This is a genomic window from Micrococcus sp. IITD107 (genome assembly GCF_041927415.1).
Classification (GTDB): domain Bacteria; phylum Actinomycetota; class Actinomycetes; order Actinomycetales; family Micrococcaceae; genus Citricoccus; species Citricoccus terreus.
This window is the reverse complement of sequence record NZ_JBHFFN010000008.1, coordinates 1-57,671: the sequence shown is the minus strand read 5'-3', so window position 1 is coordinate 57,671 and position 57,671 is coordinate 1. Positions and strand designations below refer to the sequence as shown.

The 57,671-nt window shown below is 70.3% G+C and carries 48 protein-coding genes (1 of these 48 running past the window's edge); 22 read left to right on the top strand and 26 right to left on the bottom strand.

Translation table 11 applies throughout. The features are described from left to right. Positions 1–1,099: the 5' portion of a hypothetical protein gene (locus ACEXHE_RS12290; protein WP_374786002.1), read on the bottom strand. It extends 392 nt beyond the left edge of the window; only the first 1,099 of its 1,491 coding nucleotides appear in the window; the start codon lies at positions 1,097–1,099; its stop codon lies off the left edge, out of view. A 126-nt stretch (positions 1,100–1,225) separates the two neighbouring features. Here ACEXHE_RS12290 and ACEXHE_RS12285 point away from each other — a divergent pair, with 126 nt between their 5' ends. Both ACEXHE_RS12285 and ACEXHE_RS12280 read left to right on the top strand, forming a co-directional pair. Continuing rightward, positions 1,226–1,846: a DinB family protein gene (locus ACEXHE_RS12285; protein ID WP_091698441.1), complete on the top strand. Its 621-nt coding sequence runs from the start codon at positions 1,226–1,228 to the stop codon at positions 1,844–1,846. A gap of 9 nt (positions 1,847–1,855) precedes the next feature. Next, complete coding sequence (locus tag ACEXHE_RS12280; RefSeq protein ID WP_374786001.1) at positions 1,856–2,284, top strand: NUDIX domain-containing protein; 429 nt, start codon at positions 1,856–1,858, stop codon at positions 2,282–2,284. A gap of 6 nt (positions 2,285–2,290) precedes the next feature. Here ACEXHE_RS12280 and ACEXHE_RS12275 read toward each other — a convergent pair whose 3' ends face one another. After that, entirely contained in the window at positions 2,291–4,105 is a 1,815-nt protein-coding gene (locus ACEXHE_RS12275) for an HNH endonuclease signature motif containing protein (protein WP_374786000.1), read from the bottom strand. 311 nt (positions 4,106–4,416) lie between these two features. Here ACEXHE_RS12275 and ACEXHE_RS12270 point away from each other — a divergent pair, with 311 nt between their 5' ends. Further along, positions 4,417–6,435 carry an ABC transporter ATP-binding protein gene (locus ACEXHE_RS12270; RefSeq protein WP_091698557.1) on the top strand — a complete coding sequence of 673 codons (2,019 nt, stop codon included), beginning with the start codon at positions 4,417–4,419 and terminating at the stop codon, positions 6,433–6,435. Positions 6,436–6,515: 80 nt separating this feature from the next. Here the strand turns inward: ACEXHE_RS12270 and ACEXHE_RS12265 are convergent, their stop codons facing one another. From ACEXHE_RS12265 to ACEXHE_RS12235, 7 genes are all read right to left on the bottom strand, one after another. Then, positions 6,516–7,706 (bottom strand): ABC transporter permease, encoded by a 1,191-nt coding sequence (locus tag ACEXHE_RS12265; RefSeq protein WP_374785999.1) that lies wholly within the window; start codon positions 7,704–7,706, stop codon positions 6,516–6,518. Further along, positions 7,706–8,587 (bottom strand): ABC transporter ATP-binding protein, encoded by an 882-nt coding sequence (locus ACEXHE_RS12260; RefSeq protein ID WP_374785998.1) that lies wholly within the window; start codon positions 8,585–8,587, stop codon positions 7,706–7,708. The genes ACEXHE_RS12265 and ACEXHE_RS12260 overlap by 1 nt, the downstream gene beginning before the upstream one ends. A gap of 129 nt (positions 8,588–8,716) precedes the next feature. Continuing rightward, entirely contained in the window at positions 8,717–9,511 is a 795-nt protein-coding gene (locus ACEXHE_RS12255) for a response regulator (protein ID WP_374785997.1), read from the bottom strand. Beyond that, complete coding sequence (locus ACEXHE_RS12250) at positions 9,508–10,875, bottom strand: sensor histidine kinase (RefSeq protein ID WP_374785996.1); 1,368 nt, start codon at positions 10,873–10,875, stop codon at positions 9,508–9,510. Before ACEXHE_RS12250 ends, ACEXHE_RS12255 begins: the two co-directional genes overlap by 4 nt. 71 nt (positions 10,876–10,946) lie before the next feature. Continuing rightward, the gene (locus ACEXHE_RS12245; RefSeq protein ID WP_091698425.1) at positions 10,947–11,804 is read right to left on the bottom strand and encodes a VOC family protein; all 858 of its coding nucleotides are present in this window, start codon (positions 11,802–11,804) and stop codon (positions 10,947–10,949) included. A gap of 181 nt (positions 11,805–11,985) precedes the next feature. Then, the gene (locus ACEXHE_RS12240; protein WP_374785995.1) at positions 11,986–14,619 is read right to left on the bottom strand and encodes an ABC transporter permease; all 2,634 of its coding nucleotides are present in this window, start codon (positions 14,617–14,619) and stop codon (positions 11,986–11,988) included. 3 nt (positions 14,620–14,622) lie between these two features. After that, positions 14,623–15,417, bottom strand: coding sequence for an ABC transporter ATP-binding protein (locus tag ACEXHE_RS12235; RefSeq protein ID WP_374785994.1), 795 nt, complete (start codon positions 15,415–15,417; stop codon positions 14,623–14,625). Positions 15,418–15,569: 152 nt separating this feature from the next. Between ACEXHE_RS12235 and ACEXHE_RS12230 the strand changes: the two genes are divergently transcribed. Further along, positions 15,570–17,060 (top strand): L-lactate permease, encoded by a 1,491-nt coding sequence (locus tag ACEXHE_RS12230; protein ID WP_374785993.1) that lies wholly within the window; start codon positions 15,570–15,572, stop codon positions 17,058–17,060. Here the strand turns inward: ACEXHE_RS12230 and ACEXHE_RS12225 are convergent. From ACEXHE_RS12225 to ACEXHE_RS12205, 5 genes are all read right to left on the bottom strand, one after another. After that, positions 17,050–17,778 (bottom strand): response regulator, encoded by a 729-nt coding sequence (locus ACEXHE_RS12225; protein WP_374785992.1) that lies wholly within the window; start codon positions 17,776–17,778, stop codon positions 17,050–17,052. The genes ACEXHE_RS12230 and ACEXHE_RS12225 overlap by 11 nt on opposite strands. Before the next feature lie 26 nt (positions 17,779–17,804). Next, positions 17,805–19,061: a sensor histidine kinase gene (locus ACEXHE_RS12220; RefSeq protein WP_374785991.1), complete on the bottom strand. Its 1,257-nt coding sequence runs from the start codon at positions 19,059–19,061 to the stop codon at positions 17,805–17,807. A gap of 75 nt (positions 19,062–19,136) precedes the next feature. Next, the gene (locus ACEXHE_RS12215) at positions 19,137–20,249 is read right to left on the bottom strand and encodes a nitronate monooxygenase (protein WP_374785990.1); all 1,113 of its coding nucleotides are present in this window, start codon (positions 20,247–20,249) and stop codon (positions 19,137–19,139) included. Between the two features lie 72 nt (positions 20,250–20,321). Then, entirely contained in the window at positions 20,322–23,678 is a 3,357-nt protein-coding gene (locus tag ACEXHE_RS12210) for a beta-phosphoglucomutase family hydrolase (protein ID WP_374785989.1), read from the bottom strand. A 164-nt stretch (positions 23,679–23,842) separates the two neighbouring features. Further along, positions 23,843–25,114, bottom strand: coding sequence for a methyltransferase domain-containing protein (locus ACEXHE_RS12205; protein ID WP_374785988.1), 1,272 nt, complete (start codon positions 25,112–25,114; stop codon positions 23,843–23,845). A 75-nt stretch (positions 25,115–25,189) separates the two neighbouring features. Between ACEXHE_RS12205 and ACEXHE_RS12200 the strand changes: the two genes are divergently transcribed. From ACEXHE_RS12200 to ACEXHE_RS12185, 4 genes are all read left to right on the top strand, one after another. Beyond that, a complete protein-coding gene (locus ACEXHE_RS12200; RefSeq protein WP_374785987.1) occupies positions 25,190–26,035 on the top strand; it encodes an aldo/keto reductase in 846 nt (281 codons plus the stop codon). 216 nt (positions 26,036–26,251) lie between these two features. After that, positions 26,252–27,973 (top strand): carbon starvation protein A, encoded by a 1,722-nt coding sequence (locus tag ACEXHE_RS12195; protein ID WP_374785986.1) that lies wholly within the window; start codon positions 26,252–26,254, stop codon positions 27,971–27,973. A 31-nt stretch (positions 27,974–28,004) separates the two neighbouring features. Further along, a complete protein-coding gene (locus ACEXHE_RS12190; protein WP_260060945.1) occupies positions 28,005–28,271 on the top strand; it encodes a cory-CC-star protein in 267 nt (88 codons plus the stop codon). A gap of 48 nt (positions 28,272–28,319) precedes the next feature. Then, on the top strand, positions 28,320–29,348 hold the full coding sequence (locus ACEXHE_RS12185) for an ArsA family ATPase (RefSeq protein ID WP_374785985.1): 1,029 nt from the start codon (positions 28,320–28,322) through the stop codon (positions 29,346–29,348). Positions 29,349–29,449: 101 nt separating this feature from the next. Here the strand turns inward: ACEXHE_RS12185 and ACEXHE_RS12180 are convergent, their stop codons facing one another. Both ACEXHE_RS12180 and ACEXHE_RS12175 read right to left on the bottom strand, forming a co-directional pair. Then, positions 29,450–30,031, bottom strand: a complete 582-nt coding sequence (locus ACEXHE_RS12180; protein WP_374785984.1) for a HEAT repeat domain-containing protein — start codon at positions 30,029–30,031, stop codon at positions 29,450–29,452. After that, on the bottom strand, positions 30,028–31,155 hold the full coding sequence (locus ACEXHE_RS12175) for an acyl-CoA thioesterase (protein WP_374785983.1): 1,128 nt from the start codon (positions 31,153–31,155) through the stop codon (positions 30,028–30,030). The genes ACEXHE_RS12180 and ACEXHE_RS12175 overlap by 4 nt, the downstream gene beginning before the upstream one ends. 96 nt (positions 31,156–31,251) lie before the next feature. Here ACEXHE_RS12175 and ACEXHE_RS12170 point away from each other — a divergent pair, with 96 nt between their 5' ends. From ACEXHE_RS12170 to ACEXHE_RS12140, 7 genes are all read left to right on the top strand, one after another. Beyond that, positions 31,252–32,268, top strand: a complete 1,017-nt coding sequence (locus tag ACEXHE_RS12170; RefSeq protein WP_356969619.1) for a hotdog domain-containing protein — start codon at positions 31,252–31,254, stop codon at positions 32,266–32,268. A gap of 4 nt (positions 32,269–32,272) precedes the next feature. Next, positions 32,273–33,172 carry a hydrolase gene (locus ACEXHE_RS12165; RefSeq protein ID WP_374785982.1) on the top strand — a complete coding sequence of 300 codons (900 nt, stop codon included), beginning with the start codon at positions 32,273–32,275 and terminating at the stop codon, positions 33,170–33,172. A gap of 189 nt (positions 33,173–33,361) precedes the next feature. Then, entirely contained in the window at positions 33,362–34,252 is an 891-nt protein-coding gene (locus ACEXHE_RS12160; protein WP_374785981.1) for a MerR family transcriptional regulator, read from the top strand. 168 nt (positions 34,253–34,420) lie between these two features. Then, the gene (locus tag ACEXHE_RS12155) at positions 34,421–36,178 is read left to right on the top strand and encodes an ABC transporter ATP-binding protein (RefSeq protein ID WP_374785980.1); all 1,758 of its coding nucleotides are present in this window, start codon (positions 34,421–34,423) and stop codon (positions 36,176–36,178) included. Next, complete coding sequence (locus ACEXHE_RS12150) at positions 36,175–38,442, top strand: ABC transporter ATP-binding protein (protein WP_374785979.1); 2,268 nt, start codon at positions 36,175–36,177, stop codon at positions 38,440–38,442. The genes ACEXHE_RS12155 and ACEXHE_RS12150 overlap by 4 nt, the downstream gene beginning before the upstream one ends. A gap of 93 nt (positions 38,443–38,535) precedes the next feature. After that, complete coding sequence (locus ACEXHE_RS12145; protein WP_260060952.1) at positions 38,536–38,868, top strand: hypothetical protein; 333 nt, start codon at positions 38,536–38,538, stop codon at positions 38,866–38,868. 25 nt (positions 38,869–38,893) lie between these two features. Continuing rightward, on the top strand, positions 38,894–39,868 hold the full coding sequence (locus ACEXHE_RS12140; RefSeq protein ID WP_374785978.1) for a DMT family transporter: 975 nt from the start codon (positions 38,894–38,896) through the stop codon (positions 39,866–39,868). Positions 39,869–39,953: 85 nt separating this feature from the next. Here ACEXHE_RS12140 and ACEXHE_RS12135 read toward each other — a convergent pair whose 3' ends face one another. After that, positions 39,954–40,370 (bottom strand): VOC family protein, encoded by a 417-nt coding sequence (locus ACEXHE_RS12135; RefSeq protein ID WP_091698360.1) that lies wholly within the window; start codon positions 40,368–40,370, stop codon positions 39,954–39,956. A gap of 161 nt (positions 40,371–40,531) precedes the next feature. On the opposite strand from ACEXHE_RS12135, the gene ACEXHE_RS12130 reads away from it, so the two are divergent. The 4 genes from ACEXHE_RS12130 to ACEXHE_RS12115 all read left to right on the top strand — a co-directional run bounded on the left by ACEXHE_RS12130 (position 40,532) and on the right by ACEXHE_RS12115 (position 44,181). Beyond that, complete coding sequence (locus ACEXHE_RS12130; protein WP_374785977.1) at positions 40,532–41,530, top strand: lysostaphin resistance A-like protein; 999 nt, start codon at positions 40,532–40,534, stop codon at positions 41,528–41,530. Positions 41,531–41,552: 22 nt separating this feature from the next. Beyond that, on the top strand, positions 41,553–42,938 hold the full coding sequence (locus ACEXHE_RS12125; protein WP_374785976.1) for an MATE family efflux transporter: 1,386 nt from the start codon (positions 41,553–41,555) through the stop codon (positions 42,936–42,938). A 32-nt stretch (positions 42,939–42,970) separates the two neighbouring features. Then, entirely contained in the window at positions 42,971–43,573 is a 603-nt protein-coding gene (locus ACEXHE_RS12120; protein WP_091698352.1) for a hypothetical protein, read from the top strand. Positions 43,574–43,743: 170 nt separating this feature from the next. Continuing rightward, positions 43,744–44,181 carry a hypothetical protein gene (locus ACEXHE_RS12115; protein WP_260060957.1) on the top strand — a complete coding sequence of 146 codons (438 nt, stop codon included), beginning with the start codon at positions 43,744–43,746 and terminating at the stop codon, positions 44,179–44,181. Positions 44,182–44,216: 35 nt separating this feature from the next. On the opposite strand, the gene ACEXHE_RS12110 is transcribed toward ACEXHE_RS12115, so the two are convergent. The 3 genes from ACEXHE_RS12110 to ACEXHE_RS12100 form a co-directional block, all read right to left on the bottom strand. Beyond that, on the bottom strand, positions 44,217–45,146 hold the full coding sequence (locus ACEXHE_RS12110; RefSeq protein WP_374786027.1) for an L-lactate dehydrogenase: 930 nt from the start codon (positions 45,144–45,146) through the stop codon (positions 44,217–44,219). A gap of 194 nt (positions 45,147–45,340) precedes the next feature. After that, the gene (locus ACEXHE_RS12105) at positions 45,341–46,297 is read right to left on the bottom strand and encodes an HpcH/HpaI aldolase/citrate lyase family protein (RefSeq protein WP_374785975.1); all 957 of its coding nucleotides are present in this window, start codon (positions 46,295–46,297) and stop codon (positions 45,341–45,343) included. Between the two features lie 82 nt (positions 46,298–46,379). Then, the gene (locus tag ACEXHE_RS12100; protein ID WP_374785974.1) at positions 46,380–47,261 is read right to left on the bottom strand and encodes a CGNR zinc finger domain-containing protein; all 882 of its coding nucleotides are present in this window, start codon (positions 47,259–47,261) and stop codon (positions 46,380–46,382) included. A 255-nt stretch (positions 47,262–47,516) separates the two neighbouring features. Between ACEXHE_RS12100 and ACEXHE_RS12095 the strand changes: the two genes are divergently transcribed. Beyond that, complete coding sequence (locus tag ACEXHE_RS12095; RefSeq protein WP_374785973.1) at positions 47,517–49,172, top strand: thiamine pyrophosphate-dependent enzyme; 1,656 nt, start codon at positions 47,517–47,519, stop codon at positions 49,170–49,172. 104 nt (positions 49,173–49,276) lie between these two features. Then, complete coding sequence (locus ACEXHE_RS12090) at positions 49,277–49,759, top strand: SRPBCC family protein (RefSeq protein ID WP_374785972.1); 483 nt, start codon at positions 49,277–49,279, stop codon at positions 49,757–49,759. Here ACEXHE_RS12090 and ACEXHE_RS12085 read toward each other — a convergent pair. Next, positions 49,756–50,319 (bottom strand): SRPBCC family protein, encoded by a 564-nt coding sequence (locus tag ACEXHE_RS12085; RefSeq protein ID WP_374785971.1) that lies wholly within the window; start codon positions 50,317–50,319, stop codon positions 49,756–49,758. The genes ACEXHE_RS12090 and ACEXHE_RS12085 overlap by 4 nt on opposite strands. Before the next feature lie 329 nt (positions 50,320–50,648). On the opposite strand from ACEXHE_RS12085, the gene ACEXHE_RS12080 reads away from it, so the two are divergent. Then, positions 50,649–52,235, top strand: coding sequence for a SulP family inorganic anion transporter (locus tag ACEXHE_RS12080; RefSeq protein WP_374785970.1), 1,587 nt, complete (start codon positions 50,649–50,651; stop codon positions 52,233–52,235). Positions 52,236–52,449: 214 nt separating this feature from the next. Here the strand turns inward: ACEXHE_RS12080 and ACEXHE_RS12075 are convergent, their stop codons facing one another. The 5 genes from ACEXHE_RS12075 to ACEXHE_RS12055 all read right to left on the bottom strand — a co-directional run bounded on the left by ACEXHE_RS12075 (position 52,450) and on the right by ACEXHE_RS12055 (position 57,632). Continuing rightward, positions 52,450–54,927: a heavy metal translocating P-type ATPase gene (locus tag ACEXHE_RS12075; protein WP_374785969.1), complete on the bottom strand. Its 2,478-nt coding sequence runs from the start codon at positions 54,925–54,927 to the stop codon at positions 52,450–52,452. A 143-nt stretch (positions 54,928–55,070) separates the two neighbouring features. After that, on the bottom strand, positions 55,071–55,298 hold the full coding sequence (locus ACEXHE_RS12070) for a heavy-metal-associated domain-containing protein (protein ID WP_260060967.1): 228 nt from the start codon (positions 55,296–55,298) through the stop codon (positions 55,071–55,073). 90 nt (positions 55,299–55,388) lie between these two features. Then, positions 55,389–55,748: a metal-sensitive transcriptional regulator gene (locus tag ACEXHE_RS12065; protein WP_374785968.1), complete on the bottom strand. Its 360-nt coding sequence runs from the start codon at positions 55,746–55,748 to the stop codon at positions 55,389–55,391. Positions 55,749–55,791: 43 nt separating this feature from the next. Continuing rightward, complete coding sequence (locus ACEXHE_RS12060) at positions 55,792–56,886, bottom strand: ArsO family NAD(P)H-dependent flavin-containing monooxygenase (protein ID WP_374786026.1); 1,095 nt, start codon at positions 56,884–56,886, stop codon at positions 55,792–55,794. A 59-nt stretch (positions 56,887–56,945) separates the two neighbouring features. Next, positions 56,946–57,632: a low molecular weight phosphatase family protein gene (locus ACEXHE_RS12055; RefSeq protein WP_374785967.1), complete on the bottom strand. Its 687-nt coding sequence runs from the start codon at positions 57,630–57,632 to the stop codon at positions 56,946–56,948. Positions 57,633–57,671 lie beyond the last annotated feature (39 nt).

Genomic DNA, 57,671 nt, shown 5'->3' with positions numbered 1-57,671 from the left:
CGTGGAGGATCTTCCCGGACTCGTCCAGGATGTTCAGCTCGCCGTCGTAGGTCAGAACGAGTGACTCGCCTTCCGGCCCGCGCGCGAGTGAGCGGAACCAGTAGGAGGAGCCCAGGTCCACAGTGGTCAGAGTGTCCTGGACGGAGTCGATCAGCGCGATCTCGGTGGGACGCTCCTGCTCGGCATCGGCGTCCACCTTGTGGTCTCCGAGCACGATGCTGGAGGCCTTGGTGCCGGCCAGGTTGCCCGAACGCTGGTACTCGGTCTCCACCGGGACCTTGTGGAACGCTCCGTCGCGGTACACCACGGGGCCGTTCTCGCAGCCCAAGACCACTGCTTCATCGGCGGCGACGGTCTCGCCGTGCACGCCGGGGCAGTCGGTGGTCTCGGCCAGGACCTTTCCGGACTCGCGCTCCAGGACCTGGACGGTGTTGCGGCCCTCTTCGGTTCCCTGCGTGGTGAGCAGGCTGCCGTCGGTCAGCTCCAGAGCCACGCCGTGGTGCGCGTTCTCGGTGGAAGTCTCCACGGCGCGGGGCATGCCGCTGCGCAGGTGTTCGGAGGTGAAGGTCTGGATGCCGCCGGTGCCGTCGGCGAACAGCGTGGTCTGACCGTTGTGGGTGACCACGTGGCCCGCGGCGGGGGCCGGGAAGGTCACCTCGGTCAGGCCGGGCTCCGAGGAGTAGAAGTGGTGGTGGTCGCCGTGGATCTGGGCGTCGATGCCGGCGTCGTAGACGAGGAACTCATCGCCCGCGGAGACCATCACATGCTGTCCGTCGCCGGCGTTGTTCAGCCTCAGGAACCCCTCGCGCTCCTGTTCGTGCACCACCTCGCCGGTCTCGGCGTCCAGGGTGCTCAGTCCACCCTCATGGGAGAGGACCACGCGCGGCGTGACCGAGGCGACCTCGGACCTCTCGGTGGAGCGCGGGCTGGGGGACTCGGACGGGGCAGTGGAGGCTGATGATCCGGCGGCGGTGGCGGTGGACGATGCTCCAGAGCCGGCACCACCGGCACCGCAGGCGCTGAGGGCGAGTGCGGTGACGGCCAGGCCGACGGTGAGCAGGGGCAGGCGGACAGGGGTGGGTGCGTGTGAATGACTCATGATGGGACGAGGTTACATGCCGATGAGAACGAGTTGCAATAAGCGGCGGGGGGCGGTGTCACCCGTGCTGGAGGAGCGGTCCCCGTGCTCTCCCGCGGCACTCGGACAGGGTGCAGGATGGACCCCATGACTGAATCGCGTCCTGCCCCGTCCGGAACCGATGCCGACGGCGGGGTCAAGGCTGTTCTGCACTGGTATCTGCGGAGGTCGCGGCAGACCCTGCGGTGGAAGCTGGAGGGTCTGACCGAGCGGCAGCTGCGGATGCCGATGACCCCCACGGGCACCAACCTGCTCGGAGTGCTCAAGCACGTGGCCTCGGTGGAGGTCGGCTATTTCACCGAGTGCATGGGGCGACCTACGTCGATCGAGGTGCCCTGGTTCGCCGATGACGCCGAGCCGAACGGGGACATGTATGCCACCGCAGAGGAGTCGCTTGAGCAGGTTCTGGCCTTCGCCGACCGGTGTGCCGCTGAAGCGGATGAGGCGATCGAGGCGCTGGACCTGGATGCATCGGGTCGTGTCCCGTGGTGGTCTCAGCCGGACGTCACGCTGGGCCGTCTGTTGACGCACATGGTGGACGAGTACGCGCGGCACCTGGGGCACGTGGACATCGTTCGAGAGCTCCTCGACGGCCAGGCTGGACTCATGCCGGGGAACTCGAACCTGCCCAGCGGCCACGATTCCGATGATGAGCGGTGGTGGTCCGACTTCACGGGCCGACTGCGTCAGATCGCCGAGCAGTTCTGAGGTCCTGTGGTGAGTGATGGTGCGGTGATCAAGGTCTCCGCCGTGGTGGTGCGGCGCGCGGACGGACAGGTGCTCACGGTGCGCAAGGCCGGGACGGTGATGTTCATGTTCCCCGGCGGCAAGCACGACGGCGGCGAGTCACCTCTGCAGACGGCTCGCCGTGAGCTGGTGGAGGAGACGGGCCTGGCGGTGGCGCTCGAGGAGCTGGATCACCTGGGGGCCTGGGACACGGCCGCGGCCAACGAACCCGGCCGCCTGCTGCACTCCGAAGTGTTCATGGTGCGCCAGCCGCTCACCGAGAGTGAGCGCCCTGTCCCCGCCTCCGAGATCGAGCAGCTGACCTGGATGGATCCGCGCAATCCCGTGGCCCCGGCCGGGTTCAGCATCGCTCCTCTGCTGCTGGAGGTCTTCGAGGACCTGTCTTCTGCCTCCCGCTGACCACGCTCAGGGTCTGAAGACCCTGTTGCGCTGGGGTGTCTGGTGGGGGTCGAGCCAGGGCTCAGGGGTGAACCAGGGGCGGCCCTGATCCATGGTGATGCTCCAGGCGCCGGCGTGAACGGCGTGATGGTGGTGGGAGCAGAGCAGGGCCCCGTTCGCCAGGGAGGTGGGGCCGTCATGGATCCACTCCTGGACGTGGTGGGCTTCGCACCAGGGGGCGGGGATGCGGCACCCCGGTGCGGTGCAGCCGCCGTCGCGGGCGATGATCGCCTGCCGCAGGGGCCCGGTGAAGAACCGCTCGGCCATCCCCACGTCCAGGACCTCTCCCTCGCCGCCGAAGACGACGGGGAGGAGGTCGGCGTCGCAGGCCAGTGCCCGGATGTGGGTGGGGTGGATGGGTCCGAGGAAGGTGGCCTCACTGATCCCACTGGCCTGTCCGGTGCGCAGCACGGTGGTGGGGGCGGGAAAGTCTGGCGGTGGTGAGCCAGGCGGTGAGATCCCGGGCAGTTCGGCCTGGCCTGGCGGACTGATGGTTCCGGGAGAGTCGGATCTCGGCGCTGCCGGGTGTGGACCCACTGATGCGTGGCTGGCCTGCACCTGGCCGAGCAGCTGCTGGTAGTCGATGTGGACCATCACCTGCGGGCGGGTGCCTCCGGTGTTGGGCAGCCCGTTGCCGCTGGTCATGCGCAGCGCACCCTGGAGCGCGGAGATGAGTCCGTTCATCTGCTTCTGGGCCACGCTGCGTGGATCGGTGGGCAGCTGGTGGATCTCACCGGGGTTCTCCGCATCGGGGTCCGGGTCCATGGCCGCTGCCGTGAAGAGGTCCTCGACCGGATCGAAGGGACCACGAGCCCGGGGGTTGGTGGCCGCTTCGGCCACGGTGGTGATGATCTCATGCTCCAGGTCGTCGGCGGTGATCAGCCAACGGTGCAGTCCCTGCCGTTGGCCTTGGTAGAACAGCCCTCGCCGGTGGTCGTAGTCACCGTCCACCGGCTCGTCTCCGTCTGGGTTGAGCACGGACTCGGCCAGCCGAGCCCAGCGGGCGCAGACCCTGCGCACGCCGTCCGGGTCCAGGGTGCGGGCCTCTCCGGTCAGCATCGCTTCACCTTCGGCCAGCACAGTCTCGATCAGCTCCGGTCCGGCTGGTCCCGCCTCGGCCAGGCCGCGGACCTTCTCCATGATCGAGGTGATGTGGTCCGCCGAGGCCCAGGCCACGGCGCGATCGGCGGTGGCCGCCGCCAGTACGGAGTAGGTCGGTTCGGTGGCGGGCTGCCCCAGCGCGGCCGGAGCTGCAGTGAGGTGCCCAGCCCGGCTCAAGCGGGTGCGGGCGGCCTTCAGCTCGATGTTCAGGCTCTGACGCAGGTAGTCCGCTGGGCAGCGGAAGGCGGTCATCCCGGCTGGCATGCCCAGCACCCGGGGCCGGATCGACTGATCGAGGTAGGCGCGTTCGGCATGGCCGGCCAGCTGCATCTGCACCCGGGCCACCGCTCGGCTGATCCGTTCCACGTGCTGGTTGGCCTCCGGCAGCGACGGGGTGGTCACGGGCTCCAGCGGCACGAGTGCAGGCGATGCCTCGGGCTCAGGTGGCGGCAGGTGGGCGCCCCAGTCCGCTCCCGGGTGCTCGGGCACGGTGAGCTGGCGGAACTGATCCACGGCCTCCGGGGCCTCCAGGCGACGGCCCAGCTCGACCAGCGCCGTCTGCGCGCGGTCCATCAGCTCGTGCAGGGACAGCTCCGACAGTGGGCTCGCTGACTCGATGCTGCGCACGGGGATGACGGCCAGGGGCGCGCGGGAGCCTGAGTCGGTCAGCTGTGCCGTCATCCTCACCACCTCTTCCGTGTGAACACCTGTCCGCTGTTCGAAGATATGTTCGACTGCTTCCATTCGACCACGAACCACGGACGGGATAAAGGGCCGGCCGAAATCTGTGGACAGCCACCCGAGACAGGTCACCTGTGCAGGAGTCGACCCCGGGGAATCCACAGGGTGGGGACGGTTTCCGGTGCTCGGCTGGTTCTCCGCCGACGCTCGGTCAGCCACGGATCTTCCCTCTGCCGTCCACCCACCCCACGACCCGCCGGAACGCCACGGGACCAGGAACAATCCACCCCCTCCCGAGGTTGACCACCACCGTGAGATCTCTGGCGCGCATCCTGTCCTTCACCCGCGAACTGACCCCGCTCTACGTGGGGATCGTCGTCGCGGCGGTGATCACGTCTCTGCTCACCCTGGCCGTCCCGTTCATCACCGGCGCCGCCACGGATCAGATCGTCGCCGGGCTCAACGGCAGCCAGACCGTGGACACCACCATCGAGGCCGTCCTCTGGCTGGCCGGGGCCTTCCTGGTGGTCGAGCTGATCTCCACCCTGGTCAGCTCCGTGGGCGGCTACTGGGGCGATGTCATGGCGGCCCGGATGCGCACCATCCTCTCCACCCGCTACTTCGCCCAGCTGCTCGCCCTGCCCCAGCGCTACTTCGACAACGAGCTCACCGGCAAGATCACCTCACGACTGAACCGCTCCATCACCGAGCTGACCCAGTTCCTGAACTTCTTCGCCAACAACGCCTTCACCATGCTGATCACCACGGTGGCAGTCCTGGTCATCTCGGCGATCTACTGGTGGCCCCTGGCGGCGCTGCTGGCCACCATCTTCCCCATCTACATGTGGCTCACCGCCAAGACCTCCGTGCGCTGGCAGGCATTGGAGAAGGAGAAGAACCACGAGGTGGACGTGGCCGCGGGCCGCTTCGCCGAGGTCGTGGCCCAGATGCCGGTGGTGAAGTCCTTCGTCCAGGAGCCGCACGAGCACGCCGGATTCAGCCGGCACTACCACCGCATCATCGGCGTCACCCGCACCCAGTCCCGCTACTGGCACGGGATGGACGCCTGGCGCCGCGCGGCCCTGAACCTGGTGTTCTTCGGCCTGTACGCCCTGATCTTCATCCGCACAGCCACCGGCGAGTTCTCCGTGGGAGACATGGTCATGCTCATCCAACTCATGGCCATGGCCCGCCAGCCGGTCACCTCCATGAGCTACCTCGTGGACGCCTCCCAGCGCGCCATCGCCGGGTCCACCGACTACTTCGAGGTGATGGACCAGCGTCACGACCGCCAGCCCGATCCCCGCATCCTCGCCGCCATCGGTCCGGTGGAACAGACCAACACCACCACCCCGACGACGGCCGCCTCGCCTGACGCATCCGGCTCACCGGAGGCCTCGCCTCACCCGGCCCCCGCCTCCGGCGAGGAGAACGCGTCGGTGCGTGCCGTCGTCGGGAAGCCCTCCTCACCGCGGGCCGAGCTGGAGGTGAGCGATCTGCGCGCGCTGCGGGCCAGCGCAGTGGCCGGGCAGGACGGGCCGGGCAGTCAGGAGGCCGTCCCGGCGGTGGCGTTCCGGGACGTGACGTTCGGGTACGAGGATGGTCCAGACGTGCTGCGGGGCATCTCCTTCCACGTGGGGCAGGGCGAGAAGGTGGCGCTGGTGGGCGAGTCGGGCGGCGGCAAGTCCACGTTGGCCAGCCTGTTGATGGGACTGTATCCGGTGCACTCCGGGGCCGTGGAGGTGTTCGGGGCGGATGTGGACGAGCTGCCCGTCCCGGTCCTGCGTGCAGGAGTGGCCGCCGTGTTCCAGGACCCCTCACTGTTCTCCGGCACCATCCGCGAGAACATCGCCTACGCCCGTCCGGACGCCACGGACGAACAGGTCCGTGCCGCCGCCCGGGTGGCCAACGCGGACCGGTTCGTGGAGCGACTGGAGCAGGGCTACGACTCCCTGATCGGCGAGCGCGGACTGAAGCTCTCCGGCGGCCAGAAGCAGCGGATTGCGGTGGCCCGTGCGGTGCTCAAGGACGCCCCGGTGCTGATCCTGGACGAGGCCACCAGCTCCCTGGACACCCGGTCTGAGCGGCTGGTGCAAGCCGCGCTGGACCAGCTGATGGTGGGCAGGGCCAGCCTGATCGTGGCGCACCGGCTCTCCACCATCGCCGCAGTGGACCGGATCGTCACCCTGCGCGACGGCCAGGTGGATGAGATCGGCGCCCCGGCCGAGCTGGCGGTCTCCGGCGGGATCTACGCGGAGCTGCTGGCCCTGCAGAACCAGGGGACCGAGGCGGCGAAGAAGGCCCTGCAGCAGTACGGGATCGCCGGCTGAGAGCAGTCCGAGGACAGACGGAATCCGGCCGGGTCGCCCGTTCTGGTCGACCCGGCCGGTGTCTTCGGCGGTTCCCCGCATCAGCCCGCCAGGGCCTGCTTCCAGCTGATCCGCTTGCCCGTGCGCAGCACCGAGCGCTCGTACACCCGGGAGGCCAGCCACAGCACCACGGCGGTGGTGGCGAGCAGGATGCCCAGGCTGAGCAGGTGCTCCCACAGCGCGCCCTCACCCAGGTACACGCGCAGCGGCACGGCCACGGGTGCGGAGAACGGGATGAAGGACATGACCCGCAGGATGTCCGGGTTGTTGTTGAACACGATCACCGCGAAGTACGGGAGCATGACCAGCATCATCACTGGGGAGGTGGCCGAGCCGATGTCCTCCGAACGGGACACCAGGGACGCGGCCGCGGCGTACAGGGCGGCGAGCATCACGAAGCCCACGGCGAAGAGCAGCACGAACCACAGGATCGGCATGCCCAGTCCGTCCAGGGGCAGGGTGTCCTGGTTGATCTGCATGCCCAGCAGCGCCGCCGCCGCGAACAGGGCCACCTGACCCAGGGCGATCACCGAGTTGCCGATCACCTTGCCGGCCAGGATCGCCCGGGCCGGCACGGTGGCCAGCAGGATCTCCACGATCCGCGTCTGCTTCTCCTCCACCACCGACTGCGCGATGGTGGCGCCGAACAGGCTCGCCGCCATGAAGAACACCAGTCCGAAGCCCAGCGCGATGAAGTACACCAGCATGGGGTTGGGGGCGTTGGGGTCCAGCAGCTCCACGGCCGGGGACTGCGAGAGCGCCTGCACCAGTCCGGTGGGCACGTCCCGCTCAGCGATCACGGTCAGGCCGGTGGGAGAGTCACCGGAGGGCACGACGGCGGCGCTCGCCTCCCCGGACTCCACGGCGGCTCGCGCTGCCTCGGCAGAGTCGACGGGCATCGCCTCGACGTCGTCGCCCAGGGCGGCCACCTCGGACTGGGAGGCGGTGGTCACGGCCACGGTCTCCGTGGAGGAGAACGCGTCCGAGAGGCGGGGCAGGACCAGCGAGCCCAGCAGGATGCCGCCGAGCATGATGGCGGTGGTGATGATGAACGCCTTGGAGGCCAGGCGCACCCGGATCTCGCGTCCGGACACCACCCCGACCGCCTGCCAGAACGGCGTGCGGCGCAGGCCACGGGTGTCGCGCGTGGTGGCGGTGCCGGCGGTGTCCCCGGTGTGCGGTGGGTTCTGTCGGTTCTGCGGGCTCTGCACTGTCTCGGTGCTCGGTGTCATCACTGGATCGTCTCCTTGAAGATCTCGTGCAGGGTGCGGCTGGTCTGGCCGAAGTGGTGGACGGTGCCGCGGCGCTGGGCCTCGGCGAGGACCTGGTTGGCCTGCTCGGGTGAGCTGGCGGCGAACCGCACGCGGCCGCCGTCGAAGGCCTGGACCCGGACTCCGGTGTCCCGCACCCAGCCGGTGTCCGCATCCACATGCAGCTCCCATTCGGGCTCGGTGGCGCTGGCCAGCAGCTCCTGGCGGGTGCCCTGGGCGTGGACCTGACCGCCGGCCAGGATGACCAGCTCGTCGCAGAGCCGCTCCACCACGTCCAGCTGGTGGGAGGAGAACAGCACGGGTGCGCCGGAGTCGGCCACGTCCCGCAGGACCTCCACGGTGGTGTCCACGGCCATCGGATCCAGTCCGGAGAAGGGCTCATCCAGGATCAGGGCAATGGGGTCGTGCACCAGGGCGGCGGCGATCTGTGCGCGCTGCTGGTTGCCCAGGGACAGGTCCTCCAACGGGTCCTTCATCCGCTCGCCCAGGCCGAGGCGCTCCAGCAGCCCCTTCGCGTTGGCAGTGGCCTCCTTCTGGGTCTTGCCGTGCAGGCGGGCCAGGTAGACCAGCTGGTCCAGGATCTGCATCTTGGGGTAGAGGCCGCGCTCCTCGGGCATGTACCCGATGTTCGCGCGGTACCCGGGGGTGATCGGTGCGCCGTCCACCTCCACCGATCCGCTGTCCGGGGTCAGCACGCCCAGGATGATGCGCATGGTGGTGGTCTTGCCGGCACCGTTGCCGCCCACGAACCCGGTCATGCGGCCGGGGCGGATGTCGAAGGAGATGTCCTTCAGGACCCGGTGGTCCCCGAAGGAGCGGTTCACGTCTCTGAGGCTGATCATGCTTCCACGCTAGGCAGGATCAGGGCCGTGGGCCTCCGGCGTGGGGTGGAACTTCGGCCCAGATCAGGATCGCGTCGATCGTGCGCTCTCTCCACCCTGCGGGGGAGGGACGGGTCCCTGACGGGGCGGTCAGGCCCCGACCAGCCCGTTCTCGTACGCCCAGATCACCGCGTGGATCCGATCTCGGGCGCCCAACTTCATCAGCACATTGGACACGTGGGTCTTCACGGTGGCCTCGCCCACCACCAGGTTCGCGGCGATCTCTGCATTGGACCAGCCCCGTGCCAGCAGCAGCAGGATCTCGCTCTCGCGCCCGGTCAATGCCCCACCAGGAGGCACCGGCATGCCCGACGGCGGCTCCGTCACCGGTGCCTCGCCGGTCGCCTCAGGCGTGGCCTCACCGGAGGCGCTGTGCTGAGAGGCGACCGTGGGCTGGGAGGTGCGGGAGCCGTCGTCGGGACGCTGTGCAGGAGCGGGTGCGCCCGGGGTGCTGAAGCGGGCCAGGACCCGGCGGGTGACCTGGGGGTCCAGCAGGGCCTCGCCGCTGCCCAGGACCTGGACGGCGCGGATGAGCTCCTCGGCCTCGGCGGTCTTGAGCAGGAAGCCGCTGGCGCCGGCCTGGAGGGTCTGGAAGAGGAAGTCGTCCCGGTCGAAGGTGGTCAGGATCAGGATGGATCCGCCGACCCCCGAGTCCACCAGCTGGCGGGTGGCCTCGATCCCATCCATCACCGGCATCTGCACGTCCATGCAGATCACGTCCGGGTCCAGCTGCGGGGCCAGGGCCAGCGCCTCGGCGCCGTTGGAGGCCTCGCCGACCACCTCCAAGCCCGTCTCGGACTCCAGGATGGTGCGGAAGCCGGTGCGGATCAGCGGCTGGTCGTCCACCAGCAGGATGCGCAGGTGCGGGGCCGAGGTGCTGGTCATGCGGGGTGTCCTTCGGGGGTCGGGGTGGAGGAGTCTGTGGCGGTCCGGCCCAGGGGTGCGGCACCGCGCGCGGGGACGGCGGCGCGGACCAGCCAGCCGCCGTGGTCGTCGTCGGCCAGGCGCGGACGGGGGCCGGCCTCCAGGGTCCCGCCCACCGAGCCCAGCCTCTCGCGCATGCCCTGCACGCCCATCCCGGTTCCGAGGGGGCGTCCGGCGGGCTGGCCGCGGCCGGTGTCGCTGACCTCCACCTCCACCCGGTCCGGGCGTCCGCGCAGCCGCACCTCCACGGCTGCGAGCGGCCCGGCGTGCTTGCGGGCGTTGGTCAGTGCCTCCTGGATCACGCGGTAGACGGTCAGCTCGGCGGCAGGGGAGAGCTCGGGCAGCTCCTCCACGCGGTGCAGGTGGACCTGCTGGCCCCTCTGGCGAGCCTGCCCGATCAGCTCGTCCAGGTCCTCCAGGGTGGGGGTGCGCTCGTCGGAGTCGTCCCCGGAGCGCAGGGTCTGGACCATGGACTGCAGCTCGACGATCGCCTCCCGCGCCGAGCCCTCCACCCCCTTGAGCTGCTGTTCTGCGGCATCAGGGTCCCGGGTGATCAGGCGCCGACCGGCCGCGGCCTGGATGCCCATGGCGGTGACGTGGTGGGCCACCACATCGTGCAGCTCCCGGGCGATCCGCATCCGCTCCAGCTCCACAGCGTTGCGCCGCAGCTGGTCCTGCTGGTCGCGGATCTCGGCGTGGGCGCGCTCCAGCTCCTCCCGCTCCAGGGCCTGCTGGTACGCGCGGTTGCCGAAGAACCAGGCGGCGGAGAAGTAGGCGATGTTGGTGGCCAGCTGGATGCCCAGCATGGACAGGTATGCGTTGACGCCGCGCTCACCGAACTCCGGGTCATAGAACCCTTGGACAGCCGCGCTCACCAGCCAGGCGGCCATGGCCACGGCGATCACCAGCCGGGTGATGAACGCCCTCCGGCGGTGCGGATCCCAGGCGCCCACCGCGTAGAAGGTCAGGAAGAGCATCACCTGCGAGGCGTACAGCTCGATCCCCACGAACGTGCCCAGCAGGATGTAGCCGGCCGACATCACCACGGCGGAGGAGGCCGGCCACCGGCGGCGCGTGAGGACGGGCAGGGCCAGCAGCGCACTGCACAGGGCCACCCAGGGGACGTCGAGCTGGAAGATGCCCTCGGTCATGCCGGCCCCGGCCATCAGGTAGGTCATCTCCACGGCGGCCAGGGCCAGGATGACCGTCAGGATCAGGTCCTGACGGAACCAGCTCTCCGGCAGGCTGCGGCGGCGGAGGGCCGCAGGCGTGGACTCCGGCGTCGGTTCAGTCGCTTCGGTGGGCAGATCGGTGACAGCTGACACAGTCCCTGACCCTACCCAGGACCGTGCGCCCGGACCTCCCCCGCAGGGCGGAGATGGACCGGGCGAACCCGTCAGGAGGGCAGCTGGACGATCGGGAAGCCGGCGCCCTGGGGGTCCCGGACCACGGCCATCCGACCGTGCGGGGAGTCCACCGGGCCAGCCAGCACCGTGCCGCCCAGCTCCTGGGCCTTCTGCACGGCGGCCTCCAGGTCATCCACTCCGATGTACACGCGCCAGTAGGAGATGGTCCCGGTCGGCAGATAGTTGGTGGCCTCGAGCATGCCGGCGGTGGCCTGCTCCCCGGGGAAGTCCGTGGTGTACCGGGCCGAGAGGTGATCGCCCTGCCACGGGGCCGGCTCCCAGCCGCTGACCTGACGGTAGAAGGAGAGGTGGGTGTCATAGTTCAGGCTCATCAGCTCGAACCACACCGGGGCGCCGTGCCCCGGGCGGGACAGATCCGTGGCCAGCGCCTCGGCGCCGCCGTAGGACTGCCACCAGCCCACCCGGTCGCCGGCCGGGCTGATCGCCACCGCCCGGGCACCCACCTCGCCCACCGGGGTGGGTGCGGTCAGGACCTTGCCGGCCGCAGCCTCCACCGTGGTCATCGTCTCCTGGAGGTCATCCGAGGCGAGGTACACCGTCCAGGTGGGGCGGCCGTCGTCGTGCTGTCCGTTGTGCTGGACCGAGGGCTGGTCTCCCGTGGAGCGCGCCCCGCCCACCACGGCGCCGCCCTCACGCTCGACCACGTGGTAGCCGTCACCGGCCTCGAGATCGCGGAAGCTCCAGCCGAAGAGCTCGCGGTAGAAGTCCTGGTCCGCGGCGACGTCCGGCACCGAGAGGTCGATCCAGACCGGAGAGCCCTCGCGGGGGGCCTGGGCGAGGTCGGTGGTCCCGGAGACCAGGGGTGCTGAGGGGGCGGACTCGGTCATGGCGTGACTCCTGTCATCGGCGGTCGGCGGTCGGCGAAGTGCAGCCTGCTCCCATTGTGTCCACGTCCGTGTCCCAAGTCACAGGTTCAGGTGCGTATGACGGTCCGCCGTCATGCACGAGGGCCGGATGTCCCCGTTCTGAGACATCCGGCCCTCGCAGGCTTTGTGGGCCCGGGTGGGGTCAGGCGGTGGCCAGACCCTGGACGGGGGAGAGTCGGGTGGCGCGGCGGGCCGGGGCCACGGAGGCCAGCAGCCCGGCGCCCACGGAGACCAGCACGATCACGCCCAGCTCCCACCACGGCACGGTGGGCCAGATGGTCCCGCCCACGATCCCGCCGAGCACGGCCTGACCGCCCATCCAGCCGTACAGCGTGCCCAGCGTGCAGCCCAGCACCGCGGCCACCCCGGCGATCAGCACCGCCTCCAGGGCGAGCATCCCGCGCAGTCCCTTCCGGGTCAGCCCCAGGGCCCGCAGCAGCGAGTTCTCCCGGGTCCGCTCGATCGCCGAGAGGGAGAGCGTGTTGGCCACACCGATCAGCGCGATCAGCACCGAGACCGCCAGCAGCGCGGTGACCACCAGCAGCATGCCGTCGATGATCGAGGTGTACAGCAGGCGCAGGGTCAGCGAGCCGGACACGTTGCCCTGGGAGGTCTCCGCCGCCGTGGTCACCTGGCTGGTGATGTCCTGCGCGGAGTCCAGGGTCAGCCCCTCGCCGGTCTTGACCCACACCTCGTGGGGTGCACCGTCCGCTGTCCGCTCCGCAGTGGAGCCGATCTGGGCCGCATCCTCCACGGTCATCACCGGGGCGATGCCGCCGGAGGTGGAGCGGACGGTCTCCAGCTCCACGCTGCCGGACGGGCCGTTCACTCTCAGGGTGTCCGTCTCCACGATCGCCGGCACCAGGATGGTCCCGGGCCGGCCCAGGCGCTGCATCCCGTCACCGTCCAGACCGGCGACGACGGCCCGCAGCTGAGCGGGATCCGCGGCCAGCACGGTGGTCCCGTTCTCGGTGGTCCCGGCTGGGCTGAGCAGGGCGGCATCGGCCACGTCCGGCACGGCGGCCACGCGCTCGCGGGCCTGTTCGGCCTGGACCAGGGCCTGCGTCTCGTACTGCTCGTCCACCAGGGTGACCTGCAGGTCCACGGGGTACTCGTTGGCCATCATGGTGTCCATCTGGTGCTGGGCGGTGCGTCCGCCGGTCAGCATCATGGCCACCAGGGTGGTCCCGATCAGCAGTGCCGCCGCGGTGGAGGCCGTCCGACCCGGGTTGCGCACGGCGTTGAACCGGGCCATCACCCCGGGAACACCGGCCGGACGTGCGGCCACACCGGCCACCTTCACGGCGGCGGGCACGAACAGCACCGCCAGCATCAGCACGCCCAGGAAGGACACGGCACCACCGGCCACCGCCACCAGGATGTTCCCGGTGAAGGACCCCCAGACCAGGGCGGCGGCACCGGCCAGCAGGGCCAGTCCCCCCACCACCAGGCGCACGACGCCGGCCCGGTTGCCCAGCGCTGCATCCTCCCGGGGGCGCATGGCCTCCAGGGGAGAGACGCGAGTGGCCAGGGCGGCTGGGGCAAGCGAGGCGAGCACGGTCAGCAGCACGCCCACCCCCACCGAGATCAGCACGGTGCCGGGATCGACTCCGAAGGTCAGGAAGGAGAAGCCGGGCAGGGCCGAGCCGATGGCGATCAATCCGGCCACGATCCCCGCGGCCAGGGCGAAGCCGATCAGCGAGCCGACCACGCCGATCACTGCAGCCTCCACCAGCACCGAGCCGCGGATCTGGTTCCGGCTGGCCCCCAGGGCGCGCTGCAGGGCCAGGTCGCGAGAGCGCTGGGCCACGAGCACCGAGAAGGTGTTGGAGATGACCAGGGCGGTCACCAGCAGGGCGATCGCCGCGAAGGCCGCCAGCACGTAGACGAAGATGTTCGATCCGGCCATCTGGGCCACCTGTGCCTGGACCTGCTCGTCCGGGGACTTCACGGTGGCGGCGATGCCCTCCCGGTCCAGGGTGGATTGGAGTTGGGCCGTCACCGTTGCCGGGTCTGCCCCGTCCTCGAGGGCGATCAGCACGTACTCGGCGGCGGGCTGGTACGAGATCTCCTCGGTGTCCTCACCAGTCTCGGAGCCGCCCCGGGAGACGGTCTCGATCTGGCGGATCAGCGGGTCGGCCGCACGGATCTGTGAGCTTCCGGCCAGCATTGGGTCCTGGGAGGGCTCGAGCAGGGCCGAGACGGTCACCCGGATGCCGGAGTCGGTGTCATCCGGGGAGCCGGCCAGCAGGAAGGTGGTCTCGCCGACGGAGAGTCCGTGCCGCTGTGCGGTCGCCTGGTCCAGGGCGATCTCGGTGGCGGAGTCCACGGAGGGAAGCTGACCCTCCAGGAGCTGCTCCGGGACCAGCTCCGGGTTCTGCGGCAGGGTGGTGACGGCGGCGAAGTCAGCGGACTCCGAAGCGGTGCCACGCCCCTCCAGGGAGCCGGGGCGCTGCAGACCCACGTAGGTCGACACCGGCGCGAAGGCCTCCTGCACGCCGTCCACGTCGGAGAGGAGCCCGGGGCTGGAGGCGGTGCCGGCGGCGACCGTCATCCGCTGGCCTGTCTCCCACGGGTCCTCAGCGGAGTCGCTGGCGGCCACCACCAGGTCCGAGGTGGAGTAGGTGCTGCCCAGGGAGTTGCGCAGGCTGGCGTTGGAGGAGGAGCCGACCATCAGGGCCGAGGCCAGGAAGGTCACGCCCACGATGATCGCCAGCAGCACCGAGATGTAGCGGCGGGGCTGGTCCCTCAGCTGGGACAGTGCGAGCTTCAGCATGGCTCAGGCCACCCCCAGCTTCGCCAGGGCGGCCAGCACGTTGTCCGGGGTGGGTGAGGTGATCTCGCCGACCAGGCGGCCGTCGTCGAGCAGCACCACCCGGTCCGCGTAGGAGGCGGCGGCCGGGTCATGGGTGACCATGATGATGGTCTGGCCCATCTCCCGGGTGGAGCGGCGCAGCAGGGAGAGCACCTCGGCGCCGGTGGTGGAGTCCAGGTTGCCGGTGGGCTCGTCCCCGAACACCACGTCCGGGCGGGTCAGCAGGGCTCGGGCCACGGCCACTCGCTGCTGCTGTCCGCCGGAGAGCTCATGGGGCTTGTGGGAGAGACGGTCGGTCAGGCCCAGGGTGTCCACGATCGAGTCGAACCACGCGCGGTCCGGCTTCCTTCCGGCCAGCTCCAGGGGCAGCAGGATGTTCTGCTCGGCAGTGAGGGTGGGGACCAGGTTGAAGGCCTGGAAGACGAAGCCCACGCGGTCCCGGCGCAGGCGGGTGAGGTCGGCGTCGCCCAGGCCGGTGATCTCCTGTCCGCCCAGGACGATCTGGCCGGAGTCGGCCGTGTCCAGCCCGGCCAGGCAGTGCATCAGGGTGGACTTGCCGGAGCCGGAGGGGCCCATGATGGCGGTGAACTGACCGGCGGCGAAGTCCACGTCCACGCCGTTCAGCGCCTGGACGGCGGCCTCCCCGCGACCATAGGTCTTGAACAGCCCGCGTGCCGAGACCGCAGGGGCAGACGGTGCAGACGGTGCTGTCGGAGAAGCGGGTGCGGTGGTGGGATCGGTGGTCTGAGAGGCATCCATGCTCCTCAGTGTTCCGCGAGAGGGGGTCTCCGGGGATCGGACCGGGGGCGGGACTCATGGCGAGACACGTCATACCAGGGGATGAACGCCGATAGCATGCCAGTACCCGCCGAGCGGGACGGGCGATGTGCCCGAGATCGAGAGGAGTCGCCGTGGATGTGCTCATGGCGGCCACCCCGATCCTGCTGGCCCTGGTCCTGTACCCCACGCGCCTGCCTGGATGGGTACCGCCCGCCGCCGGTGCGCTGGCCGCGCTGCTGCTGGCCCTGACCTGGTTCGAGACCTCCGGGGCGCAGATCCTGCAGACCGTGGGCACCGGGGCGTGGACGCTCGTGGAGGTGATGGCGATCATCGCCGGCGGCGTGCTCCTCTCCCGGGTGATGGACCGTACGGGGGCCCAGGCCCGATTGGCCGGCTGGCTCTCCTCCGGTGGCGGGCCGACGGTCGCCGCCGCCCTGTTGATGGTCCACGGCGTGGTCCCGTTCATGGAGACGGTCACCGGGTTCGGGGTGTCCGTGATGATCGGGCTGCCCCTGCTGTTGGGCTTCGGGTTCACGCCCTACCGGGCGGCCCTGCTGACCCTGCTGGGCCTGATGATCGGCCCGTGGGGCTCCATGGGACCCGGCACGCTGCTCGCCTCCCAGGACGCCGGGGTCACGCTCCAGGAGATGGGCCTGGCCTCTGGCGTGGTGAACGGGGTGGCGTTTCTGGCTTCGGGCCTGGTGGCCGCCGTGATCGCCGGACGGGGCACCGCCCACGGTGCCGACGCGGACGGCCGTCCCCTTCCCCTGCGCCGCATCCCACCCGCCGCCGTCCTGACCTGGCTGGGGGCCGGCGTCGTGTCCGCTGTGGTCCTGTGGGGACTGGTGCTGGTGGCCAACCTGGTGCTGGGCACCCCCGTGGCAGGTGCGGTGGCCACACTGGTGGTCTCCCTGCTGTGGCTGCTGGTGCTGCGCCGGGGTCGGCTGCGGCCGGGACCGGGACGGCCGCTGGTGCCGTACCTGGTGCTGATGGGCGGGACGGTGGCCGGCCAGATGCTGAACCGTTCTCTGGAGCTCGGACCTGTGGGCGAGGTCATCAGCTCGCCGGCACTGTGGTCCTTCACCGCGGCCCTGACCGCCGCGTGGCTGCTGCACCTGGCGCGGAACCAGCACAGCGCCGTGCTGCGTGACGCCGGACGGCTGTGGATGCAGGCCGGACTGCCGACCGCCCTGTACATGGTGCTGGGCGTGATGGTCGCCGGCGGCGGACTGGCCGCGGTGATGGGCCAGGCCCTGACCGGACTGGGCCCGGCCTACCTGTTCCTGGTGCCGTTCGTGGGCGGGCTCAGCGGGTACATCACCGCCTCCGGCACCGGGGCCAACGCGATGGTCGGGTCCATCCAGGTGGCCGCGGCGCAGTCCCTGGGCGTCTCACCGCTGTGGCTGATGGCCGTGCAGAACTCCTCGGCCGGCTGGGGGATCATCGCCGGTCCGGCCCGCATCGAACTGGCCTACCGGCTGGCCATGCCGCACCAACGTCCGGAGCACCGTGGCCTGACCGCCACGCGGCGGAACCTGCTGGTGGTACTGCTGCCCACTGTGCTGGTCTCGCTCGTGGTCTACGGACTGATCGCGGTGCTGGTCCTGCCCGCTACGGGGTGACCAGGCCGGAGCGGTAGGCGGTCACTACGGCCTGGACCCGGTCCCGGGCCGCCAGTTTGGCCAGCACCCGTCCCACGTGGGTCTTCACGGTGGCTTCGGAGAGGAACAGCTCCGCGGCGATCTCCTGGTTGGACTCGCCCCGGGCCATCAGCACCAGCACCTCGCGCTCGCGAGGGGTCAGGGACTCGACGGCGGCCCGCTCGGCCCGGCTGCCGGCGTCTTGGGCGTTGCTCTGACGCAGGCGCGGGGCCATGTGGTCCAGCAGCCGGCGCGTGGTGGAGGGGGCGATCACGGCGTCCCCGCGGTGCACCGTGCGCACCGCGTCCAGCAGCACCTCCGGCGGGGCGTCCTTGAGCAGGAACCCGGAAGCGCCGGCCTCGATGGCCTCCATGACGTACTCGTCCAGGTCGAAGGTGGTCAGCACCACGATGCGCGGACCGGCCACTCGCCCGGACTCCGGATCGGCGGGGGATGACAGCTGCTCACCCAGCAGGGCCCGGGTGGCGGCGATCCCGTCCATCTCCGGCATGCGCACGTCCATCAGCACCACATCGGCACTGCGCACGGCGTTCGAGGCCACGGCTGCGCGCCCGTTGTCCGCCTCGGCCACCACCTCCAGGTCCGGCTGGGAGTTGATCAGCATGGCCAGCCCGGACCGGACCAGCTGCTGGTCATCCACCAGGGCCACGCGGATGGGGCTGTCTGCAGGAGTGCTCATGGCTCCATTCAAGCAGGCAGGAGCGATCAGACCTCCTGGTAGGGCAGGGTGGCGAAGACCCGGAAGCCGCCGCCCTGGCGGGGACCGGCCTGCACGGTCCCGCCGAAGATCGCGATCCGCTCCTGCAGCCCGATCAGGCCCTGCTGGGACCCCTGGGTCTCCTGGGAGGCCGCGGCGCCCCGGCCGTCGTCGAGCACCTCGATCTCCAGACCGGACGGAGTCCAGCGCTGCGTGACCCAGGCCCGGGCCCGGGGCCCGCCATGGCGGACCGTGTTGGTCAGGGACTCCTGGATGGCGCGGTAGGCGGCCAGCTCCGAGCCCGCCGGCAGGGCCCGCCGCGGCTGGCCCTCCACAGTGTGCTCCACGTCCAGTCCGGTCAGGCGGATCCCGTCCACCAGCTCCGCCACGTCCGCCAGGCTCGGCTGGGGCCGCAGCTCGGTGGCCTCCGGTCCGCGCAGCACGCCCAGGAGTCGGCGCATCTCGCCCAGGGCCTGCCGACCGGTCCCGGAGATCGTCTCCAGGGTCTGCACGGCCACCTTCGGGTCCGCCGCACCGGCATACCGGCCGCCGTCGGCCTGGGTGATGATGACCTGGAGGGAGTGGGCCACGATGTCATGCATCTCCCGGGCGATGTGGTTGCGTTCGTCCGCGGCGGCCAGCTCCCGTTCCTGGGCGGCCTCCACCTCCAACTGCCGTGCGCGGTCCTCCAGCTGCTGCAGCGCGATCCGCCGGGTGCGGGCGAGGTCGCCGAACGCCCAGGCGGCCAGGGCCACCGCCGAGCACATGATGGACATGATCAAGAACGCGGTGACGTCGCCCGGGGTGGCGCTGATCTCCGTCCCGTCCGGGGCCAGCCACGGCCGGGGCCACAGCCACACCTTGAACCCGTTGGCGAGGGCACCGGCCACCGCCAGCCCGATCCCGGTGAATGAGGCCCACACCGGGCCACGGACCGCCAGGTTGTAGACCGTCATCGGCACGGCCACGAGCGAGCCCAGGAACTCCGGACCCCAGAACAGCTGGATCAGGCACGCTGCAGTGATCAGTCCGGCTGAGAGCAGCGGATTCCACCGGCGGATGGCCCACGGCGCGAGCTGGCCCACCGTGAGCATCATGAGCAGGACCTGCTCCTGCACGAACGTGGGGTGCAGCGGCTCCTCATAGAAGCCGAAGAAGCCGACGTTGCTCACGCTGAACAGGAACAGCAGCACCGCCGTGACCAGGCAGTCCACCAGGACCGGGCGGCGGCGGAACCAGGCGTCCATGCGGCGAAGAGGGTTCACGGTCCACCACCGTAGCCGCGCGAGAGCATCCCGGGCGTCCGTCTCCAGGCTGATCCGTGCCGTGCCGGAGGCGGATCAGGGAGTGAGGGTGCGCAGGATCCGCTCGGCCGGTCCGGTCTGGGCCTGGGCCACCCCGACGCCGGCCCACAGGTTGGTGCCCTCCGGGTCACCGGCCGCGGTGGCCGCCTTCTTCAACGGCCCGGTCAGCACGTTCACCTCGGGATAGGCGGCCGGCGCGTCCGTGTGCGTGCGCATGAACGCGTTCTCCAGGCCCCGTGCCGACCGGCCGGAGAAGGCTCGGGTGAGGGCCGTCGTCGGGAATGCCGTGCCGGCGGCGCTGGCGTCCAGCGCCTGCCGATGCACCGGGTTGGTCCCGGCCTCGTTCGCGCGCAGGAACGCGGTCCCACACTGCGCGGCCATGGCGCCGGCCTCCAGCACGCGGCGTACGTCCTCGGCGGTCATCAGTCCGCCGGCGGCCACCAGGGGGACATCCGTCCCGACGACGTCACGCACCTGGGCGATCAGCTCCAGCAGAGACGCGGTGGGGGGAGTGGCGGCGGGGTGGTGCGTGGAGCGGTGGCCGCCGGACTCCGGTCCCTGCACGGTGAGCAGATCGGCGCCGTGGTCCAGCGCCGCACGGGCCTCCTCCGGGGTGGTCACGGTGACGCCGAGAGTGCAGTCGGCGGCATGGAGGCGCTCGAAGACCTCGCGGCTGGGCAGCCCGAAGGTGAAGGTGACCAGGGGCCAGGACTCGGCCACGGCGGCATCGAGCTTGGCGTCCCAGTCGTCCATCGCGTCCGGGTCCAGGTCGGTCATCTCTGGGAGCGTGACGCCCGCCTGCTCCGCCGGGGTGAGGAGGCTGGAGCGGAACTGGCGCACCTGCTTAGCGCGCCGTCGTCGGGCGTCTGAATCCGCGGAGCGGTCCGGTGTGGGGATGGCCGTGTTGGCCGGCTCCGGCACGAAGAGGTTGACCCCGATCAGATGTCCGGGGGCGGCCTCGCGAGCTGCGCGGAGGTCCTCGGTCAGCCTCTGCGCCGAGACCATGCCCCCGGCCAGGAACCCGACCCCGCCCGCGTTCGCGACCGCAGCGGCGAGTCGCCACGTGGACGGGCCGCCGGCCATGGGAGCGGCCCACACGGGGACCTCGGAGCGGACCTGCCGCAACTGGCGGTCAGTTATCTGCGTCATGGGGCCTCACATCTGGGAATGAGAGTGATAACTGACCTCTCGATGAGTGGGGGAGGGGGTGCGGGGTGGGCGTCACAGGATGCCCAGGGCGGCGGCGTTCGGGGAGACGCAGGCCATGGGGTCCACGTCGTCCACGAGCGAGGGATGGCGGTTGATCAGCTGCACCGTCCACTTCTCTCCGGGCTCCATGGTCTTCTCCCGTCCCTCCACGTTCAGCGTGATGGGGTGGGCGGAGCCCTCGAGCAGCTGCAGGGTGATGCAGTACTGGGTGATCCGCACACTCAACGGCTGCTGGCGGAACCGGATGGTGAACTGCACTCCCGGCAGCTCCAGCGGCAGCAACGGGTGCAGGCGCAGGGTGTCCCCGCGGGTCTCCACCCCGGCGTAGCAGCGGATGATCATGTCCACCGTGCCGGCCATGGCGCCCAGGTGCACGCCCTCACGGGTGGTGCCGCCCTGGGTGTCGGACAGATCCGCCTCCAGCGCCTCCTCGAACAGCTGCCAGGAGCTGGACCGGTCTGTGCGGGCGGCCACCCAGCCGTGCACCAGCCGGGAGAGCGTGGACCCGTGCGAGGTGCGCTGCAGGTAGTACTCCACCGTGTTGGTGAAGTCCTCCGAGGTGAACGCGTAGCCCATCCGCCCCATGATCTCCTGCAGCTCCTCGGAGGAGAAGAGGTAGGCCAGCATCAGCACGTCGGCCTGCTTGGAGAGTTTGTACCGGTTGGTGGTGTCACCCTCGGACTGCAGGATCAGGTCCAGGCGGCCGATGTTGCCGTACTTCTGCCGGTAGTGGTCCCAGTCGAACTCCTCCAGGTCCTCGTACCCGTCGAACTGGGAGACGATCCGCCCGGACTGGATGGGGACCTTCAGCTTCAGACTGATCCGCTCCCACTGGTCCAGCTCGTCCTCGAACACGTCCAGCCACTCGGTGAGGGGATCATCCCGTCCGTCCATCCAGCGGATCAGCCGCACGGTCTCGGAGAGCACCCAGGAGGTGAGCACGTTGGTGTACGCGTTGTTGCGCAGGCCCGAGCCCGGGGTGTCCGGGGAGCCGTCGTGGTACTCGTCCGGTCCCATCACCCCGTGGATCTCATACCGTCCCGACTCCTCGTTGAAGTGGGTCAGCGAGGTGAAGAACCGGCAGACCTCCACCAGCATCTCCGCACCGTAGTCCGAGATGAACGTCAGGTCCTTGGTGGCCTCGATGTAGCGCAGCACCGAGTACGCCACCGCCAGGGAGACGTGCCGCTGGTTGTGCGAGTTGTCCGGCATCCACATCTCCGAGCGCGGGTTCCACAGTTCGGTGGGGGTCTCCTCCCGGCCGTCCGACCCCGACTGCCACGGGTACATGGCACCGGCGTAGCCCTCCGCACGGGCGTTGGCGCGGGCCTCCCCGAGCCGGCGGTACCGGTACATCAGCAGTCCCCGGGTCAGCTCCGGCCGGCGCAGGGTGAGCATGGGGTAGATGAACATCTCATCCCAGAAGATGTGCCCCCGGTAGCCCTCGCCGTGCAGTCCGCGTGCGCCCAGACCGGCATCCAGGTCCCGGCGGGAGCCGAACGAGGTCTGCAGCACGTGGAAGGTGTGGAAGTTCAGCGCCAGCTGGTGGCGGTCTCCCGCACCGGAGGGCAGGGCGAGCTCGTCCGTGGCGCCGGTGGTCCCGCCGGCCGGGGCGACCTGGGCGGGGACCTTCTCCAGCTCCATGGCGAAGCGGTTCCAGTTGATCCCCCACATCTCCTCGTGGAAGGTCAGCAGCTGCCGGAAGGACCCGGCCCGCTCCACGCGCTTGGCCGCGTTGTGCCAGACGGTGGAGACCGCGTGGTCATGGGTGTTGGCGGTGGCGGCGATCTTCTCCAGCACCACGGGCCGGCCCGGCTCCAGGGTGATGGAGAGATCGTGCCCCACCACGGCGGGGCCGTGCTCCACGGGGGTGCGGATCGGCTCCGGGGCATTGCCGGGGGCCATGAACCGGGTCCGGGCCACGGTGGCGATGTGAATGTCGGACTGGTTGGTGACGGTCTCCAGCAGCACCGTCTCGCCGTCCAGCTCGCGGGACTGGACCACGTCCAGGTGGTCGGCGGCCAGCTCCCGGTCCGCGGCCACATTCTGGTTGGAGACCCGCCCGTCGATCATCGAGCGCACGGTGGCGGTGCCGGTCCAGTCCTCGGCCTCCACGCTCATCTGCAGCGCGGCCAGATGGTGGCCGGCCATGGACTGGAACTGCCGGGTGTGCACCCGGGTGGTGCGTCCGTGGCTGTCCCGGAAGCGCATGGTCCGGGAGAGCAGTCCGCGGCGCAGGTCCAGCTCCTGCCGGTAGGAGATCAGGTCCGGGTTCTCCGGCAGCAGGGGCTGCCCGCCGGTGGGGGTGACGCGTAGGAACGTCCAGTCCGGGCAGTTGACCATGTGCTCGGTCTCCACCTGGCGGCCCTGCACGGTGGAGGTGAGTCGGTTGAAGACTCCGGCGAGGTAGGTGCCGGGGTAGTGGACGGCGCCGGAGACGGTGCCCGGGACCGAGCCGCGGGTGCCCCAGTAGCCGTTGGCCAGGGTGCACAGTGCCTCGCGGGTGCCCTCGTTCTCCGGGTCGAAGTCCTCCCAGACCAGCACCCAGTCCGGGTCGTGCGGGCGAGTGGTGCGCCGGCCCAGGTTCAGGGTGGCGATGTCCTGGACCACCACGTCGGCACCGGCGTTGCGCAGGCGGTCCGGGTCCTGGGCGCGGTCCACACCGACCACCAGGCCGAAGCCGCCGTCGTGCGCGGCCCGCACACCGGAGGCGGCGTCCTCGAGCACGATCCCATCCGCCGGGTCCACGCCCAACTCGCGAGCGGCCTCCAGGAACATCTCCGGGTCCGGCTTGCCGGGGATGCCGCGCTCCACGGCGGTGTTCCCGTCCACCACCACGTCGAAGAAGTGGGCCACCCCGCCGGCGTTCAGCACGGCGGAGGAGTTGCGCGAGGAGGTGACCAGGGCGGTGGGGATCCGGTCCTGCTTCAGCTGCTCCAGCAGTTCCAGGGTCTCGGGGAACACCCGCACGCCGTCCCGCTCCAGCACGTCCTCGAAGAAGCCCTGCTTGCGCTCGGCCAGCGCGGAGACGGTCAGCTCTCCGCCCTCCTCCGGCACGCTCAGCCCGCGCGAGGCGAAGAACGAGCGCACCCCGTCCTCCCGCGGACGTCCGTCCACGAACTGCAGGTAGTCCGAGCCCAGCTCGAACGGCCGCAGGCATTCCGGCGCTGCGGCCACCGCGTCCGCGTTCTGTGGCAGCGCCCCGACCTCGGCCAGGGCGGAGTCGAAGAGGTCCTTCCATGCCTGGGCGTGCACGCCGGCGGTGTCCGTGACCACGCCGTCCATGTCGAACACCACCGCGCGGAAGTGGCGCAGCGAGTGGCGGCGGGCGGGTCCATCCCAGGGGGCTGGGCGGTTCAGGGGATGCATGGGGGGCGGGTCCTGGTCTTCCTGGTCGGGGTGCTCGGTCGCGGGTGCGCACGAGTGCGGTCCGAGTCCCATGCTATGCACGGCCGGTCCCCTGGGCGCACGCTGAGCCGCGGCCTGGCCCGGGAGGCCGCTGTGCTGTGAGCGGAATCCCGCTCCAGGATGGATCAGCGCCGGGCCAGCTGCACCAGCACCTCGTGGTGGGCGGTCTGCGGGAACATGTCCAGCATCCGGGCCTGCACCGCCCGGTAGGTCGGCATCCGGGCCAGGTCCCGCACCAGGGTGGTGGCGTTGCAGCTGGAGTAGAGCACGTGGGGGATCCCGGAACGCTCCAGCCAGTCCGCCAGGTCCTCACCGATCCCCCTGCGGGGCGGATTCACGACGACGGCGCCCGGCAGCTCGCCGGGCAGGTCGCCTTCCCTGCCCCCTGGCTCCGCCGGGCGGGGCAGGGAGGCGAGGGAGGCGCCCGGGTGCGGGGACGTCGTCGGGACCTGGGTGGCGTCTCCCACAGCGAAGCGGACCCGGTCCGCGAGCCCGAGCTCCTCCGCGGTGACCTGTGCGGCGGCCACGGCGTCGGCACTGGTCTCCAGGCCCCAGACCTCGCGCGGGGTGCCCACCGGCAGCGGTCCGCCGGGGGTGCGGACCTCGGCCAGCTGGAGCCCGAACCCGCCCACTCCGCAGTACAGGTCCCAGACCAAGCGGGCGTCGGTGGTGTCCAGCCAGGCCGAGGCGTGGGCGTAGAGCTCGGCGGCGATCGGGGTGTTGGTCTGGAAGAAGCCCTGCGGGCGCAGGTTCAGCGGCAGGCCGTTCACGCGCATGGTCAGGGTGGGGGCGCCGGCCAGGTGAATCTCCTCGGGTCCCTCCAACAGGGCCTGGTGCTCGGGCAGGATGTTCGCGGTGATGACCCGGGCGGGGACACCGGCGGCGGCGAGGGAGTCCTGCAGCTCGGGCAGGGCGCGGCGCAGCTGGGGGAGGGTGTCCGTGGAGCGCAGCACGAAGCGCACCATCAACTCGGCGTCCGGGGAGACGGTGACGATCACGTGCTTGAGCTCGCCGGTGCGGGAGGCGATGTCATACGGGGGCAGACCGGCCGTAGTGACGGTGCGGACGATCAGCGGCAGGGCCGTGGCGATCCCGGGCTCGTACAGACCGCAGTCGCGCAGGTCCACGCCGGTGCCGTCGTGATGCCGGGGGTGTTGGCGGGGGTCCAGGATGCCCAGCAGGGGCCGCTGTGCCGAACCGGTCACCACCATCTTGGCCTTGTTGCGGAACCCGGACTCGGGGCCGGCCAGCGGCTCGTGCCAGTGCACGTCCGGGCCGGTCACGGGGTCCAACAGCTCGCGCAGGACGCGCTGCTGGTCCGCCACCTGGACGGGGTGGGGCACACCCATCAGCGGGCAGGAGCGGCATTCGCCGGCATCGAAGTGGGGACACTGCATGGCGGGTCCAGCGTACCGGGGCGGAGTAGGCTCATCTGCGCCTGATCCACACCCCCCGATCGTCAGGAGCACTCCGTGACCGCAGCATCCATCCCCTCCGTCCCCACCGTCACCCTGAACGACGGCCACACCATCCCCCAGCTGGGCTTCGGGGTCTTCCAGGTCCCGCCCGCCGAGACCCAGAAGGCCGTGGAGGAGGCGCTCGCCGCCGGGTACCGCCACATCGACACCGCCGCCGCGTACCGCAATGAGGACGGCGTGGGCATGGCCCTGGCCGCCACCGGCATCTCGCGGGATGAGGTGTTCATCACCACCAAGCTGCGCAACGGCGAGCAGGGTGTGACCCGGATGGCACTGGAGAACTCTCTGGCAGCCCTCGGCCTGGACCGCGTGGACCTCTACCTGATCCACTGGCCGGTGCCCTCGCAGAACCTGTACACCGAGGCCTGGGCCGAGCTGGTCGCCGCCCGCAAGGAGGGCCTGGCCACCTCGATCGGCGTCTCCAACTTCCTGCCCGAACACCTGGAGCGCCTGGAGCAGAGCTCTGAGGTGGTGCCGGCCGTGAACCAGATCGAGCTGCACCCCTCCTTCCAGCAGCGCGCCACCCAGGAGGCCACCCGCCAGCGCGGGATCGCTGTGGAGGCCTATTCACCCATCGGCCAGGGCGTGGACCTCAAGGAGAAGGTGGTCAAGGGGATCGCCGCGGACCTGGGCGTCACCGCCTCCCAGGTGGTGCTGGCCTGGCACCTGGCCCAGGGGACCATCGTGATCCCCAAGTCCTCCCGGCCGGAGCGGATGGCCGAGAACCTGGGCGCCGTGGACGTGCAGCTCACCGCTGAGCAGATCGAGGCGATCAGCGCCCTGGACACCGAGAAGCGCGTGGGCGCCGACCCTGCGACTGCCGCCTTCACCCAGCTCTGAGCATCATCCTCCGTCCGGCCAGGGCCACCGTTCGGCGACGTCCCTGGCCGGACGGTCAGAGCACGACGACGGCCGCGTCACCTCGAGGCGTCTGCCTCACGTGGGGATGTGAGCTGGGTTACAGTGTAGTCGACCCCGGCGCAGTGAAAACCGCGTGGGGGGAGCTGCACCACTGAACCCACACGCACCGCACCCCACTGCACTGATGAGGTCACCATGAATTCTCTGGTCCTGGCCGTCGTCGGGGTCTGTATGATCCTGCTCGGCTACTTCCTGTACTCGAAGTTCCTGTCCCAGAAGGTCTACAAGCTGGACCCGGCGTACACCACGCCAGCACACCGCTTCGAGGACGGCGTGGACTACGTCCCCACGAACAAGTGGGTGCTGTGGGGCCACCACTTCACCTCGGTGGCCGGCGCCGCACCGATCGTGGGTCCGGCTGTGGCCGTGATCTGGGGCTGGCTGCCCGCCTTCCTGTGGGTCACGCTGGGCACCATCTTCTTCGCCGGCATGCACGACCTGGGCGCCATGTGGGCCTCCAACCGGAACAAGGCCCGCTCGATCGGCACCCTCTCCGGCCGGTACGTGGGACACCACGGGCGCAACCTGTTCCTGGTGGTCATCTTCCTGCTGCTGCTGATGGTCAACGCCGCCTTCGCCGTGGTGATCTCCAACCTGCTGGTCTCTACCCCCACCGCCGTGATCCCCACCTGGGGTGCGATCGTGGTGGCCCTGCTGGTGGGCCAGGCCATCTACCGCCTGAAGTGGAACCTGATGGCGGTGTCCGTCGTCGGCGTGATCGCGCTGTACAGCCTGATGATCCTGGGCGACATGTACCCGATCGAGCTGCCCGAGACCATCCTGGGCCTGAGCGCCAACGCCTTCTGGATCGTCATCCTCTTCCTCTACGCCGGTGTGGCCTCGCTGCTGCCGGTGTGGATGCTGCTCCAGCCGCGTGACTACATCAACGGCCTGCAGCTGTTCATCGGCCTGGGCATCCTCTACGGCGCGATCATCATCTCCTCGCCCACCATCGTGGCGCCGGCGATCAACGAGAACGTCCCGGACGGCACCCCCGGCATCTTCCCGCTGCTGTTCGTCACCATCGCCTGCGGTGCCATCTCCGGGTTCCACGGGATCGTGGCCTCCGGCACCAGTGCCAAGCAGCTGGCCAAGGAGCCCGACGCCCGCCTGGTGGGCTACTTCGGTGCCGTGGGTGAGGGTCTGCTGGCCCTGGGCACGATCATCGCCACCACCGCCGGGTTCCGCACCCTGGCCGAGTGGGAAGAGGTCTACTCCGCGTTCAACCAGGGCGGCGTGGTCGCCTTCGTGCAGGCCGGCGGCTCCATCCTCAACTCCGGTCTGGGCATCCCCGAGTCGCTGTCCGCCACCATCCTGGCGACCATGGCCGTGCTCTTCGCCGCCACCACCATGGACACCGGCGTGCGCCTGCAGCGGTTCGTCGTCGCCGAGATCGGCGAGATCATGGGCTTCAAGCTCAAGACCTGGGTGGCCACGATCATCGTGCTCGTGGTGACCATGGGCCTGGCCTTCGGCGCCGGTGCGGACGGCTCCGGGGGCATGGTCATCTGGCCGCTCTTCGGCACCACCAACCAGCTGATGGCCGCCCTGACGCTGTCCATCATCGCCGTGATGCTCATCCAGCTGCGCCGCCCCGTGTGGCCGGTGCTGATCCCGCTGGTGTTCGTGGCGATCGTCAGCGTCTACGCCCTGATCATCCAGCTCGGCACTTTCTTCACCACCCAGAACTGGCTGCTACTGGTGCTGGACGTGATCATCCTGGTCTGCGCCCTCTGGGTGATCGTGGAGGCCGTGGCCGCCATGAACCGGGCCCGGAAGGCTCCGGCCATCGAGCTGCCCACCGCTGAGGAGGAGGACGCCGACGACCGACTGAGCGCCTCCAGCTCGAAGCTCTGAACATGCCAGCGAGCCGGACGGGGCACTCACGGTGAGCCGACTGGGTGACTGGTGGGCCGCCGTCGGGAGCAATCTCCAGGAGTTCTACGCCGGGCCCTACCGTGAGACCTTCGCGCGGGCCCGGCGGGACGAGGAGGACCTGTTCATGATGATGGTCTTCTCCGACGCCCTGGGCGTGCCCAACCCCGCCACGTACTACACCGTGGAGCTGCTGCCCGTGGTGTACGAACGGTTCCATGAGTGGCACCGCCGGATGGGCATGGAGCGCTCGCCGCTGGACTCGCTCTCGTGCTGCTGAGGGGTGGTGAGTGGTGTGGCGACGGAACGGACAGGGACAGGGACTGAGATGGGACTGACCGGGCTGCTGGGAGAGCGCCGCGTGGTGTTCTTCGGGGGCAAGGGCGGCGTGGGCAAGACCACCGTCTCGTCCGCGTGCGCGCTCGCTCTGGCGCGTGCGGGGCGGTCCGTGCTGGTGGTCTCCACCGATCCGGCGCACAACCTCGGGCATCTGTGGGGAGCCGAGGTGGGTGCCGGGGAGACGCTGCTGTGGGGCGGTGATGCGAATGCTGGTGCTGGTGCTGGGGACGCTGGTGGCGCGGAGGCCGGTGCGGGGTCGGTGACCGGGATGGAGATCGATCCGGACGCTGTGGCGCAGGCGCACCTGAGCACCGTGGGCCGGACCGTGAAGGGCATGATGCCCGAGCACCTGCACCGCGAGGTGGACCGGTACTTCGCCCTGGCCCGGCAGTCGCCCGGGACTCAGGAGGCCGCCCTGCTCGAGCGGATGTCCGAGGTGGTGCTGGACGGGCTGGAGCGCTACGACGCCGTGCTGTTCGACACCGCCCCCACCGGCCACACCGCCCGACTGCTCGAGCTGCCGCAGCTGATGTCCGCGTGGACCGAGGGGCTGCTGAGCCGGCGCACGAAGTCCGAGCGGTTCTCCGATGCCATGCGCGGGCTGGAGGGGCGACGGGCGGATGCTGCGCGGTCCTCCCAGGAGGTGCGGGACGCTGAGATCCGCCGTGTGCTGGAGCGGCGGCGGGACCTGTTCGTGCGGATGCGCGAGCTGCTCACCGATGCGCAGCGGACCGCGTTCGTCATGGTGCTGGCCGCCGAGCGGATGCCCGTGCTGGAGACCGTGGAGCTGCACGGACAGCTGCGGGGGATCGGCGTGGACGTGGCCGCAGCCGTGGTCAACCGGCGCTCGCCGACCGACGCCGGGCAGTTCCTGGCCGGACGGTCCACCGCCGAGGGGGAGCACGTGGCCGAACTGCGCCGGCAGGTGCCCGGCGTGCCCCTGGTGCAGCTGCCGCTGCTGCCCGGCGAGGTCACCGGGGCCGCAGCCGTGGGGCGGTTCGCCGCGCTGCTGGACTGAGGTCCGCGATCCGACGAGCGTTTCTCACCCCCGGCCCGGAAACTCCTCGCCCTGTAGGGCGGTGGGAATCCGGGCCGGGGGTGAAGAACGGCGGGAGGGCGTCAGTACTCCGAATCGGGGCGCAGGTCAGGGCGGTCGAGGCGCTCGGCCAGGCGGGCCAGGGCCGTCTCGGCGGCGTCGGCCAGCACCGAGTCCGGGTCCATCATCAGCTGGTCCAACGTGGGCGCCGCGCGGTCGGACCCCACCTCGCCCAGGGCCCGGGTGGCGGCCGAACGGACGTGGGGGACCGGATCACCGGTGAGCGTCATCAGAGTCTCCTCGGCTCCCCGCACCCCGTGCACCGCGGTGATCTGCGCGCACAGCACCCGCACGCGCCACTCCTCGTCGGACAGCCCCGCCAGCACGGCGGACTCGGCCACGCCCGCCCGGGACGGCCACACGTGCAGCAGCACCCGGGCGCCCCACACGCGGGACCAGTACGGCATCCACCCGGGCACAGCGCCGATCAGTACGGGGTCCGGATCAGCCGGATCGCCCACCCTCGCCGCACCGGTCAGCAGTCGCACGGCCCAGTCCGCCAGCCGCGCCTCACCCAGGGTGTCCGCCGCGGCCCGGATCATCGCCGCATCCCGCTGCGCCCCGGACGCCGGCAGGGTCACGTCCCACTCAGCGCGTTCGCTCACGCGTCTCCACCCTCGCCCTGCTCAGCCGAGCCCGCGCTGGGAGCCGACCGCCCGTCGTCGGGACGGCGCTGTTCCAGCAGGTGGTTCGGCAGGCGGTTGCCCTGCGCCCGGCCGCGGATCTCCAGCAGGTCCCGGGCGTGCTGCCACAGGGCACGGTCCTCATCCGAGACCGGCTCCCAGGCGGGCACGGGCACCGCGTCGCCGTCCTCGTTGCGCGCCACCATCACGGTCAGGCAGTACGTGGTCAGGTGCAGCTCGGCGCCCTTGGGGTCCCCGGAGCGCACGTGCACGGCGATGTGCATCCCCTTGTTCCCGGTGTAGATCAGCCGCGCCTCCACCTCCACCAGGTCCCCGATCAGCAGCGGACGGTAGAAGCGGATGCCGCCGGAGAACACGGCCACGGTGTCCTGCCCGGCGTAGCGCGCGGAGCAGAGGTAGGCGGCGGTGTCGATCCACTCCATCACGATCCCGCCGTGCACCTTCCCGCCCCAGTTCACGTCCGTGGGGGCGGCCAGGAAGCGCAGCACCACCCGTTCGGCGGTCCCGGCCTCCGTGTAGGTCTGGTCCTTCATCGCCTCGTTGATCTCATCGCGCACGGCCACGCGGGACAGCGCCCAGTCACGGGCCAGCTCCTGCTCCAGCGAGCGCGGCACGAACTCCGGCACCGGGGTCGGCTTGCCGTCCGTCCCCACCGCCACGAAGATCACCAGGCAGCGGGCCCGCTCGGTCAGCTCGCCGGTCTTGGGATCGCCCGAACGCACCACGGTGTTGATGTGCATCGAGGTGCTGCCGGTGTACAGCACGGTTCCGCTCACCTCCACCATCTCGCCCACGGTCACCGGGTGGCGGAAGTGGATGTTGCCGACATACGCCGTCACGCAGTAGCTGCCCGACCACGCCGTGGCCGCCGCGAACGCCGCCTTGTCCACCCACTCCAGCACGCGCCCGGCATCCACCGTCCCGGAGTGGCCCTGGTCCGTGGGGGCGGCCAGGAACCGCAGGGTCACCTCGTGCCGGCCCGGTGCCGGCGGGGCGGGGGAGGCTCCGGCGGACACCGGATCCTTCCCGACGACGGCCGGTCCAGGGGCGCTGGCAGGTGCAGTGGAGTGGGGATCAGGGCGCATGGCACCATCTTCGCCGATGCCCGCCCGGAACGGACCCCTGATGTCCGCGGGTGGCATCCGTCACACTGCGTCCGTGCGGGGTGCTACGTTCAAGACATGGCCCGTCGCAGTTCCGTTGCTCTCCAGTTCCGTGCGGAGTCGTACGATCATCCGGACGGCACCGTGGACGGCGGCACCGTGATGACCTGGATCGACAAGGCCGCCTACGCCGCCGCCGCGTCCTGGTCCGGCACGAACGTGGTGACCTCCTATGTGGGGAACATGCACTTCGCCCACCCGGTCCCCGTGGAGACCCGGGTGGTGGTGCAGGCCCGCGTGGTGCACACCGGGACCACCTCCATCCACGTCCAGACCCGCGTGATCCTGCCTGATCTGCCGGGCGGACCTGCCGGCAGCGCGGAGGCGGCCGGCGGCGTGGTGGCCGCGGGAGTGGCGGCCGGCTCCGGCGAGTCGAGCACCGAGCCGGTGGTCTGCACCGAATGCGTCATGGTCTACGTCTCGGTGGACGAGCAGCACCGTCCCCAGCCGGTCACCCCGTGGGAGCCCGCCACGCCCGCCCAGATGGAGCGCGAGCGCCTGGCCAAGATCCGCAGCCACATGCGCCGCGAGGTCGAGGAGCTGATCGCCTCCGCACCCCGGCCTGAGGGCTCCACGGCCGAGCGGATCGTGCTGCGCTTCCTGGCCACCACCAAGGACGTCTACCCCGGGGAGACCATCCAGGGCGGATCCGTGATGCGGTGGATCGACGAGGCCGCCGACGTCTGCGCCTCCCGGTGGTGCGGGGAGTCGGTGGTGGCCGTGTTCGCCGGGGGCGTCCGCTTCTATGAGCCCGTCCGGGTGGGTGACCTCGTGGAGCTGGAGGCACGGCTGGTCCACACCGGACCGCGTTCCATGCACGTCTCCGTCCAGGCGCGCGCGGGGGACCGCCGCAACCCGGTCCCCTCGCTGATCGCCCACGGGCTGGCCGTCATGGTGGCCACCGGGGAGGACGGCCGCGCGCAGCAGATCCGGCAGTGGGAGCCCACCACGGAGGCCGACCGGGTGCTGGAGCGCCGGGCCGTGGAGCTGGTGGGACTGCGCAACCGCTCCGCGCACGAATGGGCTGCCGGCTGAGCTGATGGCAGCACCCTCCGGACTCGCGCGCTCCCCCTGGGACGAGTCGGTCCTGTGCGGCACCTGCGGCGTGGAGCATGAGACCTCTGCGTCCCACCCGCTGCCCGAGGTCTGCGCCATCTGTGCGGACGACCGCCAGTATGTCCCGCCCACCGGTCAGGAGTGGACCACGGTGGGCCGACTCCGCGCGGACGGAGCGTCCATCGGCCTGCGGGAGCTTGAACCGGGGCTGTGGTCCCTGCCGGTCTCCGGGGGTGCCGGGATCGGACAGCACGCCAAGATCCTCACCACCGAGCACGGGAACCTGATGGTGGACGTCCCTGCGTATATCGACCAGGAGGCGGTGGCCGTGGTGGCTCGGTTGGGTGGACTGGCCGGGATCCTCGCCTCCCACCCCCACATGTACGGGGTCCAGTCCGAGTGGTCGCTCGCCTTCGGCGGTGCTCCCGTCCACATCTCCGAGCCCGACGTCGGCTGGCTGGCACGGCGCCCGGCCCACCTGAACGTGTGGTCCGGCACGCTGCAGCCGCTGCCCGGGGTGACGGCGTCCCAGCCCGGGGGCCATTTCCCGGGCAGCGCGGTGGTGCACTGGACCGCTGCCGACGGTGCGGGCGTGCTGCTCAGCGGGGACACGGTGGGGGTGTCCCGCAGTGGGCACTGGGCCACGTTCATGCGCTCGTTCCCCAACTACCTGCCGCTCTCCGGGGCGGTGGCCCTGCGGATCGCCGACCACCTGGACCGGTACGACTACGCGCGGTTGTACGACAACTTCGGCGGCGTGCTCGGCGGAGAAGGCCGCGAAGGGCAGGACGGGACGGGTGGGCAGAACGCTGCGGACGTGGTGCGGCGGTCCGCGCAGCGCCATGCGGACTGGGCTGAGGGCAGGAACGACCACCTCACCTGAGCGGTGCCTGCTCCCGCTCGACCACCTGCGCTGCATCGCCCGCAACCCACCCCTCCGGCAACGTGTGGCCCGAATTCTGCGAGTGACGCGTCCTGAATCCCCCATATCGGGCCACACGATGCAGCGCTGGGGCCGGTTCGCCCGCGCGGACTTGACCCTGACGCGGCGTGAGGGTGTGCACTGGTGACCATGAAGAGATCAGGACCTGCACGCCCCGGTGAGGGGCCGTCGTCGGGACGCGGCGCAGCCGTATCCCAACCCGCCCGCACTGCTCAGCCCTCCCATCCGGAGGTGGAGCTGATGACCGTGGGGGAGACCGCCGCGGCCACCGGGGTGACGGTGCGGACGCTGCACCACTACGACCGGATCGGGCTGGTGACCCCGCAGGCGCGCAGCTCGGCCGGCTACCGCCTGTACTCCGCCGCGGACCTGGACCGACTCCAGCAGGTGGTGGCCTACCGACGGCTCGGGATGGGCCTGGAGGATATCGGCGCAGTGCTGGAGGACTCGGGCCCGGACGGCCAGGACACCCGGGACACCCGGCGCGTGCTGGAGCGGCAGCGGGACCTGATCGAGGAGAGACTGACCGAACTCACGCGGCTGCTGGCCGCTGTGGACACTGCATTGGAGGCAGACATGAAGGGACATCAACTGAGCCCGGACGAGCAGAAGGAGCTCTTCGGCAATGGCTTCAACGACGACTACGCCGAGGAGGCCCAGGAGCGCTGGGGTGACACGGAGGCGTGGGCGGAGTCGCGCCGCCGGACCAAGGGGTACGGCAGATCCGAGTGGGAGCAGATCAAGGCGGACACGGACCGGGCCAACGAGCAGATCGCGGCCGCGCTGGACGCCGGACTGCCCGCCGACTCCGAGCAGGCCATGGACGCCGCGGAGGCCGCCCGCCAGGTGATCGACCGTTGGTTCTACCCGCTGGACGGGGAGTTCCATCGCTGCCTGGGGGACATGTACGTCCAGGATCCGCGGTTCACCAAGACCTACGACGACGTCCGGCCGGGTCTGGCTGTCTACCTGCGGGACGCGATCCACGCCAACGCGGACCGGCTGGCCGCGCGGAACTGACCGGCAGGACCGGTCAGCGGGACGGTCCCACTGCCCCGGAGCGTGGTGCACAATGGTCCTCTGACGTTCACCCGCGGCACCCACGTCCGCCCGTAACGTGTCAGCACGCTGTGCTGTGATCCTCCTGGCGGCATCCCGCCCCGAGCCGAACTGATCTGGGAGCGACCCATGCTCTGGAAACTCGTGCGCGAGCACGCGCGCCCCTACACGGGCCACATCATCGCCGTGCTGGTGCTGCAGCTGGTCTCCACCCTGGCCACGCTGTATCTGCCCAGCCTGAACGCGGACATCATCGACCAGGGCGTGGCCGTGGGGGACACCGACTACATCTGGCGCACCGGTGCCGTGATGCTCGGCGTCGCCCTGGTCCAGGTGATCGCGGCGATCTCCGCCGTCTGGTTCGGCGCCCGGGTGTCCATGGCGATGGGCCGGGACATCCGCCGTTCGGTCTACACCCGCGTGGACCGCTTCTCCGCGGAGGAGGTGGGCCGCTTCGGTGCGCCCACCCTGATCACGCGCGGGACCAATGACGTCCAGCAGGTCCAGATGGTCGTGCTGATGGCACTGAACTTCATGGTCATGGTGCCGATCATGTCCGTGGGCGGGATCATCATGGCCGTGCAGGAGGACGCCGGCCTGTCCTGGCTGGTGTGGGTCTCGGTGCCGATCCTGCTGGTGATCGTGGGGATCATCGTGGGCCTGCTGATGCCCCTGTTCCAGCGGATGCAGGACAACATCGACGCCATCAACGGCGTGATGCGTGAGCAGATCATGGGCATCCGCGTGGTGCGCGCCTTCGTGCGGGAACGCCATGAGGCTGAACGGTTCACGGACGCCAACGCCGCCCTGACGGACACCTCGGTGCGGATCGGCCGGCTGTTCGTGCTGATGGGTCCGATCATCACCATGATCCTGCACCTGGCCACCGCCGCCGTCCTCTGGTTCGGCGGACAGCGCGTGGACCAGGAGCTGGTACAGGTGGGTTCCCTGACGGCGTTCATGCAGTACCTGCTGCAGATCCTGATGGCGGTGATGATGGGCACCTTCATGTTCATGATGCTCCCGCGCGCGGTGATCTGCGCCCGGCGCATCATGGAGGTCCTCACCACGCCGGCGTCCCTGATGGAGCCGGCGCACCCGCGCACCCCCGAACACCATGACGGGACCGTGGAGTTCCGCGAGGTCACCTTCTCCTACCCCGGAGCCGAGGCCCCCGTGCTGGACGGCGTGAGCTTCATCGCCCCGGCGGGGAAGACCACCGCGATCATCGGGTCCACGGGCTCGGGCAAGACCACTCTGGTCAACCTGATCCCGCGGCTGTACGACGCCACCTCCGGCGAGGTCCTGGTGGACGGCGTCCCGGTGACGCAGATGGACCGGGCCACCCTGACCCGCGCCGTCGGGCTGGTCCCGCAGAAGCCCTACCTGTTCTCTGGCACCGTGGCGGAGAACCTGCGCTTCGGCCGCCCGGAGGCGAGCGAGGATGAGCTCTGGGCCGCCCTGGACACCGCCCAGGCCACCGACTTCGTCTCCGAGCGCACCACCGGGTCTGGGGAGGACGTCAGGACCGGGCTGGAGTCCGGGATCTCGCAGGGCGGCACCAACGTCTCCGGCGGTCAACGCCAGCGCCTGTGCATCGCCCGTGCGCTCGTGGCTCGGCCGCGCGTCTACCTGTTCGACGACTCCTTCTCCGCACTGGACGTCACCACGGACGCGAAGCTGCGGGCCGCGCTCGGGGAGTACACGCAGGACGCCACCGTGATCATGGTGGCCCAGCGCGTCTCCAGCATCACCGAGGCCGATCAGATCATCGTCCTGGACGAGGGGAAGATCGTCGGCCAGGGCACCCACCACGAGCTGCTGGACAGCTCTGAGACCTACCGGGAGATCGTCGACTCCCAGATCACCGCGGAGGAGCTGGCATGAGCGGCAGGCACGCGAAGACCCGCGGTTCGTCCGCGGCGAAGCTGAAGCGCGGCAGCACCAAGAAGCAGGACACCACGCCGACGGACCTCACCGAAGAGGAGATCGCCCAGTTCCAGGAGCAGGGCGTGACGGACGAGTGGGGAGGCGGCGCGCCCCGCAAGGCCAAGGCCTTCTGGCCCTCCGCCAAGCGACTATTCGCGACCTTCGGGGCAGAGAAGGTGGGGATGATCGCCGTGGTGGCGATGGTCGTCGTCGCGGTGGTCTTCAATGTGTGGGCACCCTCCATCCTGGGGGACGCCATGAACGTGATCTTCGGCGGCGTCCTGTCCGCCCAGATGCCCGCCGACCTCACCCGGGACCAGGTGATCGAGGGGCTGCGCGCCACCGGGAACGGCCAGGCAGCGGACATGCTCTCGGGCATGGCCTTCGTCCCGGGGCAGGGGATCGACTTCGGCGAGCTGGCCCGGCTGATCCTGATCGTGCTGGGCATGTACGTGGTGGCCCAGCTGTTCATGTGGCTGCAGGGCCGGGTGCTCAACGACATCGTGATGCGCGTGGTCTACCGGCTGCGCCAGGACATCGAGGCCAAGGTCAACCGCCTGCCGCTGAGCTACTTCGACACCCGCCAGCGCGGCGACCTGCTCTCGCGCACCACCAACGACGTGGACAACGTGCAGTCGGCCATGCAGCAGGCCTTCGCCACCCTGGTGTACTCGGTGCTGACCATCATCGGCATCATCTTCATGATGTTCTGGCTCTCGTGGCAGCTGGCGCTGATCGCGCTGATCGCCCTGCCGCTGTCCGGCGTGGTGATCGGGATCATCGGCACCAAGTCCCAGAAGCTGTTCACCGCCCAGTGGCGGCACACCGGGCAGCTGAACGGGCACATCGAGGAGTCCTTCACCGGGCATGAGCTGGTGACCGTGTTCGGCCGCCAGCAGGACATGGGCGAGCGGTTCGACCAGCGCAACGAGGAGCTCTACCAGGCCTCGTTCAAGGCCCAGTTCTACTCGGGCATGATCATGCCGATCATGCAGTGGGTGAACTACCTGGGCTACGTGGGGATCGCCGTGGTGGGCGGACTGCGCGTGGCCACCGGGCAGATGACCCTGGGCGCGGTGACCGCGTTCATCCAGTACTCCCGCGAGTTCAACCAGCCGCTGGGCCAGGTGGCCGGCATGTCCAACATGCTCATCTCCGGGGTGGCCTCGGCCGAGCGGATCTTCGAGCTGCTGGACGCGGACGAGCAGGAGCCGGACCTCACCGAGGGTGCTGGCCGGAACGAGCTGGCCCAGCCGGTGCGCGGGCGGATCGAGTTCCAGCACGTGGCCTTCTCCTACACCCCGGACAAGCCGCTGCTCTCGGACCTGTCCCTGACCGCCGAACCGGGCCAGACCGTGGCGATCGTCGGCCCCACCGGCGCGGGCAAGACCACCCTGGTCAACCTGATCATGCGGTTCTACGAGATCGACTCCGGCCGGATCCTGCTGGACGGGGTGGACACCTCCACCCTGGACCGCGGGGTGCTGCGCGGACAGGTCGGCATGGTGCTGCAGGACGCGGTGCTGTTCGGCGGGACCATCCGCGAGAACATCCGTTACGGCCGGCTGGACGCCACGGACGAGGAGGTCATGGCCGCGGCCCGTGCCACCTACGTGGACCGCTTCGTGCACACCCTGCCGGAGGGGTATGACACGGTGATCGAGGACGAGGGCGCGAACATCTCGGCCGGCGAACGCCAGCTGATCACCATCGCCCGTGCCTTCCTGGCCGATCCCGCCCTGCTGATCCTGGACGAGGCCACCTCCTCGGTGGACACCCGTACGGAGGTGCTGGTCCAGCAGGCCATGGCGGCCCTGCGCACGGACCGCACCTCGTTCGTGATCGCCCACCGCCTCTCCACCATCCGGGATGCGGACGTGATCCTGGTGATGGAGCATGGGGACATCGTGGAGCAGGGCTCCCATGAACAGCTGCTGGCCGCTGGCGGTGCCTACCACCGGCTGTACATGTCCCAGTTCACCCAGGGCGTGGACCTGGACGCCCAGGCCGCTGCGGTGGCCCCGGGCACCGGTCCCATCCCGGTCCAGGCGGGCCCCGACGACGTCACACCGGCTGAGCGCGAGGGCACCGGAGATCCTGGGGTCGCCGCCACGGGCGGTCTCGCCGCGCCGCAGGCGCCCGGTGACGACACGATCGCACCGGACGTGCCCGGGGAGCCGCCGGTGCCGCCGTCGGGAGAGGACACCCCCGCGCGGCACTGAGATGACGCGACACGACGAGGCGGTCCGGGCATCCTGCCCGTGCCGCCTCGTCGCGCGGTTCATCATGGTGCTGATCGAACAAGGGGGACCATCATGGCTGACGCCACCACACTGCGGATTCTGGGCGACCTCGTCCAGCCTGGAGACACCGTGCACGCACTGGACCGGATGAAGAAGCGGTCCGGGCTGATGAACACCGTGGACCTGTTCACGTTCGGGATCTTCACCGACGCCGAGCGGTTCTCGAATCTGGGCCGCCGCTGGGTGCTGGTGTCCCAGGAAGAGCGGGCCACCCTGGTGCAGATCGAGGGCGAGTCCGTGGTCTCCTCCACGGTGTTGACGGACTGGGATCCCTCACGCCGTCGGCTGTTCAAGTCCTTTGAGCACGGTGAGCACCGCTACCGGGTCATGCACCCGCTGAGCTGACCGCTCCGGTGCCACACTGGAGGGCGTGACCCCCAGCACCGCACCGATCCCCATCGTCCACCCGGCTGTCTCGGCCGACCGGGTCTCGGGCCGACGCCTGCCGCGGCTGCGCCGGGTTCCGGCACCGCGCAGCCCCCGGGCCACCGGCGTGATGCTGGTGATCGGCTCCTGCCTCTCGCTGCAGTTCGGGGCGGCGCTGGCCACCCAGCTCTTCCCGGTGTTCGGCAGCTGGGGCACCACGGTGATCCGATTGGGGGCGGCCTCGATCCTCCTGCTGGCCGTGTTCCGCCCCAAGGTGTGGCAGTGGACCCGTCAGCAGTGGCTGGCCGTGACGCTGTTCGGGCTAACCCTGGCCGGGATGAACGGGTTCTTCTACGCGGCCATTGAACGGATCCCGCTGGGGATCGCCGTGTCCATCGAGTTCCTGGGTCCGCTGGCCCTGGCCGCCGCCCTGTCTCGCCGCTGGAGAGACGCGCTGTGGATCGGACTGGCCCTGGCCGGCGTCGGGCTCTTCTTCGTGGACGACCTGCTGGGCACCTCCCGGCTGGACCCGCTGGGAGTGGCGTTCGTGCTGATCGCCGGACTGTTCTGGGCGCTGTACATCCTGGCCGGGCACCGGGTCAGCGCCACCGTTCCGGGCACCGGCGGCCTGGCGGTGGCGGCGACAGTAGGGACCCTGGCGGTGTTGCCGTTCGGGGCCTCCGGGTTCGTGGGAGTGGAGTGGGACGGGCGGCTGCTGTTGCTCTGCCTGGGCGCCGCGCTGCTGGCCTCGGTGATCCCGTACTCCATGGAGTTCGCGGCGCTGAGGCGGCTGCCCCGGCCGGTGTTCGGACTGCTCCTGAGTCTGGAGCCGGTGATCGCGACCATCGCCGGGTGGATGCTGCTGGGTCAGGGGGTCAGCGCCCTGGCGATCGGTGCTGTGGTCCTGGTGGTGTGCGCCAGCGCCGGCTCCACCGCCACGGCCTCCGACCCCCAGCCCGGCTCCCCCTCCCCCTCATGATCACGTGCACGCTCGAGGTCGAGACTCGCCGAGGAAGTCCACATACGTCGTACACGTGATCGGCTGGTGGTGGGCGGGTGGCGGTTCAGGCGGTGCAGAACTCCCACTGGTGTCCGTCCGGGTCCACGATCTCTCGGACGTGCATGCCGGCCTGGCCCATCTCGGTGCGTATCTCCTCGGTCAGCTCGACCTCGGTGGCACCGGCCTTCAGGGCGGTCTCGGCCACCCGATCCACCTCCTCGCGGGTGCCCACGGTCAGGGCCAACAGCGCGGCCGAGGTGGCCAAGGTGTCCGCGCGGGGCCGACCGCCGGTGAAGTTCTCATAGTGCTGGGGCGTGAGGTACATGGCGTAGGTGGAGTCGGTCAGGATCACGCACAGACACATGTCCGTGGCGGTGTACTCCTCGTTGATGTCCGCCCCGAGCGCGGTCCAGAAGGTGCGCATCCGCTCGAGGTCGGAGCTGCACAGGTTGATGAAGACGGGCTGCTGGAACAGTGACATGGCCGGAACGTTACTCCGGCGATCCGCCGCGCAACAGATCACGTGAACGCTGGAGGTCGAGACTCGCCGGGCGGATCGACATCCGTCGTACACGCGATCCCCAGCAGGCGGGGGTCACGGCGATGAGGTCCGGCCCAGACTCGGTGCCTACGATGGAGCGCATGACCACGGACCCGCAGCAGCCGCACGCCCAGCAGCCCGCGCCGTCGAATGGCGGCTCGTACGGTCAGCAGGTCCCTCCGCCCTACGGCCAGCCTCCGCAGCCCCATGGGCAACCCCCACAGCCCTACGGCCAAGCTCCCTACGGCCTACCTCCGTACGGGCAGCCGCCTCAGCACCACGGCACCCCGGACCGGTACCCCGCGAACCAGCCGTACCAGGTGCCCGCGCACATTCCGCCGGGCTGGCCCGGCCGGCAGAACCGGCGGCAGATCCGCTCCGAGGCCGGCCCGTTCCGCTGGATGGACCTGGTCACGGTGCTGGCGTACATCGCCCTGATGATCGTCGGACTGGCCTCGCTGATCCTGTTCATCCCCACCGTCCAGGAGATGTTCCGGGACGCCGAGGGCACCCTGGACCAGACCACCGCCGGGTTCGCGGTCAACCTGACGGCCTACGTGATCCTCACGGTGCTGGCCCTGATCGCCTGCTGGCGCCCGTTCGTGCAGTCCCTGCAGACCTTCCGCACTCAGACCTGGCTGAAGATCGGGCTGATCCCGGGGGCCTGGCTGGCCACCATCGCGGTCAACGCGCTGATCGTGACCTTGGCCGGGGAGCCGATCAAGAGCGAGAACCAGCTGGGCATCGAGGCGATGACGCTCTCCGTCCCGTTCCCCCTGATGGCCCTGGTGGCCGTGGTGATGGGGCCGTTCGTGGAGGAGTACCTGTTCCGGCACTTGATGATCGGCAAGCTCTCCCGCCACCTGAACGTCTGGGTGTGCGTGGTGATCTCGATCTTCACCTTCGCCCTGCTGCACTTCGTGGCGACCGGCTTCAACTTCAACCCGGTGGAGGTGCTGCCGTACCTGACCCTGGCCACCGTGATCACTCTGGCCTATGTGTTCACGGGGATGTCCCTGGCGTACGCGTACATCCTGCACGTGTTCAACAACCTGATCGCCCTGACGGTGGCCTACACGCTGCTGCCGCTGGTCAGCTGAGCGCCGAAGTCGAACCGACACTGTGAGCACCTCTGCACCGGACAGCCGTCCGCTCTCCCGCCAGATCCTGGCCCTGGCCGTCCCCGCCTTCGGGGCGCTGCTGGCCGAACCGCTGTTCCTGCTCGCCGACACCGCGATCGTCGGGCACCTGGGGACCGCCGAGCTGGCCGGTGTGGGCGTGGGCACCACGGTGCTGCACACCGCCACGGGACTGCTGATCTTCCTGGCCTACTCCACCACGCCCGCGGTGGCCCGGTACCTGGGGGCGGGGAACCTGGGTGCGGCCATGGCCAGAGGGCGCGACGGCGTCTGGCTGGGTCTGCTGATCGGCCTCGCCCTCGCGGTGGTCGGGTGGGTGACGGCTCCCGCGCTGACCGGACTGATCGGTGCCGAGGGCGCTGTGCAGGATCACGCTGTGGCGTACCTGCAGTGGTCCATGCCCGGTCTGCCCGCCCTGCTGGGGGTGCTGGCGGCCACCGGCGTGCTGCGCGGACTGCAGGACACCAGGACCCCGCTGATCGTGGCCGGTGCCGGGTTCGGGATCAACATCGCCTTGAACTTCGCCCTGGTCTACGGGCTGGGGCTGGGCGTGGCCGGTTCGGCGATCGGCACCAGCCTCGTCCAATGGGGGATGCTCGTGACCTACCTGGCCGTGCTGCTGCCCCGGTTCCGTGCCGCTGGGACGCACCTGGCGCCGTCGGGAACCGGAATGCGGGCCACCGCCCAGGTGGGATCCTGGCTGCTGCTGCGCACCGCGAGCCTGCGGGCCGCCATCCTGGTGACCGTGATCGCCGCCACCGGGCTGGGCACCGCCACCCTGGCCGCGCACCAGCTGGTGTTCACGCTGTACTCCACCCTCGCCTTCGCCCTGGACGCGCTGGCGATCGCCGCCCAGGCGCTGATCGGCAAGGAGCTGGGCGCCGGGCGGACCCACGTGGCGCGGGAGCTGACGCGGACCATGGAACGGTGGGGCATCTGGTTCGGGGTGATCACCGGGGCGCTGCTGGCCGCCCTGGCCTGGGTGCTGCCGCCGCTGTTCACGCCGGAGCCGGCCGTGCAGGCCGCGGCCACCGCCGGCCTGCTGGTGCTGGCCGTGTCCCAGCCGATCGGCGGGTACGTCTTCGTCCTGGACGGCGTGCTGATCGGAGCCGGCGATGCCCGCTATCTGGCGCTGGCCGGCGTCGTGAACCTGGTGGTCTACCTGCCCGCGCTGGCCGGGCTGGTGTGGGTGGCCAGCGGGGGACTGGGCTGGACCCAGGACTGGTCAGACCCGGGTCAGGCCCCCACTGCCGGCGTGCAGCTGGCCCTGCTGTGGGCCGGGTTCGCCGGGGTGTACCTGGGGGCGCGCGCCGTGACGCTGGGCTGGCGGGCCCGCTCGGATGCCTGGATGCGCGCCGGCGCGGAGTGAGCGCCCGGCGGCGAGCGGCCTAGACTGGATCGGTGCCTGCCGTGAAGACCCCCGTTGAGACCGCCGTCGCCGTCTGGAAGCCCGTGCTGATCCGTGCCCTGGTGGCCGCGATCTTCGGGATCTCCACCATCTTCCTGCGGGACCCGGAGGTCTCGCTGCTGAAGTACGGCGTGGCCGCCTACCTGGTGTTCTCCGGCACGGCCATGTGGGAGTACCTGCGGCGTGAGCCCGTCCCCGAGGCCATGCGCGGCCCGCTGTCCATGGCGGCCGCCGCCTGGATGGTCGGGGCCATCGTGCTGCTGTTCCTCTCGGACACCGTGGCGATCGCCTGGGTGGCCGCCGCCACGCTGCTGCTGGGTGGGATCGCCGAGCTGGTGGCCTGGGCCCGGCACCGCCGCGAGTTCATCCCCGCGCGCGACCAGCTCTACACCGGCCTGATCGGGGTGGGCACCGCTGTGGGTCTGGCCCTGTTCAACCACCTGGATCCGCACGGCCTGCTGGGCATCATCGGTGGCGGGGCCATCATCATCGCGGTGGTCATGGCCATCTCCGGATTCGGCTTCCGGCACGACGCCGGCTCCGAGGCGGACAGTGCGGCCTCGGGTGGATTCCCGGGCGGGGCGCCGAAGGACTGACACTCCGGATCGGCGCACTGTGGACCTCGTCTCGCGTCAGCGCCGATCAGCCGGACCGCCTCGTTCTCTACACGGCGTAGAATGAACGGGTGCGTCCTGCGCACACCGCATCCCCGACTGGATCCTCCTGTGAGGACCTCCAGCCCCCCGAACCGTCAGGAGCAGCACCTGTGAGCTCGTCCACCTCCGGCCCGAACCGGGGCACGTCTGGCCGTCCCGCCCGTCCGGCCGGTGACCGCAGCGGCCGCGACCTGCCCGAGGTGAAGAACAGCTTCCTGGCCTCCATCAAGGGTCCGCTGGTGTTCTCCCTGGTGTTGGGCCTGGTGGGCGGAGTGGTGGCGATGATGACCGCATCCGGCGGCACCGAGAACCCCATCCGCGTGGACATCGGGCTGATCGCCTTCGGTGTGTTCTTCATGACCTCCCTGGTGGTGGTGGCCATGCTGCAGCTGGCCTCCAAGGAGAACCCCGAGCACCTCTCCCAGGGTTCGGGCATCCACCGCTCCTCTGAGGAGCTGCACCGCGAACAGGTCGCCCGCCGCAAGCAGGAGCTGGCCGAGGAGAAGCGCCGTCAGGCTCAGGCCGAGCGCGACTCCCGCGGCGCCTGAGACTCCCGCCCCGCACGAGATCCGGACGGGACGGGTCAGAATTCCAAGTCTGCCGCCGACTGCTTCAACGTCTGCGCCGAATGCTGCAGCCGCCGCAGCTCCTGTGCGGACAGGTTGATCTCCAGCACCTCGCGCACCCCGCCCCGGCCCACCACGGACGGCACGGACAGGGCCACATCGGAGATCCCGTACTGCCCGTCCAGCACCGTGGACACCGGCAGCACCGCGTTCTGTGAACCCAGCACCGCCTCCACGATCCGCACCGCAGAGACCCCGATCGCGTAGTTCGTGGCGCCCTTGCCCTGGATCACGGTGTACGCGGCGTTGACCACCTGATCGGCCAGCGCATCCAGACCGTCCTCGGTGAACACCTTCCGCCCCTCGCGCCGCCAGTCCAGGATCGGCACCGGGCCAATGGTCGCCGAGGACCACACCGGGAACTCGGTGTCCCCGTGCTCACCCAGGATGTAGGCGTGCACGGACTGCCGCGAGACCCCGGCCTGCTGGGCGAGCAGCCACCGCAGCCGTGAGGTGTCCAGGGTGGTGCCGCTGGCCATCACGCGTCCGGCGGGCAGTCCGGAGATGCGCTGCGCGGCCAGGGTCAGCACATCGCAGGGGTTGGAGACCAGGATGTACACGGCGTCCGGCGCCTGCTCCTGCACCACGGGCATCAGCTGCTCGAGGATGCGCACATTCGTGGCGGCCAGGTCCAGCCGCGTCTCACCCGGGTGCTGCTTGGCGCCAGCAGTGATGACCACGACGTCGGCCCCCTCCATCACCGCAGGATCGTCGCCCCCGGTGATCGAGGAGGACCCGGTGTAGAGGGTGCCGTGGGCCAGGTCCAGCACCTCGGCCTCCACCTTGGGCCGGTCGATGTCATACAGGGCCACGTGCCGGGCCACCCCGCGCAGCAGGGCGGCATAGGCGGTGGAGGTCCCCACCGCACCGGCCCCGACGACGGCCAGCCTGCTCGAGCGTCCAGCGGCGGCGGGTGCTGGTGTGGGGGAGTGATCGGTGGGCGAGGGGAGGCTGTGCACGTCAGGTGTGGTCACGGCACCAGCCTACGGGCTGCCCGCCCCTCCGGATCACGTGCGCGCCAACTCGGTTTCGGCTCGGCGCGCCGCACGATCTTCTGCGCACGTGGTCCGAAAGGGGAGGATCAGTAGTGGAAGGTGTCGGACGGGGCGGGGGCGTGGTCGTCGTCGTCCTCGTGCAGCCAGCGGACCCCGAAGGCCTCGGCCAGGGTCAGGATCTTGGTGGCGCGGGCCTTGCGGGGCAGGTCGGAGCCGTTGCGGATGACGCCGCCGTCGGCCTCGAAGTCGTCGAGGAACTCGTGGGCCCAGGTGATCTCGTCCTGGGAGGGGCTCAGACCCTCGTTGATCGCCCCGCACTGCTCCGGGGTCAGGCAGAGCTTGCCGGTCATGCCGAACTCGGCGGTCACGGCGGTGGCCTCGGCCAGCTTCACACCGGTGGTGCCCACGGTGGGGCCGTCGATGGCGCCGGGCAGCCCGGTGGCCTTGGCGGCGATGGTGAACTTGCTGCGGGCGTAGGCCAGGGCGGCGGGGGACTCCCCGAACCCGGTGTCGCGGCGGAAGTCGCCGATGCCGAACGCCAGGCGGTAGGTGCCCTTGGCGGCGGCGATCGAGTTGATGCGCTGCAGCCCGCGGGCGGTCTCCACCAGCGCCACCACAGGGATGCCGGGCAGGCGGGCGGCGGTCTCGTTGACGTGGTCGGTGGACTCGACCATGGCCAGCACCACGCCGGCCAGACCGCCCTGGGCCAGGGGTCCGCCCACGGACTGGGGCAGGGTCTGGGCGAGCGCGGCGACGTCGTCCTCCCACCACTTGGTGCCGTAGCCGTTCAGCCGGACCCAGGCGCTGTGCCCGCCGTTGAGCCACTGCACGGCGTGGTCACGCGCGGCGTCCTTGTCCTTGGGGGCCACCGCATCCTCGATGTCCAGGATCACGATGTCCGCCTCGGACTCCTCAGCCGCGGCGAACCGCTCCGGCTGCACAGCGTTGACCAGCAGCCAGGACCGGGCCAGGACCGGGTCGATCTTCTGCCCGGGAGAGGTGCTGAACTGCTGGGGCGCGGACGGGGTCAGGGGAGTGCTCACGGCGGGGTCCTCGGGTGGCTGGAGAGGGTGGAGGTAGTGCGCTTCGAGCCTATCCGCCAGGGCGGCCCGGACCCGCTGTGGGCTACTTCTTGACGTCCGGCGCCAGCCGCTCCAGCAGCTCCACATCGGCGGAGCCCTTGAGCTGCTTGCGCAGTTTCTTGAACTTCTTGACCACCTTCTTGCGGTCCTTCTTGGACAGCTCCGGGTCCTGCAGGCGTGCGGAGAGCTTGCGGATCTTCTTGGAGATTCCCGACGACGGCGACTCCCCGGAGCCCTTCGCCGCGCCGGAGGAGGGGGCCGGGTCAGTGGTGGCGGGTGCTGCGCTGGGGGTGGTGGCTGTGGAGGTCGGTGCCTCGCCGGCGGCCTGACGTTCCCGGTAGGCGCGCACGTGGGTGCGGTTGGCGCAGTTGGCCTCGTCGCAGAACTGTTTGGACTGGTTGCGGGTGGCGTCCACCACCGCGTTGGCGCAGTCCGTCCCGGCGCAGACCTTGAGCCGGTGCAGCTCTCCGGCCACGGCTGTCTCGGCCACCGCCATCACCAGCTCCCGGGCGAAGCGGTCGGCCGCCGGCCCGGTGGACTCGCCGAGCACCCACCGAGCCGCCGCTCGGGCACCTGCCGGTGTGGCGTCGTCGGGCCCTGCCTGTGCCGAGGCCTCGGGCTGCTCCAGCTGCAGGCGCACCGGACCGAGGGACTCGACCAGGGCGTTGAGATGGTCCTGCACCACGGCGGGCTGGACGTCCGAGGCCACCTGGTCCCACAGGGCGGAGAGGTCATCGCGCAGGGTGTGGACATGCTCCAGGGTCTGAGTCGACGCCGAGGCGAGCTGGCGGTCCGGGAACTGCCGGGACAGGGACGCCGCCGTGTCCAGCTGGTCGGGGCGGTGCCGACCTCCGCGCGGGCCGGCGGCCGTGTTGATCAGACGGGCGGCCTCGTGGAGCTGTGCGGCGAGGTGTGGGGCGAGCATGGCGGCCTCCCTGGAAGCGCGGTGGTGTAGTCATCACTGTAGTCCTGCATGCTCCTGATCAACCAGGGCGCGGCGTCGGCACGCCGTCGTCCAGCGAGGTTTCGTCATATGGAACCGAGGACTCGGCGGTAACAGTGGCCTGCGGTATTTTGAACCCCAGCATCTGCCGCCCGGTACACCTGGGCACCACCGGCAGCGTCGCCGCGTGGATCCTGCAGGACGCCGCTGTGCGTCACCGACCGTGAGGAAGTCTTGATGGGCACCGATCACCAGTCCACCGCCACGAAGTCCGCCGGCCACGTCATCGTGGACACGCTGGAGGCCCACGGGGTGCAGCGGGTCTACACCGTGCCTGGCGAGAGCTACCTGGATGTGCTGGACGGCCTGCACAACTCCTCGATCGAGAACGTGATCTGCCGTCACGAGGGCGGGGCCGCGTACATGGCCGAGGCCGACGGCAAGATGAACCCGGTGCCGGGCATCGCCATGGTCACCCGTGGGCCCGGTGCGGCCAACGCCCATGTGGGTCTGCACACCGCCTGGCAGGACTCCACCGCCATGGTGCTGTTCGTGGGACTGATCCCGTTCGAGCACCGGGACAAGGAAGCCTTCCAGGAGTTCGACCCGCATGCGTGGTTCGACTCCGGCGCCAAGCGCGTGATGGTCCTGGACCACGCCAGCCGCGCCTCCGAGGTGGTGGCCGAGGCCATGTTCGCCGCTTCCTCCGGACGCCCTGGACCGGTGATCGTGGGTCTGCCCGAGGACGTCATCAAGGAGCAGATCGACTCCACCGTCCACCCGCAGATCCCGGTGGCCCCCGGCGGCATGACCGTGAACGACTGGAAGGCGCTGAACGAGGCGCTGCTGGAGTCGGAGAAGCCACTGTTCATCACCGGTGGCAACGACTGGACCCGTGAGGGCGCTGAGACCTTCACCAAGTGGCTGGAGGACCACCACATCCCCGCCGCTGCCGAGTGGCGCACCGAGGGCACTGTGCCCTTCAGCTCTCCCTCCTACGTGGGGCCGATCGGCTACGGCCGCCCCAAGCCCACCTACGACCTGCTCGAGGAGACCGACCTGATCGTCTTCGTGGGCACCGTCCCGGGCGATGTGGTCACGGACGGGTTCAAGATCCGGCAGAACTGGGACAAGAAGAACTTCCTGGTCACCATCGACCCCTCCCTGCGCGGACGTTCCGGTCCGGTGTCCTACCAGATCGTGGCGAAGCCGGACGTGTTCGTGCGGGATCTGGTGCGCATGGACATGCCGGTCAAGGACTCCTGGAAGGAGTGGACCGCGAAGATGCGCGGAGAGCAGGTGAAGTTCGCCGAGCTGCCCTCCGCCGAGCCCGCGGAGGGCCAGGCCCGGATGGACACCCTGATGGCCCACCTGATGCCGGCCCTGCCGCACGACTCGATGATCACCCTGGGCGCCGGCGAGCACACCAACTGGGCGCACCGGTACTTCCCCACGGAGTCCTACGCGTCCATGATCTCCGCGCGCAACGGCTCCATGGGCTACTCGGTGCCCTCGGCCGTGGCCGCTTCGCTGAACTACCCGGACCGTGTGGTGGTGACCATTGCCGGTGACGGTGAGTTCCTGATGAACGGACAGGAACTGGCCACCGCCGCCCAGTACGGTGCCACTCCGCTCGTGGTGGTCATGGACAACCAGGAGTACGGCACCATCCGCACCCACCAGGAGCGCGACTACCCCGGACGGGTCTCCGGAACGCAGCTGAAGAACCCGGACTTCGCGCAGATGGCCGAGGCCTTCGGCGGCTTCGGCGTGCGCGTGGAGCAGGACGCTGATGTCCCCGCCGCCGTGGAGAAGGCCCTGCAGGCCGTCCAGCAGGAGGGCAAGTTCGCCCTGATCCACCTGATCGTGGAGCAGCGCCGCAAGGCATACTGATCTGACCTGCGACCGCGGGCGGGCAGGACCGGTGCGACCCGGGCTGCCCGCCCGCTGTCGTCTCCACTGTCAGACCCGACCCCCGCTCGAGCCGAGGAGAACCCATGAAGCCGCTGTCCGTCGTCGTGACCATTGATGCGCCAGCCTCGGTGGTGTGGTCCGTGCTGACCGATCTGGAGGGGACCGCTGCGCTGCTTCAGGGCGTGCAGGGGATCGAGCGCCTCTCCGCGGACACCGGGTATCAGGTGGGGACTCGGTGGCGGGAGACCCGGGTGATGTTCGGGCAGGAGGCCTCGGAGGAGATGACCGTGGTGGAGGTGGAGCCGGGGCGGCGCACCGTGCTGCACGCGCAGTCACACGGGATGAAGTACGTCTCCGGGTTCGAGCTGCGCCCGGTGCGCGATGAGCTGGGCGAGCCGGGGCAGACCCAGCTGGTCATGCGGTTCGAGGGCGAGGCGGTGGAGCATGGCCTGCTGCAGCGGTTCCTGACGGCCGCCACCGGGCCGCTCGGCGCCGCCGCGTCCAAGAAGGCCATGCGCCAGGACCTCAAGGACATCGCCGCCGAGGCCGAGCGCCGGGCCGCTTAGAGGTAGTGGGCGGCCAGCCGGGTCAACGAGGCACGGATGCCATTGCCGTTCTCCCGGTCCAGGCGCAGCAGCTCGTAGGCCTTGCCGACCACGGGCTGGGCCCAGGAGTAGTCGAAGGTCTCGGTGACGTCCGTGGTGCCGTCGCCGTTGTCCTGGAACTCCCACCGCCAGCGGTGCCCGCCGGGGTGCGCCCACTCGATCAGCTCTCCGGGCTGGGAGGCGGTGGTGGTGAGCTTCATGGTGTACGGAATGCGGTACTTGCGCATGTGCACCGAGAACTGGTCCCCGACCGCCAGCTGGCGTGGGCCCTCCACCTGGGACTTCACGGTGCCGGAGCCGTCCACCTCGTGATGCCGGTGGGGGTCGGCCAGCAGCTCCCACAGCTGCTGGGCGGGGGCGTTGACCCGGATCCGGTAGCTGACCTGGCCCGGGCCGGTCTGAACGGGCTGCGGCCAGGAGGCCTGCGGGGCGGCTGCCTCGGTGTGGTCCGGGGTCTGGGCCTGCGCGGGCAGGGGCGTGCTGTCGGCGCTGAACGGGGGGTGGTCTGCAGCGTGCTTCATGGACTTCAGCCTACTGACGGTCGCTGAACGGTTCCTGGCCGGACAACGGCTGGTCGACATGCGCTCGGGCTGCAGGGTGGACGCCGGCGGCGCCGAGCCCTGCGTGATCCCTGTTGCACATCCTGTCCAGATCACTGGATGAGTTGCACGGTTCGTCTCTCTGCGGCCCCAGAACCATCAAGACGTGCACCTCAGAACGCGGAGACGACGAGCACTGCAACTCAGATCACCGGATCGGCGAAGGCCGCATCAGGGGTCACCGGGCACCGCCCCATCCCCGCTCGGGCTAGAGTGTCCGCGTCATCCACCGCAGCTCTCAGGGGACAGCCATGCCCGCTTCACCGCACTCCGCCTCCACTCCGGACACCGTTCCCCCGAACCACCCCGAGGTCCGGCAGAACCTGGCCGACGCCGCCGAACGCATCACCCCGGAGCAGCGCCAGTCCGTGCTGCGCACCCTGAAGACCCCGCGCTGGCTCAAGACCGAGGTGCTCGCCGGGCTGGTGGTCGCGCTCGCGCTGATCCCCGAGGCCATCGCCTTCGCCCTGATCGCCGGTGTGGATCCGGCCATCGGTCTCTACGCTGCCTCGGTCATGGCCATCTCGATCGCGTTCCTGGGCGGCCGCCCGGCCATGATCTCGGCGGCCACCGCGGCCACGGCCCTGGTGATCGCACCGGTGGTGGCCTCCCACGGCGTGCAGTACCTCTTCGCCACGGTCATCCTGGCCGGTATCCTGCAGGTGGTGCTCGGACTGGCCGGCGTGGCCAAGCTGATGCGGTTCATCCCCCGCTCGGTGATGACCGGGTTCGTGAACTCGCTGGCCATCCTGATCTTCATCGCCCAGCTGCCGGACCTGATCGGGGTCCCCTGGCTCGTCTACCCCCTGACCGCACTGGGACTGGCGGTCATCTTCCTCTTCCCGCGTCTGACCACTGCCGTCCCGGCCCCGCTGGTGGGAATCATCGTGGTGACCCTGGTGGCCGTCGTCGTGAATGCCCAGGTCCCCACCGTGGGGGACAAGGGGGAGCTGCCCAGCTCGCTGCCCGCGTTCCTCATCCCAGATGTGCCGTACACCTGGGAGACGCTGCAGGTGATCTTCCCGTACGCCCTGGCGATGGCACTGGTGGGGCTGCTGGAGTCGCTGCTGACCGCCAAGCTGGTGGATGACGTGACGGACACGCGCTCGGACAAGACGCGGGAATCGTTGGGGCAGGGCGGGGCGAACGTACTCGCCGGGCTGTTCGGCGGGATGGGCGGCTGCGCGATGATCGGGCAGACCATGATCAACGTGAAGGCCTCCGGGGCGCGCACCCGGATCTCCACGTTCATGGCCGGCGCGCTGCTGATGGTGCTCGCCGTGGCGCTGAATGACGTGGTCTCCACCATCCCGATGGCCGCGCTGGTGGCCGTGATGGTGTTCGTCTCCTGGGCGACCTTCGACTGGCACTCCATCCGCCCGTCCACCCTGCGGGCCATGCCGATCTCCGAGACCGTGGTGATGCTGGTGACCGTGGTGGCCACCGTGCTCACCCACAACCTGGCGGTGGGCGTGGGGCTGGGCGTGCTGACGGCCATGGTGCTGTTCGCCCGGCGGGTGGCGCACTTCGTGACGGTGCAGCGCGAGGTGGGCGGTGGTGCTGACGGGGGCGAGGGCACCGTCACCTACACGGTGGACGGGGAGCTGTTCTTCGCCTCCTCGAACGACCTCTACACGCAGTTCGAGTACACCGAGGACCCTGCCCGGGTGGTGATCGACCTGTCCGGCTCGCACGTGTGGGACGCCTCCACGGTGGCCGCCCTGGATGCGATCACCGAGAAGTACGCTCGCTACGGTAAGACCGTGGAGGTGGTGGGCCTGAACCAGGCCAGCGCGGACATGCGCGAACGGCTGCGCGGACGGCTGGGCGAGGGGTAGGGAGGGGCCGGCGGAGATCCCTGTGACAGACCTCGTCGGTTCCGCGTGCTGAGTTGCACTGTTCGTCGATATTCGGGGTGATTCTCGACGAACAGTGCAACTCAGACGGTCAGACCGACGAACGGTGGAACACAGATCGCGGCTGCGGCACTCAGAGGGGCCGGGCGGGGCCGAGCACTCCGCACCGGCCACCCCGCACCACCATCACCTCACCTCACCGGGCGAAGCGGGTCAGACGCAGGGAGTTGAGCACCACGAGCACCGAACTGGCGGCCATGGCGGCGCCGGCGATCATCGGGTTCAGGAAGCCCAGAGCGGCCACCGGGATGCCCAGCGTGTTGTACGCGAACGCCCAGAACAGGTTCGTCTTGATGATGCTCAGCGTCTTGCGGCTCAGCTCCACCGACTGCACCACCTGCCCCAGCGAGGAGCCCATGACGGTGATGTCCGCGGCCTCGCGCGCCACATCGGTGCCCGATCCCATGGCGATCCCCAGGTCGGCCTGCGCCAGCGCGGGGGCGTCGTTCACGCCGTCGCCCACCATGGCCACCACGCGCCCGGCGGCCTGCAGCTCCTTGACCTTGTCCACCTTCTGCTCGGGGCGCACCCCGGCGAAGACATCCTCCCGGGCTATCCCGACGACGTCCGCCACCTGGGCGGCCACGGCGGCATTGTCTCCGGTCAGCAGGATCGGGCGCAGCCCCAGCTCACGGAACCGGGCGATGGCCCGGGCGGAGGTCTCCTTCACGGTGTCCTGCAGGGAGATGATCCCGGCCAGCACACCGTCCACGGACACCCAGATGGCGGTGGCGCCGGCGGCCTCCGCCTCGGCCAGAGCCCGCTCCTGCTCGGCGTCCAGTGCCCCGGAGCTCAGCTGCTCGGCGATGAAGCTGGAACGCCCGGCGGCCACGGAGTGTCCGTCCACCTGACCGGTCACCCCGCCGCCTGCCGAGGAGGAGAACCCGGTGACCGGGGGCAGGGAGGTGGGGGAGCCGACGTCGGGAAGGTGGTGCTGAGGTGAGTCGGCGGAGGTGGCTGAGGTGTTCACCAGGGATTCGCGTCCGGCCTCCACGATCGCCCGGGCGATGGGGTGCTCGGATCCGGCCTCCACCGCCGCGGCCAGGCGCAGCAGCTCGGGCTCGGTGACGGAGCTGTCCAGCACGGTGACGTCGCTGACGGACATGACGCCCTCGGTGACGGTGCCGGTCTTGTCCAGCACGATCGTGTCCACCGTGCGGGTGTCCTCCAGGACCTCGGGACCGCGGATCAGGATGCCCAGCTGCGAGGCACGGCCGGTGCCGGCGAGCAGCCCGACCGGGGTGGCCAGGCCGAGCGCGCACGGGCAGGCGATGACCAGCACGGCCACGGCGGCGCGGATGGCGGAGTCGAGGTCGCCGCCGGAGAAGACCATCCACAGGGCGAACGTCAGCACGGCGATGACCAGGACGATGGGGACGAACACCGCGGAGATGCGGTCGGCCAGGCGGGCGATGGGGGCCTTGCCGGTCTGCGCGTCCGAGACCAGCCGGCCCATCTGCGCCAGGGTGGTGTCCTCGCCGGTGCGCGTGGCCCGGACCAGCAGGCGGCCGGAGGTGTTGACCGTGGCACCGGTGACGGTGTCCTCCGGGCCGACCTCCTCCGGGACGGACTCGCCCGTGATCAGGGAGGTGTCCACGGCGGAATGCCCGTCCAGGATCACCCCGTCCGTGGCGACCTTCTCCCCGGGGCGCACGAGGAACTCATCGCCCGGGACCAGCTGGCTGGCGGGCACGGTGACCTCCTGGCCGTCCCGCAGGACGGTGGCAGTCTTGGCGCCCAGCTCCAGCAAGGACTTCAGGGCCTGCCCGGCCTGCTTCTTGGCGCGGGCCTCCAGCCAGCGTCCGAGCAGCAGGAAGGTGGTGATCACGCCGGCGGTCTCGAAGTAGAGCTGGTGGTCGGCCATGGAGGACATGTCCATCCCGGCGCCGGCGTGGGCGGTCATGCCCGGATCCAGGAACAGCTCGACCGCGGAGTAGAAGAACGCCGCCAGCACGCCGATCGAGACCAGGGTGTCCATGGTGGAGGCGCCGTGCCGTGCGGCCTTGAACGCCGCCCTGTGGAACGGCCAGGCCGCCCAGAACACCAGCGGGATGGACAGCCCGAACGCCACCCAGCCCCAGTGTGGGAACTGCAGGGCCGGGACCATGGAGATCAGGAACAGCGGGACCGCCAGGACGGCCGCGCCGATCAGTCGGGGCTTGAGCACGTCCTCGGACGGGCCGTGGTCCATGTGGTTGTCATGGTCGGCGTGATCCTCATGACCCTCGTGGTCACCGTGGCCTGAGTGGTCCGCGTCCCCGCCGCCGTGCCCCGCGTGGGGCGAGGCGTCTGCGTGCGGTGCGTGGCCGTCGTCGTGGTGGTGCTGGCTCGGCTGGGCAGAGCCGGGGCCGGAGCCGGAGCTGCGGCGCACGCGAGCGGTGTAGCCGGCCTTGTCCACGGCGGCGAGCAGGTCCTGGTCGGAGATGCCCTCCGGGACGGTGACGGCGGCGGAGTTCAGCGGCAGGTTGACGGAGGCCGTGACGCCCTCGAGCTTGCCCAGCTTGCGCTCCACCCGTCCCACGCAGGAGGCGCAGGTCATGCCCTCGATGTCGAGGTCCACGCGCCGGGTGGCGGTGTCTGGTGGTGCGGTGGGGGTGCTGTCGCGGGGGTCCACGGTGAGTCCTTCGTCAGTGGTGGGGAAGTGAGGGGGGCTCCCGGCGCCGAGCCAGAAGCAGTGGTGGGCATCGCGGCGGATGGTCGCCACTGCTTCTGGATCGGCGGGCGGGGTCGAGGGGTGGGGGCCGGCGGGCGAGCCTGTCAGGCCAGGGTGGGGCCGGCGATCGAGTAGCCGGCCTCCTTCACCGCGGCTTCCAGGTCCTCCGGTGCGGGCTGGCCCTCGGAGGTGATGGTGGCGGTGGAGGTGCCGCCGGCCACGAGATCCACCTGCACGTCGCTCACGCCGGGCAGCTCGGAGAGCTCCTCGGTGACGGAGGCGACGCAGTGGCCACAGGTCATGCCGTCGATCTGGATCTGGGTGGTGGTCATGGTGTTCTCCTGGGGTGTCGGTGTGGATAGGTATACGGGGTAGGGGTATCTGCCCGGCCCGCGCCCGCGCCGGAGCGACGGGTCGGTGGATCAGCGCAGCAGCCGTGCGATGGCCGCGGAGGCCTCGGCGACCTTGGCCTGGATCAGCTCGGGGTCGCCGGAGTCCTGCGCCTGCTGGGCGGCGTCCGCCACACAGTGGTTCAGGTGGTCCTCCAGCAGCCCCATGCTCACGGCGTGCAGGGCCTTGGTGGCGGCGGCCACCTGCGTCAGCACGTCGATGCAGTAGGTGTCCTCATCCACCATCCGGGCGATCCCGCGGACCTGACCCTCCACGCGGCGCAGTCGCTTCAGGTACTCGTCCTTGCGCGGCGAGTACCCGTGGTGGGCGTGCTCAACAGGCTCATTCCCGACGACGGCCGGGGCCTCAGGCGTGATGGCTTCAGTGGTCATGCACTCAGTTATATACCCCTAGGGGGTAGGTGGTCAAGTACCCCTAGGGGGTATAGGTCTGCAGGTGCTGGGTCGCGGCCGCCACCGTGGATCGGGCCGGGGCACCCACGCCGATCAGGGTGGCGGAGGCGGGTCCGCACCAGTCGCCGTAGCCCAGGAAGAACAGTCCGGGGTGGTCCACCGACCGGTAGGGCAGGCGCGGATCCGTGCGGGGCACTCGGCCCTCCTGAGTGAGCTGCAGGCCGCGCAGGTGCCGCAGGTCCGGGCGGAACCCGGTGCACCACAGGACGGTGTCCGCCCGGGCGGTTCCACCGTCCGGCCACTGCACGCCGTCGGCAGTGAAGTGGGAGAACATCGGCTCGGCTGTCAGCAGGCCGGCATCCCGGGCACGGCGCACGGGCGGGACGGCAACGATGTCACCCAGGGAGCCCACACCGGCATGAGTGTCCTCGTTCGAGGACAACGCCCGGACGCGGCGGGTGGCCAGTTCGAACAGGGCTCGGCCGTCCACCTCGTCCGGGAGGAACCGGGGCGGTCGTGAGGTGACCCATCGGACGGAGGCCGCCGAGGGGATCAGGTCAGCGGCGATCTGCGCCCCGGAGTTCCCGCCGCCCACCACGACCACCTCCTGACCGGTGAACTCCGATGCGGTGCGGTAGTCCACGGTGTGCAGTTGGCGCCCGGCGAAGTCTGCGGCACCGGGCAGCCAGGGCATGAACGGCCGTCCCCAGGAGCCGGTGGCGCTGATGACCACCCGGGAGGTCCAGGTGCCTCGGTCCGTGTCCGTGGCGAACCCGCTGCCGTCCGGTGTGGCCTGGACATCCCGGGCCGTGACGCTGCGGTGCAACGGGAGGTCGTACCGCTGTTCGTACTTGGTCAGGTACTCCACCACATGGGTAGCCGAGGGGTTGCCCTCCTCCCGCCAGGTGGGCATGGGGAACCCGGGCAGGGAGCTGAAGGAGGCGGGGGAGAATAGCTCCAGGGTGTCCCAGTACTCCGGCCAGGAACCACCGGGGCGGTCCGCGGCGTCGAGGATCGCGAAGCTCGGAGCGTGGTCGGACCGTCCCCGGTCGCGATCCCGGGCCAGTCGGTGCAGGTGGTACCCGGCGGCGAGTCCTGCCTGGCCGCCGCCGATGATGAGGACATCGACATCGACATCGACGTCGGCGGCGGCGTCGGGATCCCGGTCAGTGGTGGTCAGACCGGGCTCCCCTCGAATTCGCGCAACAGGTCCTGCACGCGGGTGTCGATCTGATCCCGGATCCGCCGGGCCTCCTCGAGCGGCAGGTCCACGATGGTGGGGGTGTCCCAGTCGCGGTAGTCCTTGCCCTCCAGCTGTTCGACCTGGTCGGCGCAGCCGAAGGTGATGATGTGCTCGGCGGCCTGGTGGATGTCCTCGGCGATCGGCTTGGGGTAGGCGTTCTCCAGGGGCACACCCACCTCGGACATGGCCTCCACGGCGGTCGCGATCAGACCGCCGGCCGGGTGCACGCCAGCGGAGCGGGTGGCGATCCTGCCCTCCGAGCGCTTGGCCAGCAGGGACGCGGCCATCTGGGACCGTCCGGCGTTGCCGTTGCAGATGAACAGCACGCGCGGGTCGGTGGACTCGATGGCCCCGGCGGCGATCGCCATGGCCCGCAGGCGGTCGTCCGCGAAGTTGCCGGCGGAGGCCACCACGTGGGCCTGGATCCTGGAGGTGCGCTTGAGCTCGTCGTAGCACTCCTGGACCACCCGGTCCACGGTCGCCCGGTCCACCACGTGGCCGTAGCGCTCGTGCAGGTGTTCGGCGGTGCGGTCCAGGACGTTGCGGCCGAGCGCGTCGCTGGCGGAGGTCTGGTGGGGATCGGTCGGCTGGCCGGCTGCGGGGTTCTGATCGGTGCCCATGGGACCATGCTGATCAGCGGCGACTGGCCGGTCAAGAGG

Bases quoted from the DNA above. Each gene is read 5' to 3' on its own strand.
- ACEXHE_RS12070 (WP_260060967.1), bottom strand. From the start codon at position 55,298: ATGACCACCACCCAGATCCAGATCGACGGCATGACCTGTGGCCACTGC.
- ACEXHE_RS12100 (WP_374785974.1), bottom strand. From the start codon at position 47,261: ATGCTCGCCCCACACCTCGCCGCACAGCTCCACGAGGCCGCCCGTCTG.
- ACEXHE_RS12285 (WP_091698441.1), top strand. From the start codon at position 1,226: ATGACTGAATCGCGTCCTGCCCCGTCCGGAACCGATGCCGACGGCGGG.
- ACEXHE_RS12165 (WP_374785982.1), top strand. From the start codon at position 32,273: ATGGCAGCACCCTCCGGACTCGCGCGCTCCCCCTGGGACGAGTCGGTC.
- ACEXHE_RS12210 (WP_374785989.1), bottom strand. From the start codon at position 23,678: ATGCATCCCCTGAACCGCCCAGCCCCCTGGGATGGACCCGCCCGCCGC.
- ACEXHE_RS12205 (WP_374785988.1), bottom strand. From the start codon at position 25,114: ATGCAGTGTCCCCACTTCGATGCCGGCGAATGCCGCTCCTGCCCGCTG.
- ACEXHE_RS12225 (WP_374785992.1), bottom strand. From the start codon at position 17,778: ATGAGCACTCCTGCAGACAGCCCCATCCGCGTGGCCCTGGTGGATGAC.
- ACEXHE_RS12215 (WP_374785990.1), bottom strand. From the start codon at position 20,249: ATGACGCAGATAACTGACCGCCAGTTGCGGCAGGTCCGCTCCGAGGTC.
- ACEXHE_RS12245 (WP_091698425.1), bottom strand. From the start codon at position 11,804: ATGACCGAGTCCGCCCCCTCAGCACCCCTGGTCTCCGGGACCACCGAC.
- ACEXHE_RS12135 (WP_091698360.1), bottom strand. From the start codon at position 40,370: ATGTCACTGTTCCAGCAGCCCGTCTTCATCAACCTGTGCAGCTCCGAC.
- ACEXHE_RS12195 (WP_374785986.1), top strand. From the start codon at position 26,252: ATGAATTCTCTGGTCCTGGCCGTCGTCGGGGTCTGTATGATCCTGCTC.
- ACEXHE_RS12175 (WP_374785983.1), bottom strand. From the start codon at position 31,155: ATGCGCCCTGATCCCCACTCCACTGCACCTGCCAGCGCCCCTGGACCG.
- ACEXHE_RS12155 (WP_374785980.1), top strand. From the start codon at position 34,421: ATGCTCTGGAAACTCGTGCGCGAGCACGCGCGCCCCTACACGGGCCAC.
- ACEXHE_RS12085 (WP_374785971.1), bottom strand. From the start codon at position 50,319: ATGAAGCACGCTGCAGACCACCCCCCGTTCAGCGCCGACAGCACGCCC.
- ACEXHE_RS12260 (WP_374785998.1), bottom strand. From the start codon at position 8,587: ATGATCAGCCTCAGAGACGTGAACCGCTCCTTCGGGGACCACCGGGTC.
- ACEXHE_RS12055 (WP_374785967.1), bottom strand. From the start codon at position 57,632: ATGGGCACCGATCAGAACCCCGCAGCCGGCCAGCCGACCGATCCCCAC.
- ACEXHE_RS12275 (WP_374786000.1), bottom strand. From the start codon at position 4,105: ATGACGGCACAGCTGACCGACTCAGGCTCCCGCGCGCCCCTGGCCGTC.
- ACEXHE_RS12145 (WP_260060952.1), top strand. From the start codon at position 38,536: ATGGCTGACGCCACCACACTGCGGATTCTGGGCGACCTCGTCCAGCCT.
- ACEXHE_RS12255 (WP_374785997.1), bottom strand. From the start codon at position 9,511: ATGACCAGCACCTCGGCCCCGCACCTGCGCATCCTGCTGGTGGACGAC.
- ACEXHE_RS12095 (WP_374785973.1), top strand. From the start codon at position 47,517: ATGGGCACCGATCACCAGTCCACCGCCACGAAGTCCGCCGGCCACGTC.
- ACEXHE_RS12240 (WP_374785995.1), bottom strand. From the start codon at position 14,619: ATGCTGAAGCTCGCACTGTCCCAGCTGAGGGACCAGCCCCGCCGCTAC.
- ACEXHE_RS12150 (WP_374785979.1), top strand. From the start codon at position 36,175: ATGAGCGGCAGGCACGCGAAGACCCGCGGTTCGTCCGCGGCGAAGCTG.
- ACEXHE_RS12130 (WP_374785977.1), top strand. From the start codon at position 40,532: ATGACCACGGACCCGCAGCAGCCGCACGCCCAGCAGCCCGCGCCGTCG.
- ACEXHE_RS12080 (WP_374785970.1), top strand. From the start codon at position 50,649: ATGCCCGCTTCACCGCACTCCGCCTCCACTCCGGACACCGTTCCCCCG.
- ACEXHE_RS12185 (WP_374785985.1), top strand. From the start codon at position 28,320: ATGGGACTGACCGGGCTGCTGGGAGAGCGCCGCGTGGTGTTCTTCGGG.
- ACEXHE_RS12065 (WP_374785968.1), bottom strand. From the start codon at position 55,748: ATGACCACTGAAGCCATCACGCCTGAGGCCCCGGCCGTCGTCGGGAAT.
- ACEXHE_RS12170 (WP_356969619.1), top strand. From the start codon at position 31,252: ATGGCCCGTCGCAGTTCCGTTGCTCTCCAGTTCCGTGCGGAGTCGTAC.
- ACEXHE_RS12235 (WP_374785994.1), bottom strand. From the start codon at position 15,417: ATGGATGCCTCTCAGACCACCGATCCCACCACCGCACCCGCTTCTCCG.
- ACEXHE_RS12265 (WP_374785999.1), bottom strand. From the start codon at position 7,706: ATGACACCGAGCACCGAGACAGTGCAGAGCCCGCAGAACCGACAGAAC.
- ACEXHE_RS12160 (WP_374785981.1), top strand. From the start codon at position 33,362: ATGAAGAGATCAGGACCTGCACGCCCCGGTGAGGGGCCGTCGTCGGGA.
- ACEXHE_RS12090 (WP_374785972.1), top strand. From the start codon at position 49,277: ATGAAGCCGCTGTCCGTCGTCGTGACCATTGATGCGCCAGCCTCGGTG.